Below are 57,671 nucleotides of genomic sequence, written 5' to 3'. Positions count from 1 at the left end.
CCCAGGCGCGGACCGTCACGGTGCCGTTCTCGACGTCCTGGCCTTCCTCGACGGTGCGGTCGCAGGTGATCTGCAACGTGTTGGCCGCGCCTTCGGAAGCGTCGTACCCGGGGACGTCGCCGACGCGCGCCAGGGTGCCCTGGCCCTGTTCGGAGCCGCCGTTGCGCCGGATGAGCAGCTCCTCGCCGTCCTTGCGGAGCCGCACCTCGTACTGGCGGTAGTCCTGGTCGAACCGGTTGTCGTCCGCGTCGTAGCCGAAGCAGTACATGCCCGCCTCGGAGTAGTCGGGCCCCGAGTCCCACACGAGGTCGGCGGAGGCGGCCATGTGCACCGGGTGATACTCGCCGAGCGGGGCCGAGACCCGCACCGTCGGCTCATCGTCGTCCTCGGTCGCGCGCAGGGCGAAGGCCTGGTCGATGTGGCCGAAGGCGGAGTCGTCCTCGAACTCGTAGTCGTACTCGTCGGTCCAGTCGGTCTGGCCGCTGTCGAAGTCCTGCTGGTAGACGCCGTCGGCGTCGGCGGGGAACTGCGGCGGACGGGTGAAGTAGACGGCGGCGCCGCCCGCGGCCAGCAGTACCAGCACCGCGCCCGCGGCGACCAGGCCGAGGACGGCCTTGGAGCGGCGCTTGCGCCCGCCGGGGGAGGCCTGCCCGCCGTGCTGCCCCCCGGGCGGCGTCCCCGGGCCCGCCGGACCGCCGGGGCCGCCCGCGGCGAACGGGGCCGGGCCGCCGTGCGGGGGCGAGGGGACACCGGGGCCGCCCGGACCCATTGGACCCCCCGGGCCGCCGGGGCCGTACCCGTGCGGGGGCGGGCCCGGCGGCTGCTGCGGACCGGAGGGGACGGCCCCCTGCGGGGCGCCGCCCGGCACGGGCGGCTGCGGGCCGGAAGGGTGCTGCGGCGCGTAGGGCATCGTGGGCGGGGCCGCCGCCATGGTGTCCTGCGGCGGTGCGGCCTGCGTCGCCCCGGGCGGGGGCATCGCGGCGGTCGGCCGCTCGCCCGGTTCGGAGGCGGGGGTGTCGCCGTCCGCCGCACCGGCCGCCATGGCCTGTGTGGGGCGGGCGGTCGACGGCGGGGTCCAGGAGCGCACCACCGTGCTGTCGACCACCGCCTCGTCCGGGTCCTCCTGCCCGACCAGGCGGTTGAGGAGCTGCTGGGCGGTGGGGCGCTCGGTCGGCTCCTTGGACAGGGCGGCCGCGACCATGTCGCGCAGCGGCGGCTCCAGGTCGCCCAGCTCCGGCGCCATCGAGGTGATCTGGTTGAGCACCGCCGGGACGCTGGGGGCGTCGAAGGGGGCGCGGCCGGTCCCGGCGAAGGCCACCAGGCAGCCCCAGGAGAAGATGTCCGAGGCGGGGGTGATGTCCCGGCCCGCGATCAGCTCGGGGGCCAGGTAGGCCGGGGTGCCCATGAGCTGGCTGGAGCGGGTGACCGCGCCGTCGTCCTCCATGGCGCGGGCGATGCCGAAGTCGATCACCTTGGGGCCCACCGACGACAGCAGCACGTTGGCCGGCTTGAGGTCGCGGTGGATCACTCCGGCGCCGTGGATGGCGGTGAGCGCGGCCGCCACGCCCATGGCCAGGCCGTCCAGGGTGCCGCCGGCCATGGGGCCCTCGGCGGCGACCGCCTCGGCCAGGTTGGGGCCCGGCACGTACTCGGAGACGATGAACAGCGGCTCACCCTCCAGGCGCGCGTCCAGCACGCCCGCTGTGGAGAACCGGGCGACCCGGCGGGCGGACTCCACCTCGCGGGCGAACCGCCGCCGGAAGTCCTCGTCGTCGGTGAGGTCGGGGTGGATGAGTTTGACCGCGACCCGGCGGCCCTCGGGGGTGCGGGCCAGGTAGACGGTGCCCATGCCGCCGCGGCCCAGCCGGCCCAGGACCGTGTAGTCGCCGAGCTCGCGGGGGTCGCCGGTGCGGAGGGGTTTGGCGCTGTCGTGCCCGTTTGGCGTCACTGTGCTGAAGTTCCTTTGTGGGTCGCGATTCGCCGTCATAGCGTACCGAGACCGTGCCGGGGCGGGTATCCGCGCACTGCGCCCCCGCCGCCCCCTCCGCGCCGCTATGATGGGAACACGTGTTCGACGCCTGTCCTTCCCCGCAGGCTCTCGTCGTGCTGCCGGTGCCGCGGCTCCGGTGCGAGAGGGGAGGAAGGCCGATGAGCCGTGTGTACGGCGCGCCGATCGACGTGGTGGAGAGCGGGGGCCGCCCGGTCCGCTTCACCTGGGGCGGGCGGATCCACACCGTGCGGCGGGTGATCGACCACTGGGTGACGCTGCGCGCCGAGTGGGCGGCCGAGGCCGGGGAGCGCCTGCCGCAGCGGCGGCACTGGCGGGTCGAGGCCGGGTCGGACCGGTCGCTGGGCGTCTACGAACTGCGGCACGACGTGGTGGGCGGCGGCTGGACGCTGGTGCGCGTCCTCGACTGATCAGGAGTGCGCACGGTTCCGGAGGCGTTCGGCCGCGGGCGGGGTGCGCGCCCGGAGCCCCCTCCAGTCCGGGGCTCAGCCCAGCACCATGTCCCGCAGGGCGCGCAGAGTGGGCTCGTCGCGCACCCCGGCGACCAGCAGCGTGGTGACCGGGGAGGCGCGCCAGGCCTCCAGCCGCTCGGCGATCCGGGGCAGGGGGCCCACCAGACACAGGGCGTCGGCCAGCTCGTCGGGGACGGCCGCCACCGCCTCGCCGCGCCGCCCCGCGAGGAACAGCTCCTGCACCTTGCGGGCGGCGTCGCCGAAGCCGAGCCGGACGAAGACGTCGAGGTGGAAGTTGCGGCGGGCCGCGCCCATGCCACCGATGTAGAAGGCGAGCGGGGCCTTGGCCGTGTACAGCGCGGCGGCGGTGTCGGTGCCGGGGACGACGGTGACGGTGCAGGCGGTGTCGAAGCCTTCCGGAGCGGACGCCAGCGCGTCCGCGTACAGGGCGGGGCTGCGCTCGGGGTGGAAGAACATGGGGACCCATCCGTCGGCGGCCCCGGCGGCGAGCGCGACGTTGCGGGGGCCTTCGGCGCCCAGGTAGACGGGGATGCGCGGGCGCAGGGGGCGGGTGATCGGCTTGAGGGGCCTGCCGAGTCCGGCGCCGCCGGGCAGGGGGAGCGGGTAGTGCGGCCCGTCGGAGGTGACGGGGGCCTCGCGGCGCCAGACCTGGCGCATGATGTCGAGGTACTCGCGGGTGCGCTCCAGGGGGCGGGGGAAGGGGGCGCCGTACCAGCCCTCTACGACCTGCGGCCCTGAGACGCCGACGCCCAGGCGCAGCCGCCCGCCGGACAGGTGGTCGAGGGTGAGGGCGTGCATGGCGGTCGCGGTGGGGGAGCGGGCGGAGAGCTGGGCGACGGCGGTGCCCAGGCCGATGCGGCGGGTGCGGGCGCCGTACCAGGTGAGGGGGGTGAAGGCGTCGGAGCCGTAGGCCTCGGCGGTCCAGACCGAGTCGTACCCCAGCTCCTCGGCGGCGAGGACGGTGGCGGTGGCGTCGTCCCCTTCCCGGCCCCAGTAGCCCAGGGCGAGCCCGATCGACATGTCGGTGGCCACGGCGCCTCCCCAGGGGTCGGGTGGACAGCATGGTAGAACGCGTTTCAGTTACCGGGGAAGGGCCGGACCGGCGGCGGTGCGGGGCATCAGAGTCCGCCGCCGTCTCCGCCTCCGCCACTGCCGCCCCCGCCGCCGAAGAACCCTCCGCCGTCGGAACCGCCGTCACCGGAGCCCTTGCCGCCGCTCCACATCCAGTACGCGGTCGCGCCGTCCGACCGGCCCGCTCCCCGGTCGTCCTCGCTCTCCATGGCGCGGTCCCGCGCCGACAGCACCGCGAGCACCCCCGCCAGGCCCAGCACGGCCACGGCCGCCAGAGCCGCCACCACACCGGTCGCCATTGCTCCCCACTCCCTCCGCCGAGTCCTCTCCTCCGAGACCTCCGCCGTCCCCCGTTTCGACCCCGCCGCCCCGGCGCCGGTTCGGTGCCTGGCCGGAAACGGCCCGGAACGCGCCGTATGAGACTCTGGAGGGCGGTGCCGAGGCAGGAACGCCGGTGTGAGGCCGGGGCGGACCCGCCACTGTGACCGGGGAGCGGACCCGCGCGAGATCGCCACCGCCGACGCGTGCGGCGGGAAGGCGGCGGGCGAGCGCCGATCCGGGAGCCAGGACACTGCGCGGCGCCGCGATGAGACCCCTATGGGCGTGGACTCCCGAGGAAGGACTGACCCGCGTGAGCGCTACCGCTCGCTACCCCTTCAGCGCGGTCGTCGGCATGGACGACCTGAAACTTGCCCTGCTCGTCAACGCCGTCTCCCCGGCGGTCGGCGGGGTGCTGGTGCGCGGTGAGAAGGGCACCGCCAAGTCGACCGCCGTGCGCGCCCTGGCCGCGCTCCTGCCCGGCCAGCAGGCGGTGGCCGGGTGCAGGTTCGGGTGCGACCCGGACGCTCCCGACCCGGACTGCCCCGACGGCCCCCACCCCTCCGGCGCCGTGCCCGAGGACCGCCCGGCCCGGCTGGTCGAGCTGCCCGTGGGCGCCAGCGAGGACCGGCTCGTCGGCTCCCTCGACATCGAGCGGGCCCTCACCGAGGGCGTCACCGCCTTCGAGCCCGGCCTGCTCGCCGCCGCGCACCGCGGCGTGCTGTACGTCGACGAGGTGAACCTGCTCCACGACCACCTGGTCGACCTGATGCTGGACGCGGCCGCCATGGGCACCTGCCATGTCGAGCGCGAAGGGGTGTCGGTGCGCCACGCCGCCCGGTTCCTCCTGGTCGGCACCATGAACCCGGAGGAGGGGGAGCTGCGGCCCCAGCTCCTGGACCGGTTCGGCCTGACCGTGGAGGTCGCCGCCACCCGCGACCCGGCCGAGCGCGCCGAGGTGGTGCGCAGGAGGCTGGCCTTCGAGACCGACCCGGACGGCTTCGCCTCCGGGTTCCAGCGCGACGAGGAGGAGCTGGCCGAGCGCATCCGGGCCGCGCGCAAGCGGCTGCCCGGCGTCGTGCTCACCGACGCCGCGCTGCGGCAGGTCACCGCGGTGTGCGCGGCCTTCGAGGTGGACGGGCTGCGCGCGGACATCGTCACCGCGCGCGCCGCCATGGCGCTGGCCGCCTGGCGCGACCGCACCGAGGTCACGGCCGACGATGTGCGCGACGCGGCCCGCCTGTCGCTGCCCCACCGCCGGCGCAGGGACCCCTTCGACGCGCCGGGACTCGACGACGACAAGCTCTCCGAGGCGCTGCAGGAGGCGGGTGACCAGGACCCAAAAGGCCCTGAGGACGACCCGGACGGCCCGGGGAGTCCCGACGGAGACGGCGGCGGCGACGCCGATGGGGGCGGCGCCGATGGGGGCGGCGGCACCGGACAGGGGCCGACGCCCGAGGCCGATGCGGGGGAGCCCTCCCAGGAGGGCGACGGCGGCCGCGACAGTGGACCCGAAGAGCCCGCGCAGGAGGGCGACGCCCCCGCCGAGCCCTCGCCGGGGCGGCCCGACGACCGCTCCTCCGAGGACGGCGAGAGCGAGCGGAAGGGGTCGGGCTCCGGCGGCGAGCAGGCCTCCGAGGCGGGTGAGACCTTCCGGCCGCGCCTGTTCAGCGTGAGGGGGATCGGCGCGGGGGCGCCCGGTCGGCGCTCGCGCGCGGAGACCCCCTTCGGCCGGGCCTCCGGGTCCCGCGCGCCCGGCGAGGGGCGCGGGGGAACGGGGCCGCTGCACCTGACCGCGACCCTGCGCGCGGCCGCCCCGCACCAGCGGGTCCGCGGGCGCACCGGCCCCGGCCTGGTGCTGCACCGCGGCGATCTGCGCGAGGCCGTGCGCGAGGGCCGGGAGGGCAACCTGGTGCTGTTCTGCGTGGACGCCAGCGGGTCGATGGCCGCCCGGCAGCGCATGCGGGCGGTCAAGGGGGCGGTGCTGAGCCTGCTCCTCGACGCCTACCAGCGCCGCGACAAGGTGGGGCTGGTGACCTTCCGCGGCCGCGAGGGGCGGGTGGAGCTGCCGCCCACCTCGTCGGTCGAGGCGGGGGCCCGGCGGCTGCGCGAGCTGCGCACCGGTGGCCGCACCCCGCTGGCCGCGGGGCTGCTGCGGGCCGCCGACGTGCTGCGGGTGGAGCGGCTGCGCGACGCCCGCCGCCGGCCGCTGCTGGTGCTCGTCACCGACGGGCGCGCCACGCACGGGGGCCTCGACCAGGCGTTGCGGGCGGCGGCGTGGATCGGCGCGCAGGACGTGCAGACGGTGGTCGTGGACTGTGAGTCGGGCCCGGTGCGGCTGGGGCTGGCCGAGCGGCTGGCGGCCCAGGCCGGGGGAGAGGCGGTCCGCCTGGAGGAGCTGGGCGCCGAGGCGCTGACCGGACTGGTGCGCGGCGCCCGCGGCAGCGCCGCCTGAGGGACGCCCCGCCGGGGATCGGAACACCGAGCAGAAAGCAGGAAGAACGCATGCCTCAGGGCAAACCCGAGCACGTTCCCGAAGACGGCCTGACCACCCGCCAGCGGCGGCACCGGCCCCTGGTGGCGGTGCACACCGGACCGGGGAAGGGCAAGTCGACGGCGGCCTTCGGGCTGGCGACCCGCGCCTGGGCGCAGGGGTGGGACATCGGCGTGTTCCAGTTCGTGAAGTCGGCCAAGTGGCGCATCGGCGAGGAGAAGGCGCTGCGGGTGCTGGGCGAGTCCGGCGAGGGCGGCTCGGTGACCTGGAACAAGATGGGCGAGGGCTGGTCGTGGATCCAGCGCCCGGGCACCGAGCAGGACCACGCGGCCGACGCCGCCGAGGGGTGGGCGCAGATCAAGCGCGACCTGGCGGCCGAGACGTACCGGCTGTACGTGCTGGACGAGTTCACCTACCCGATGAAGTGGGGGTGGGTGGACGTGGAGGACGTCCTGGAGACCCTGCGCACCCGCCCGGGGACCCAGCACGTGGTGATCACCGGCAGGGACGCCGACCCGCGGCTGCTGGACGAGGCGGACCTGGTCACGGAGATGACCAAGGTGAAGCACCCCATGGACAACGGCCAGAAGGGCCAGCGCGGCATCGAGTGGTGAACGTCGGCCGAAGCCCCGCCTTGGAGACGCCCAGGAGGACACGTCCGAGGCGGGGCGGCGGCCGAGCCGTCGCCCGTTACCGCGACCGTTCGCACGCCCGCCGCTCAACGGTGCTGCTCCGGCGTCCTCCCGCGTCGTTCGTAGGGTCAGGGCGTCAGGTCGGACGGGATCAGGCTGTACATCGCCAAGCCCGTTCGGCCCTCGTGCAAGGGCATGGCGTTGCGCTCGACGCCCTCGAACTCGAAGCCCGCCTTCTCCGCCACCCGCCTCGACGCCAGGTTGCCCGTGGCCGCCTTCAGCTCCACGCGCTCGAACCCCTGGTCGACGATGGCCCACCTCGTCACCGCGACCACCGCCTCGGTCGCGAGCCCCCGCCCGCGCGCCCAGGGGGCGAACCAGTACCCGACCTCGGTGGTGCCGGCCTTCCAGAGCGTGCGCAGCAGGCCGACCGCGCCCGCGAACCTGCCGGTCGCCGAGTCGCATGCCGCCCACTGCTGCCCGTCGCCCGACGCCCGCAGCCCCGGAGCGGTGACCGTGCACCACCGCTCCGCCTCCTCGCGGGTGTAGGGGCGGCCCGGCTCCGGCATCGGCAGCCACTTCTGCGTGGACGGCGCGGACGCCGCCTCCAGCACCCCGTCCACGTCGGCCTCGGTGAAGGCGCGCAGGACCAGGTGGTCCGTCTCCAGGACCACCATGGGCATCCGCCGGCCCGCGCTGCCGCCGCTCACGGGCGTCCCCTTTCGTCCGCGTCGCCGTGCCTCCCGTACCCGCCGTACGCGCGCACCGCGCCCAGGAAGCGGGCGGCGATCCGCGGTGCACCGGCCCAGTGCAGGTGGAGGTAGGACGCGCACATCATCGCACCGCCGAACCCCTCCGGGCCGTCGGTGCTCCACTGCCAGGCCGGATCCGGCCCGTGGACGGGCTCGATCGCGGTCCGGTGGAACTCGTGCCCGCGCACCCGGGTGCCCGCGGCCGCCAGCACCGAGTCGCCCACGGCCACCGCCTCCCGGTAGCCCAGGGTCAGCCGCCCGGTCATCCGCGCCTTGGCGGGCAGCACCCCGCACATGGGCGCCCCGTCCAGGCTCTCGGCCAGGTACAGCAGCCCCGCGCACTCGGCGGCCAGCGGTCCGCCGTCGGCGGCGAACGCGGCGACCCGCTTGCGCAGCGGCGCGTTGGCCGACAGCCGCTCGGCGTGCATCTCGGGGAAGCCGCCGCCGATGACGAGCCCCTCGGTCCCCTCCGGCAGCGCCTCGTCGTGCAGCGGGTCGACGGTGCGCACCTCGGCGCCCGCGGCCCGCAGCAGCTCGGTGTTCTCGGTGTAGGCGAAGGTGAACGCCTCACCGCCCGCCACCGCCACCACGGGTGCCCGCCCGGTGCCCCCCGCGCTCGCCGCGGAACCGCGGGTCCCGGCCGCGGGCGCCGCGTCCAGCGCCGCCATCTCCTCCTCCGGGCTCCACGCCGGGCCGTCGAGCGGCGCGGCCGTGCGGGCGAGCGCGGCCACGGCCTCCAGGTCGCAGGAGTCGGCCACCAGGCGGCCCAGCGCCCGCACCGCCTCGTGGGCCTCGTCCGCCCGCTCGGCCGCCGGGATCAGCCCCAGGTGCCGCGCGGGCGTCTCCACCGCCTCGTGCCGCCGCAGCGCCCCGAGCACCGGGACCCCGGCGTCCTCCATGGCCTCCCGCAGCAGCTCCTCGTGCCGGTCCGACCCGACCCGGTTGAGGATCACCCCGCCGACCCGCACCCGCGTGTCGTAGGTGCAGAACCCGTGCACCAGCGCCGCCACCGACCTCGACGCCCGCGCGGCGTCCACCACGAGCACCACCGGCGCGCCCAGCAGCGCGGCCACGTGCGCGGTGGAGGCCGCGTCGCCGGGACCGGAGTGGTGCCGGGGCCGCGACGCCCCGTCGAACAGCCCCATCACCCCCTCCACCACGGCGATGTCGGCGCCCCGGGCGCCGTGCAGGAACAGCGGCGCCACCCGCTCCTCCCCGCACAGCACCGGGTCGAGGTTGCGCGGCGGCCGCCCCGTCGCCAGCGCGTGGTACCCGGGGTCGATGTAGTCCGGCCCCACCTTGTGCCCGGAGAGCCGGTCCCCCCTGGCGGCGAACGCCGCCATCAGCCCCGTGGCCACCGTGGTCTTCCCGCTCCCCGACGCGGGGGCCGCGACCACCACACGCGGTACCGCCACCCGGCGCCTCCCTCCTGCTCGCTCCGGCTCCTGGGCGCCGCCCGGCACCCGGCCCGGCGGCGACCGCCAAGCGTACGCGCAGGGCGGCCGACGGTGCGCGGGGGCCGCACCGATACGCTGTCCTGCGGTCCGGCCCGCAGCGGGCGCGGCCGGACGGGCACGAGCGGGCGGCGGCGCACGCCCCCGCGGAACACGCCGGAGAACGCCGGAACACGCGACAAGGCGGTGGAATGGGAGCGAGCAGGACGCTCGTCGGGGTCGGGGTCGGACCCGGCGACCCCGAGCAGGTGACGGTCAAGGCGGTGCGGCGCATGCGCGAGGCCGACGTCGTCCTGGTGCCGGTGATGGCGCCGGACGAGCCCGGACGGGCCGAGGCGACGGTGCGCGCGCACGTGGCCGAGGACCGGATCGAGCGGGTGGTGTTCGCCCTCAACGACCGCGGCGGCCGCAGCGAGCGCCGGGTGCGCGCCTGGGACGAGGCCGCCCGCACCGTGCTCGCGCACTTCGAGCGCGGCGCCGCCACGGTCGCCTTCGCCACCATCGGCGACCCGAACATCTACTCCACCTTCACCTACCTGGCGCAGACGGTGCGCGAGGGCGACCCCCGGGCGCGCATCGAGACGCTGCCGGGCATCACCGCCATGCAGGACCTGGCCGCCCGGTCGGGGCGGGTGCTGGTGGAGGGCACCGAGCCGCTCACCCTGATGCCGGTCGTCGGCGGGGTGGAGCGGCTGCGGGAGGCCCTGGACGGCGAGGCCACGGTGGTGGCCTACAAGTTCGGCCGGTTCGCCGCCGACACCGTCGAGGCGCTGCGCGGTTCGGGCCGCGACGGCGACGCCGTGTACGGTTCCCGGCTGGGACTGCCCGACGAGGAGGTGGCGCCGGTCGGCGACCTCGGGGACGGGGCGCGCGAGCTGCCGTACCTGTCGACCCTGATCGCCCCGGCGCGGCGCAACGGACGCGGAGGCAAGCTGTGATGGAGGACCCGGCGCGCACCGCCGGAACGGGCACGGACACCGGCGCCGCACAGAGCGCCGCGGGCACTGCGGGTACCGCGGGCACTGCGGGCGCGGGGGCGCGGGGCAAGGTCACCTTCGTGGGGGCCGGGCCGGGCGCCGCCGACCTGCTGACGATCCGCGCGGCCCGGGCCATCGCCGAGGCCGACATCGTCATCTGGGCCGCCAGCCTGGTGCACGAGGACGTGCTGGAGCACGCCCGTGAGGACGCGGAGATCGTCGACTCGGCGAAGGTGCCCATGGAGGGCGTCATGCCCTACTACGAGCGGGCGGCGAGCGAGGGGCTGCGGGTCGCCCGCATCCACTCCGGCGACCCGTCGCTGTGGGGCGCGGTCCAGGAGCAGTTCGACCAGTGCGAGCGCATGGGCCTGGACACCGAGATCATCCCGGGCGTGCCCGCGTTCGCGGCCGTCGCCGCCATCGCGGGGCGCGAGCTGACCATCCCCGAGGTCGCCCAGTCCGTGGTCCTCACCCGCCTGGGCGGGGGCAAGACCCCCATGCCCGAGGGGGAGGAGGTGCGCGAGTTCGCCCGGCACGGCACCACCATGGCGCTGTTCCTGTCGGCGGCGCGCTCCGGGCAGCTCCAGGCCGAACTGCTGGAGGGCGGCTACCCGGAGGACACCCCGTGCGTGGTGGCCTACCAGGCGACCTGGCCGGACGAGCTGGTCGTGCGCTGCACGCTGGCCGAGCTGGAGGCCACGGTCAAGGAGCACCGGCTGTGGAAGCACACGCTGGTGCTGGTCGGCCCGGCGCTGACCGCGGGCGGCACCCGCTCGCACCTGTACCACCCGGGCCACTTCCACGGGTACCGCCGCGCCGACCGCGAGGCCCGCCGCGCGCTGCGCGCGTCGCGGGCCGGGGCGTGACCGGCGGGGTGGTCCGCGAGATGGGCGACAGCGCGCAGGGGCGGCCGCACGCCGGCCGCCCCGTGGCGGAGCCCGGAGGGGGGCGCCCATGAGCGGCGGCCGAGCGGAGGAGCCGCGCGGCGACGGCGGCGGCGCACCGGCCCCCGGAGCTCCGGGGGCCGGTGCCTCGGGGACCGGCGTCCCGGAGTCCGGTGCCTCGGGGCCGCCCTCCGCGCCCGACACCTCCACCCCCGAACTGCGCGAGCCCGACCTGCCGCGGACCGCGAAGGTCCGCCAGAAGGCGCTGCGCACCGGGTGGACCACCGGGGCGTGCGCCTCCGCCGCGGCGAAGGCCGCCGCGCAGGCGCTCGCCACCGGGCGGCCCATCGAGGTCGTGGAGATCGGGCTGCCGTCGGGCCGCCGGGTCACCTTCGCCACCGAGCGCTGCGAGCTGGTGTCGGCCGACCGCGCCGAGGCGGTCGTCGTCAAGGACGCCGGGGACGACCCGGACGTGACGCACGGCGCGCACGTCACCGCGACGGTGACCCGGGCGCCCGGCAGCGGCCTGCACTTGGACGGCGGCGTGGGCGTGGGCGTGGTCACCCGCCCCGGCCTGGGCCTGGACCCCGGCGAGGCCGCGATCAACCCGGTGCCCCGGCAGATGATCGGCGAGGCGGTGCGCGAGGCCGCCGACGCCGACGGCCAGGCCCTGACCGTGGTGATCAGCGTGCCCGAGGGCGAGCGGATGGCGCGCAAGACGACCAACGCCAAGCTGGGCATCATCGGCGGCATCTCGATCCTGGGCACGACGGGCATCGTGCGGCCGTTCTCCACCGCGTCCTGGCGGGCGAGCGTGGAGCAGGCGGTGTCGGTGATGGCGGCGCAGGGCGAGGACACCCTGGTGCTGTGCACCGGCGGGCGCACCGAGAAGGGCGCCATGGCGCTGCTGCCGCACCTGCCCGAGGTGTGCTTCGTGGAGGTCGGCGACTTCACCGGGGCCGCGCTGCGGCGTGCGGTGGAGTACGGCCTGGCGAAGGTGGTGTTCGTGGGCATGGCGGGCAAGCTCACCAAGCTCGCCGCCGGTGTCCTGATGACGCACTACACCCGGTCCAAGGTGTCGACGGAGCTGCTGGGCGACATCACCCGCGAGGTCGGCGGGGGAGAGGAGCTGGCCGCCCGGGTGGACGAGGCCAACACCGGCCGCCACGCCTACGAGCTGTGGGAGGAGGCGGGCCTGCTGCGCACTGCCGGGGACGTGCTGTGCCGCCGTGTGGCCGACGTGCTCGCCCGCTTCACCGAGGGGGCGGTGGAGGCCGAGGTGGCGATGGTGGACTTCACCGGCAAGCGCGTGATGGCCGCCTGGCCGCAGGACCTGGGGGAGCGGTGAGCAGGACGGAGTGCGAGCGGTCCGCCGGCCGTGCCGCGCACCGGGTGAGCGCGCTGACGGGACTCGAAGCGGCCATCGTCCCCCGCCCTGTGGTGCGACCGCCGTTCGGTCACCGGGCCACGGAAGGGCCGTCGCCGCGGGCGGCAGGCCCGGCGTGCGCCCCGGTCGCTGACCGGGACGGGCCCCCGGTGTCTCATGGGCTGGTTCGCAGGGCGTACCGGGGGTGCTCTGGTCTGATCGTGAGCGGCCCGGGTGATGGTGCGCGCGGGGACTTCGGCGGTCGGGTCCGCGGTCAGCGGGCGGTCGGAGGCGGCGCGTTGCCGAGCGGGGTGGGAGCGCCTGACCTGCTTCGGGAATCGGTCCGGGGCGGTCCTGCTGACCTGACGGCCGTGCGGAACCGGATGGCCGGGATCTCCGCTGATGTGACCAGGGCGGGCGCCCCATGACCGGCACCGCCGCCCCTCGGGTCACCGTCGTCGGGATGGACGGGCGCCGCCTGTCCGACGCGGCCCGTCACGCCCTCGGGCGGTGCGGGGTCGTCGCCGGGGCCGCGCGACACCTCGACGCCGTCGCGGACCTCCTCGCCCCCGGCACCGACCTCCTCACCCTCGGCGGGCTCGCCCCCGCGCTCGATCGGATCGCCGCATCCACCTCACCCGCCGCCGTCCTCGCCTCCGGAGACCCCGGCTTCTTCGGGATCGTCCGCGCCCTGCGGGAACGGGGTCTGGCCCCGGACGTCCACCCGGCCGTGTCCTCCGTCGCCGCCGCGTTCGCCCGCGCCGGGCTGCCCTGGGACGACGCCGTCGTGCTCTCCGCCCACGGCCGCGCCGCGTCGGGGCGCTCGGCCCGCCGCGCCCTCGCCGCCGCACTGGCCCACCCCAAGGCCGCCGTGCTCACGGCCCCCGGGACGGCGGGCCCCGAGGCCTTCGTCGGCCCCCTGCTCCGGGCCGGGCGCACCGTCCACGTCGCCCAGCGGCTGGCCACCCCCGACGAGTCCGTCGTCGAGGCGGGTCCGGCCGACGCCGACCGCACCGACTGGGCGCACCCCAACGTGGTGCTGGCCGTCGACCCGGAGCGCGCGGTCGCCCCCGCGATGGCGTGGATGCCCGGTCACCAGGGCGCGCCGGACGGGTGGGCGCTGCCCGGGGACGCCTTCGAGCACCGCGCCTCCATGGTCACCAAACCCGAGGTGCGCGCCTTCGCCCTGGCCCGCATCGCCCCCCGTCCCGGCACCGTGGTGTGGGACGTGGGCGCGTGCAGCGGGTCGGTCGCCGTGGAGTGCGCCCGCTTCGGCGCGCACGCGGTCGCCTTCGAGCGGAATCTTGAGGACTGCGCGCGCATCCGCGCCAACGCCCTGGCCCACGGGGTGCACGTGGACGTGCGCGAAGGGCGCCTTCCCGAGGCGTTCCCGGAGGGCTTCGGCGGCACCGGCGGCCCTGCCGGTACCGATGGTCCGGTCGGCATCGGCTCCGGCGGCGCGCTCGCCCCCGACGCCGTCTTCCTCGGCGGCGGCGACGACCGGGTCGCGGCCGAGGCCGTGCACCGGTTCCGGCCGGAGCGCGTCGTGGCGGCGCTCGCGTCGGTCGACCGGGTCGCCACGGTGCATGCCCTGCTCACCGGGGCCGGATACCGCGTCGAAGGCACCCAGCTCCAGGCCTCGCGCCTGGCGCCGCTGCCGAACGGGTCGCTGCGGCTGGCCGCCGCCAACCCGGTGACGCTGCTGTGCGGCACCGCCGCCCCCGACGAACCCTGACCCCGCCCCGGGCCACCCGGCCCCTTTCTCCCCCCCGACCCTGACCCCCTTCCGGAAAGGTGGACATGAGCGACATCGGCGTCATCGCCGTCACCGCGGGCGGCCGTGCGGCCGCCGAACGCCTCGCGCAGGCCTGGCCCGACCAGGTGCGCATCGTCGAGGCCGACCGCCCCGCCGACGCCCTGCGCACCGCGTTCGCCGAATGCGGGTCGGTGGTGAGCATGCTCGCCGTCGGGGCGACGGTGCGGGTGCTGGCCCCGCTGCTCGGCGGCAAGACCACCGATCCGCCGGTCGTCTGCGTGGACGAGGGGCTGGAGCACGCGGTCGCCGTCCTCGGCGGCCACTACGGTGCCAACACCCTGGCCGATTGGGTGTCGTCGGTTCTGGGCACCCGCCCGGTGGTGACCACCGCCAGCGACACGGTGTCGGCGACCCCCCTCGACTCCTACGGCGCCGGCCTGGGCCTGCGGGTCGAGGACCGGGGCCCGCTGGCCTCCATCGGGGCGGCCGTGCTCTCCGGCGACCCCGTGCGCCTGGAGGGCGCCGAGGGCCTGCCGCTGCCCCCGCTGCCGGAGAACGTGTCCGCGGAGGTGCCGTCGTCGCAGGCCGTGGCACTGATCCGGGTCACCGACCGGCTCGACGTGTGCGGGGAGTGCGCCTCCTACGGGCTGCCCACGCTGACCTACCGTCCGCCGTCCCTGGTGGTGGGGGTCGGCTCGGCGCGCGGCGTCTCCGCCGAGGAGGTCGGCGAGCTGATCGACCGGACCCTGGCCGAGCACCTGCTCTCCCGCGCGTCGGTGCGTGCGGTGGCAACGGTCGACCTGAAGGCCGACGAGGAGGGCATCCTGCGCGCCGCCCGCGAGCGCGGCTGGGAGGTGCTCACCTTCCCCGCCGACGAGCTGGCCGCCGTTGAGGTGCCCAACCCGAGCGAGACCGTGCGGGCCGAGGTCGGCACGCCCAGCGTGGCCGAGGCGGCGGCGCTGCACGCGGCGGGCGCGGTCGGCAACGCCCCGGAGCTGGTGGCGGCCAAGGCCAAGACGGCCAACGCCACGGCGGCGGTGGCCCGGGCGGCGTTCCGCGGGCGGCTCGCCGTGGTCGGGCTGGGCCCGGGCGCGCGCGACCTGATGGCGCCGCGCGTCGCCGCCGAGCTGCGCCGGGCGTCCGTGGTCGTCGGGCTCGACCAGTACCTCGACCAGGTGCGGGACCTGCTCCGTCCGGGGACCCGGGTGCTCTCCAGCGGTCTGGGGCAGGAGGAGGAGCGCGCCCGAACGGCCGTGCAGGAGGCGCAGGCGGGCGCGGCGGTCGCGCTGATCGGCTCGGGCGACGCAGGGGTGTACGCGATGGCGAGCCCCGCGCTGGACTTCGCCGGTGCCGACATCGAGGTGGTCGGGGTTCCGGGGATCACGGCCGCCGTGGCGGCGTCGAACCTGCTCGGGGCGCCGCTGGGGCACGACCACGCCTACATCTCCCTGTCGAACCTGCACACCCCGTGGGAGGCGATCGAGCGCCGGGTGCGCGCGGCGGCGGAGGGCGACTTCAGCGTCTGCTTCTACAACCCGAAGTCGAAGCGGCGGGACTGGCAGCTGCCCAGGGCCTTGGAGATCCTGGCCGAGCACCGGCCGGAGGACACCCCGGTCGGGTACGTGCACAACGCGACCCGGGAGTCCGAGCGGACGGTGCTGACGACGCTGCGCGCGATGCTCGACGGGGAGGCCGAGCAGGTGGACATGTTCACGGTGGTGCTCGTCGGCAGCTCGGCGTCGAGGAATGTGGCGGGCCGCTTCGTCACCCCGCGCGGCTACACGTGGAAGGCGGGCCCGGGGGAGGGCCGGGCCGCGAATGAGTAGGGGGCGCGGGGGCCGGCCGGGTGCGGGGCGGAGAGGCGGCGACGACAAGGGGTAGTGGTCCTACCTGCAGCTTTGTCGGCCGAATGGCGTGTGCGTGATCGGCGTGACGGTCGACGGCGGCACGGCGGGCGCCCTGCTCACGGCCCCGGCCGGGCGCCTGGTCAGCGGGGTACGAGGCGCAGGGCCGCAGCGACGAAGGCGGGGCCCTGCCCGCAGCGTCGTCGGCCGCGCGGCGTATGCACGGTCAATGGAGGGGCGCCGACGGTGTAGCGTGCCGGTTCCCCGGGCCTGCCCGCCGTCCGCAGGGCCGCTCGCGGTCCGAGGAGGCGGTGCGGCCGGGAGGGCGTGCGGCTGCGCGCTCGTGGCGGCCGCCGGGCCGGTACGGGGTCCGGGGCAACCTCCCGGAGGTGCATTCCGGGAGCAGGACCGGCCGTTCGGGGTGCGGTAAATGCTCGCTCCAGGCCGGCTCGGGTGGTGGAACCACCACCCTCAGTGCCCCTGGCCGACCGGGGCGCCCGACCCCGACCCATGCCCGGCCTCTGCCGTCGCCGTCTCCCCCGCCCCCGCCGCCCCGCGCACCTATCCCAGCAGCGCGGCCAGTTCGTCGGGGGTCGACGGGGGGTCCTCGTCCTCCGCGAGCAGGCCCGTATTGCGCAGGGCCTGCTCCACCGCCGGGCCCCACGCCGGGCGCAGGCGGGCCGCCGACAGCAGGTCCCGGTCGGCCAGCACCTCCCGGGCCGCCCCCTCGGCCAGCAGGCCGTGGTCGATCAGCGCCACCCGCTGCGCCCACCGGTAGGCCAGGTCCACATCGTGCGTGGACACCACCAGCGTGGCCCCGTCCGCGCGCAGCCCGTCCAACGTGTCCAGCATCGCTTCGACGCCCATCGGGTCGAGGCCCGCCGTCGGCTCGTCCAGCACCAGCACCGACGGCCGCATCGCCAGCGCCCCCGCCAGCGCGACGCGCTTGCGCTGGCCGTAGGAGAGCAGGTGCACCGGCCGGTCCGCCAGCCCGTCCAGGCCGAGCGCCGCCAGCGCGCCGTCGACCCGCTCGGCCGCCTCGGCCCGGTCCAACCCCTGGTTCACCGGGCCGAACGACACATCCTGCCGGACGCTCGCCGAGAACAGCTGGTCATCGGGGTCCTGGAAGACCAGCTGGACCCGGCGGCGCAGGTCGGCGGCCCCGCGGCGGCCCGGGCGCACCGGTTCGCCGTCGACCAGCACCCGCCCCCGCTTCGGCGCCAGGCTGCCCGCCAGCAGCCGCAGCAGCGTGGTCTTCCCGCCGCCGTTGGGACCCAGAACCGCGAGCACGCCGCCGGTGGGAACCTCCAGCTCCAGCCCTCGGAAGACCGGGGGCGTGTCGGCGTACCCGAACTCCAGACCGCGCACGGCCAGCACCGGGGCCGTGTCGGTGGCGGCGGGAGAGGTCATGTCCACGCTCCAAGGGTCAGGGCCGCCGCGGCGACCAGGACGGCCGGGACGGCGGCGGCGGCGAGCGCCGAAGCGCGCAGCGGGATCTCGTCGACCAGCACGGTGAGCTCGCCGGTGTAGCCCCGGCACTCCAGCCCCCGCTGCAGCCGCGCGGCCCGGTCGTAGGACCGCACGAACAGCGCCGCGCCCAAGGCGCCCAGCGACCGCACCCGGTTGCGCCGGTTCGCGTACCCCAGGCGCCCCGCCTGCGCCGCGCCGACGCGCCGGGCCGTGTCCAGGGCCACGAACAGCATCCGGTAGATCAGCGCCACCACCTCGACCAGTGCCGGGGGGAGGCCGGCGCGGGAGAGACGGGGCAGCAGGTCGGCCAGCGGGGTCGTGAACGCGAAGAGGAGCTGGCACACGACCGCCGCAGAGGCGCGCCCCGTCAGCTCGGCCGCGCGCGCCGCCCCCTGGGGATCCCAGGCGATGAGCCCGTCCGGGCCGCCGACCGATACCAGCAGCGTCACCGCGCCCGTGGCGATGAACGCCAGCGGGCCCAGGGCGGTGCGCAGCAGCTTCCGGGGCGGCACCCGGGCCGGGCCGAGGCCGAGGGCCAGCGCGGCCGTCCCGACCAGCGCCGCCCCCGGCCAAGCGGGCAGTGCCAGGGCGCACACCAGGAGGCCCCCGAACAGCACGCCTTTGACGGCCGGGTGGACGGTGCGCCAGGGGCTGCGGTAGGCCTCCGCGTCGATGGTGAGCACCGCGCCCCCTCAGGTCAGGACGTGCCCGGGGCGGGCCCGTTCCCGTCGGGGGCGGGGGAGGCGGCCGGTGCCCCGGAGCGCAGCTTGCGCCGGGTGCGCAGCACGCCGAGGGTGTAGCCGATGATCCCGGCGCCCACGGCCGCCTGCAGGGCGAACAGGCCCGACTCGATCTCCGCCGACGGGGCCTCGTACAGCGGCGAGAACCACGGCTCGTACGAGGGGGCGATCTCCTCCACCGTCTCCTCGGCCTGGGCGTCCGCCCCGGAGAAGGGCTCCTCCAGGTGCGCCCCGGCGCCGATCAGCAGGGGCAGGGCCGCGATGGCCGCGGCGGCCGCCAGCAGGGCCCATGTGGCCCAGGCGCGCGGCCGGCCGCCGTCGGCCCCGGTCTGCGGGGCCGCGCCGCTCGCCTTGTCACCGGTGGTCGTGCTCATGCCGTCGCCTCCCCGTCGGGGGTCCGGTCGATGGTCGGTTCCTGGGGGCGGCCGGCCGTGTCGGAGGCGTCGGCCCCGCCCGTGCCGCCATCGCCGTCGGCGGTGCGGCCGCGCAGCACGCCCAGCCGGAGGAGCTGGTCGCGCCCCACCGTCGACAGCAGGCGCACGATGACCACCGTGACCAGGCCCTCCACCACCGACAACGGGATCTGGGTGATCGAGAAGATCGTCGCGAACTTGACGAACGCCCCGGCCACGCCGCCCGCCGCGTCGGGGAAGGCCAGCGCGAGCTGCAGGCTGGTGATGGTGTAGGTGCTCAGGCTCGCCGTGAACGCGGCCGCGAACACCCCCGCCCCCAGCGAGGTCTGCTCCGGAAGACGGGACGCCAGGGCCCGCACCAGCCGGTAGGCCGCGTAGCCGGCCCACGGCCCGACCACCGCCATCGAGAACACGTTGGCCCCGAGCGTGGTCAGCCCGCCGTGCGCCAGGAGCAGCGCCTGGAACAGCAGGGTGACCGTGCCCAGGGCCGCCATCACCGGCGGCCGGAACAGCACCGCCCCTAAACCGACGCCGGTCGGGTGGGAGGAGCTGCCGGTCACCGAGGGGATCTTCAGCGCCGAGAGTACGAAGCAGAACGCCCCTGAGGCCCCCAGCAGGAGTTTGGCCTCGGGGTCGGCGCGCACCGCCCGGGTGAGGGAGTACACGCCGTGGATGACGAAGGGGGCGGCGGCCGCGGTCCAGGCGGCCGCCTGCGCCGGTGGTAAGAACCCTTCGGCGATATGCATGTCGAGAAGACCCGCTTCCAGCACCTCGTGGACGGACGTCGCGTGCCGTGGCCGGTCTCCTGGCTCCCGGGTCCCCACCGCCCGGCCGGCCTTCCCGCGGCGCCTCCGGTGGACCCGGAGCCGCCCCAGTGGCCTGCGCCGCCGCCCGCACGGAGCGGGCCGACGGGGCCGGGGGCTACCCGTTCACAGTGGCGAGGGCCGCGCCGGTTTTCCACCGGACTTCCCGAACACCACGGCCCCTCGACCGTACGGCCATCGCACATGGTTCGCAATAGCGGCCCATGCGCCGACGGGCTCCCCGGTCGTCCGGCCGGTCCCGCCGAACCCGCCCGTGACCTGCGGGGGAACGAGGGCGGCCTGGTGTGCGCGTCCTGTTCCGCCGCCGCCGCGGGGGCTCCCGCGGCCCGACCGGGGCACCCGGGTGGCGCGGGGACGGGCCCCGTGTACTCTGTCCCACCGCGGCCCGGCAACGACACGACGCGAGGGGGACGGACCGTGCACGAGGGCACCGGCGCCGCCGCCCCCGTCGCCGTGACCTGGGACTGCACGGGCTGCGGCGCGTGTCTGCTGACCTGCCCCGAGCACGCGATCCGCCCGCACGGGCGGCCCCTGGACATCCTCGCCGGACGGTGCACGGGCTGCCTGGAGTGCGTCGAGGTGTGCCCGGCCGACGCCATCGTCGAGACCGGGGCGGCGGCCGCCGGAACGACCGGACCGGCCGCACCGGACCCGCGGACCCACCGCACCCAACGGGAGGAGAGCAGGTGACCAGGACGAGCAGGACCGTCCACCCGATCGAGGAGGAGTCCTACCGGATCCTGCGCTCCCGCATCGACCTGGGGCACCTGCCCCGGATGGGCCGCGCGGTCGCCGAACGCGTGATCCACGCCAGCGCCGACCTGGAGTACGCGGACGACCTGTCGATGGACGCCCCCGCGCTGGACCGCGCCGCCGCCGCCCTGGCCGGCGGCGCCCCGGTGGTGGCCGACGTGGCCATGGTGGCCTCGGGCATCACGGCGCGCGAGTGCGTGTGCCGGATCGCCGACCCGCAGGCGGCGCGGCTGGCCCGCGCGGAGGGGCTGACCCGGTCGGCCGCCGCCGTGCGGCTCGCGTTCGAGCAGGTGGGGCCGGGTGCGGTGTGGGTGGTGGGGTGCGCCCCGACCGCCCTGGAGGAGGTGATCGCGCTGGGCGCCCGCGGGCTGGACCCGGCGCTGGTCATCGGCCTTCCGGTGGGGTTCGTCGGCGCCGCCGAGTCCAAGGCGGCGCTGCGCGCCAGCGGGCTGCCGCAGGTCAGCAACGTGTCGGAGAAGGGCGGTTCGGCGGTCGCCGCCGCCGCGCTGAACGCGCTGCTGTACGAGGCGCACGAGGAGGGCGGCCCTGCGTGAGATCCGCGCGGGCCGCGAGTGGAGCTTGGAGAGGACAGGGATGAGACCCCCGCTGCTGTTGGCCGGCCACGGCACCCGCGACGACAAGGGCGTCGCCGAGTTCACGGCGTTCGTGGAGCGCTTGGGCCGCCGCTTCGACGACCGCGAGGTCGCGGGCGGGTTCATCGAACTCTCCCCGCCCCCGCTCACCGACGCGGTCGGCGACCTGTACGCCAAGGGGCACCGCAAGGTGGTGGCGGTCCCGATGATGCTGGTGGCCGCCGGGCACGCCAAGGGGGACATCCCCGGTGCGCTGGCGCGGGAGAAGGAGCGCCACGACGGCCTGGAGTACGTGTACGGGCGCCCCCTCGGCCCGCACAGCACGATGCTGCGGCTGCTCGGCGAGCGCTTGGACGAGGTGCTGGGCGGCGGCGGGGCCGACGAGGACACGGCGGTCCTGCTGGTGGGGCGCGGCTCCACCGACCCGGACGCCAACTCCGAGGTGGCCAAGGTGGCGCGGCTGCTCCAGGAGGGGCAGGCCAAGGAGCGCGGCGTGGCCTTCGTGGAGCCGGCGTTCATCTCGCTGGCCTGGCCGAGCGTTCCCGAGGGGCTGGACCGGATCCGCCGTCTGGGCGCCAAGCGGATCGTGGTGCTGCCGTACTTCCTGTTCTCGGGCGTGCTGCCGGACCGCGTGGTCGACCAGTCGATGGAGTACGCCTCCGAGCACCCGGACCTGGACGTGCGCTGCGCGCCGGTGATCGGTGACTGCGACGGTCTGGCCGACATGATCGCCGAGCGCTATGAGGAGGCGCTGCAGGGCGACATCCGGATGAACTGCGACACCTGCGTGTACCGCATCGCGATGCCGGGCTTCGAGGACAAGGTGGGTGCGCCGCAGGTGCCGCACCACCACCCGGACGACCCGTCGCACGGCCACGGCCACGGCCACGGTCATGGCCACGGCCACTGACAGCCCGGGACGGTAGCCCTCCCCCGGAACGAGCCGCGCCCTCATCCCCTCGGGGCGCGGCTCGCCGGCGATCGGGCGGCGTCATCGCCGTCCGCTCCGATCGGTCGGCTTGCCCTCGGGAACGGGGGAGCGGCGTCCGGTGGCGGGATACCGCTCCCGGAGGAAGTCGATGAGGAGCTCGTTCGTGCGTTCGGGCCGCTCCTGCTGCACCCAGTGCCCGCACGCGGGCAGCACCGCGGGGGGCTCCAAGCGGTCGACGTACTCCCGGGTGGGCCCGAGTCCGCCCGCCCGGACGGCCGTCTCCTTCTCCCCGGCGATGAACAGCACAGGAGCCTCGACGGGCGTCGCCCCCAGCCGGGGCAGCTCGTGCCAGTCCATGTCCACGCAGCGGTACCGGTTCAGTGCTCCGGTGAACCCGGTGCGCCCGTACTCCGCCGCGTAGTAGTCCAGATCGGCTTCGGACAACCATTCCGGCCTCGGGGCGGGGCACGGTATGGACTCCAGCAGGGAGGCCCCCTCCGGGAGCCCGGTCAGCAGGTGCTGTGCCAGCCCGTCGGGGGCGCCGCCTGAGAGCGCCCACATGAACCTCCTCAGTGCGCGCCGGGGGGCCGCTTCCAGTTCGGCCTCGGCCGCGCCCGGCTCCTGTGCGTACAGGAGCCAGTTGAAGCGGCCCTCCGTAAGCGAGCGCAGGTGCCGGGTCATCGGCACCGGAGGGCGGGGCGAGTAGGGCACGCTCAGCACCCCCAGGGCCGGGAACCGCCACGGGCGCAGTTGACCGCATGCCCAGACGGTGTTGGCCCCCCAGTCGTGCCCGACGAGGGCCGCCTCCTGTTCCCCCAGCGCATCGAGCAGTCCGGAGACATCGTCCATCTGGCAGCGCATACGGTAGGCGGCCGTGGACGCGGGGGCCGTCGTCGCACCGCACCCGCGGGCATCGGGGGCGAGAGCGCGGTAGCCCGCAGCGGCCAGCGCGGGAAGCTGGTGGCGCCACGAGTACCAGAGCTCGGGGAATCCGTGGAGAAGGACGACCGGCGGGCCGCTCCCGGCCTCGGCCACGTGCAGGGTGATGCCGTTGGCGCGGACTCGCCGGTGTGTGATCTGTGCACGTCTGGTCTGCACGGCGGCTCCTTCAGGGAGCGGAGGCGGTGAGGGGGCGAGGTGGACCCGGGCCGGGGCCCAGGGGCCGTGCGTGCGCACGGCGGGCGGAGCGGTCCGGAACCGGCCGCCGGCGTCGTGGTCCCGGGGGTCGGGGCCCGGCGAGACCGGTGGCGCGGGGGAGCCGCTCCGCGGTCGGGGGCACGCCCCCGCTGTCGGCGGCGGTCCCGATGGTGCGGCCGGTGTGCGGACCGGCGCTCCGCCCCGTGGGGCGGAGCGCCCGAACGGTGCTTCAGGCCGTGGCGACCGCCTGCCCGCCGTCGACGGGCAGCGTGGCGCCGGTGACGAAGGCCGAGCGGTCCGAGCACAGCCATACGGCCGCAGCGGCGACTTCTTCGGGGCGTCCGACCCGCCCCATCGGGACCGCCGCCGCGGCGGCCTCCCGGTACTCCTCGGGCGCCTGGGCCATGAGGTCGGTGAGGACCGGCCCGGGCGCCACGGCGTTCACGCGCACGCCCCGGGCCGCGTAGTCCAGAGCGGCGGCCTTGGTCAGCCCTTGGAGGCCGTGCTTGGCCGACACGTAGGGCGCGATACCGGGGACGCCGCCCGCCAGACCGGCGCCGGAGGAGGTGTTCACGATGGCCCCTCCGCCGGACTCCATGATGGCCGGAGCCTCGTACATGAGGCAGAGGTAGACGGAGCGCAGGTTGAGCTCGACGGCGGAGTCGAAGGCCCGGGTGGGGATCTCGTCGACCGGTGCCTTGCGCATGCCCGCGTCACCTGCTCCGCCGGCGTTGTTGAAGGCGAGGTGGAGTCCGCCGAAGTGTTCGGTCACGGTCTTCACGAGACGGCGCACGGCCGCCTCGTCGGTGACGTCGGTCGGCACCGCCAGGGCCTCGCCGGGGCCGTCGGCCACGGACGCGACCACACGTTCGAGGGCCTCGGCGTCGCGTGCCGCCAGTGCGACGGATGCGCCTTCGGCGGCGAAGGCCCGCGCGGCGGCGGCGCCGATTCCGCGGCTGGCGCCGGTGATCAGTGCGGTCTTTCCTCTGAGAAGCACGGTGGCCTCCCTGCTTCATCGGGATCCGGTGCGCCGTCGGCGTTCTCAGCCAACCGGTGCAGGACGGTGCGCACCGCGGCCAGCTCATCGCCGCTGATTCCGGAGCGCAGGCGGCGGTCGAACTCCGCGGCCGCGGCGCGCAGGCGGAGGAAGGCGGCCTGCCCTTCGTCGGTCAGGGTGATCCGGTGGACGCGCCGGTTCTCAGGGGCGCGCCGCCTGGTGATCAGGCCGTCGCGTTCCATGCCGTTGAGGTGGTGCGTGAGCGTCGCCTCGCGGATCTCCAGTTCGTCCGCGAGCCGGCGCTGCGTGCTGTCGGGGTTCCTCTTCAGGGCGAGCAGGATCAACCAGACCGGCTCCGAACCGCCCGCCTGCGCGAGCGCCCGGCCGAAGGCGCGGCTGAGCACCTTGGCCGTCCGGCTGACGTGGAGGCCGATCGGCGGCTGCTGCGGAGGATGCCCCATACCTGAAAGCGTAGACACCTAACGCTTCGATGTCTAATGGATGTCTGCGGAGCCCGTTCCGCCTCCGGGGGAGGACCGTCGGGACCGGCCCTTCGGTCCTGCTCCGCTGCCGGTTAGGGTCCTCGTGTCGCCTGTTCCCGCTCCTGTTCGCGGCCCGAGGTGCGGGGGTCCGGCCGCCGCCGGAAGGGCGTCGGTATAGGGTCGCCTGATGTGTCCGGAACACCCCGGTTTCGACCGGGGGTGGCAGCGAGCAGGGGAACGAGGTGAACACCCCCGGTGGCGGTGGAAGCCCGGCGGGACGACGAGGTCGATCTGCGGCACCACGGTGACGCCGAGACCGGTCCCGGACTCGCCGACTTCGCGGTGAACGTGCGGGGCGACGCCCCGCCCGCCTGGCTGGCCGAGCGCATCGCGGCCTCCCTCACCGGCCTGGCCGCCTACCCCGACCCCGCCCCCGCGCGCGCGGCGGTCGCCCGGCGGCACCGCCGCGATCCCTCCGAGGTGCTGCTCACCGCGGGCGCCGCCGAGGCCTTCGTGCTGCTGGCCCGCGCCCTGGAACCCCGCCGCGCCGCCGTGGTCCACCCCCAGTTCACCGAGCCCGAGGCCGCCTTGCGCGCCGCCGGGCACCCCGTCGACCGGGTGGTCCTCGACCCCGGCTCCGGCTTCGCCCTGGACCCCGCCCTCGTCCCCGACGACGCCGACCTGGTGGTCTTGGGCAACCCCACCAACCCCACCTCCCTGCTGCACCCCGCGGACACCGTCGCCGCCCTCGCCCGGCCCGGCCGGGTGCTCGTCGTGGACGAGGCCTTCGCCGACTGCGTCCCGGGCGAGCCCGAGTCGCTGGCCGCCCGCCGCGACCTGCCCGGCCTGGCGGTGGTGCGCAGCCTGACCAAGACCTGGGGCCTGGCCGGGCTCCGCGCCGGGTACCTGCTGGCCGACCCCGGCACCGTGCGGCTGCTGTCCGCGGCCCAGCCGCTGTGGTCGGTCTCCACGCCCGCGCTGGCCGCGACCGAGGCCTGCTGCTCGCCCCGGGCCCTCGACGAGGCCGACGCCTGGGCCCGTACCCTGGCCGACCACCGTGCCGTCCTCGCCGACGCGCTCACCGAGGCGGGGCTGCGAGTGCTGCCCGGGGCCGCCGCCTCCTTCCTGCTGGCCCGCGCCGAGGACGGCGCGGGGCTGCGCGAGCGGCTGCGCGGGCGCGGGATCGCCGTGCGGCGCTGCGACACCTTCCCCGGCCTGGACGCCGACTGGCTGCGCATCGCGGTGCGGGAACCGCGGACCTCGCTCCCGATGGCCCGGATTCTGGCAGAGTTGCTCTGAGGCGAATGAGGACATTGGTCGCGGAGTGTCCGGTACGGCGGAGGCGCGCCGCCGTACCGGGGCCGTACCGCGCCGCGCACGGGGGCCACGAGGGAGACATGCGCACAGCGACCTGGGCCGTGCGGCCGCGCGCCGACCGGCCCCGTGCCGAGGCACCGAATACCGGCTTTACCGACACCGGCCCTGCGGAGGAACGCCATGACCGGTAACGACGACCGCTCCCCGGCCGAGAGGGGAGCCGAGGACGAGGCCGGCCGCAACGGCGGCGGGCTGCTCGACGACCTTCCCGAGGCGGGCCGCGGGGGCGCGGCCCGGGCGCCGTCCTCCCCGGGGCCGGCGCCGCGGCGGGAGCGGGCGAACCCGTTCCACGCCCCCTCACCGCCGCCCCGCACCGAGCAGGCGGCCAAGCCCAACGTCATCCCGTTCCGCGGCGCGCCCCCGGCACCCGCGCGGCCCGACCCCGAACCCCAGGCCCCGGCGCCCGAGCCCGCCCGGGAGCCCGAACCCGCACGGGAGCCCGACCCGGCTCCCGCCCCCGAGCCCGAGCCGCAGAGGGCGCCGGCCCCGGAGGCCGCGGCGCCCGCCCCGGCGCCCGCCCCGGCGCGCGGCCCCGCCGCGGGCACGCCCGAACAGCACGAGGACACCACCCGAGAAAGCACGGCGAACACCGACGTGAACGCACACGCATACGCGGTCCCCGAGCGCGGACCCTCCGACGGCGCTCCGCGCGGCGCCGAGCGGTCGGCCGCCGCTCCGGGCCCCGCCCTCGCACCCTCCGCCGACCCGGCGCCCGCCCCGGAGCCCGCGGCCCCGGAGCCGACGGCCCCCGAGCCCGCGGCCGCGCCGACGGCGCCCGACGAGAACGCCTACACCGCCGCCGAGCGCGACGCGGTCTACCGGGTCATCGCCGAGCGCCGCGACGTGCGCACCGGCTTCCGCCCCGACCCCGTGCCCGACGAGGTGCTCACGCGCGTGCTCTCCGCCGCGCACCAGGCCCCCTCGGTCGGCTTCTCCCAGCCCTGGGACTTCGTCCTGGTCCAGGACGAGGACGTGCGCACGCGCGTGCAGGAGCTGGTGCAGCAGCAGCGCGCCGAGTACGCCCGCGCGCTGCCCGGCGCCCGGGCGCGCGCGTTCTCCGGGCTCAAGGTCGAGGCCATCCTGGACACCCCGGTCAACGTCGTCGTCACCGTCGACCCGACCCGTGGCGGCCGCCACACCCTGGGCCGCCACGCCCAGCCGCAGACCGCGTCCTACTCCACCGCCCTGGCCGTGGAGAACATGTGGCTGGCGGCCCGCGCCGAGGGCCTGGGCGTGGGCTGGGTGAGCTTCTTCCACGAGCGCGACCTGGCCGCCATGCTCGACCTGCCCCCGCACCTGGAGGTCGTGGCCTACCTGTGCCTGGGCTACGTCGACGACTTCCCGCCCGAGCCCGAGCTGGCCCTCGGCGGCTGGGCCAAGCGCCGCCCGCTGTCCTGGGCCGTCCACCGCGAGCAGTACGGGCGCCGAGGTCTGCCGGGGGAGAAGGCCACGAGTTTGCTGGACGAGACCATCGCCACCATCCGGCCGCTGGACACGCGCGCCGCCGCTGAGGCCGAGGACCGCCAGCGCCGGATGACCAAGCCCCAGGGCGCGCTCGGCGTGCTGGAGGAGGTGTCGGTCCGCCTGTCCGGGCTGGCGGGGGAGTGCCCGCCGCCGATGCCCGAGCCCGCGGCCGTGGCGATCTTCGCGGGCGACCACGGCGTGCACGCCCAGGGGGTGACCGCCTGGCCCCAGGAGGTCACCGCGCAGATGGTGCACAACTTCCTGGACGGCGGCGCGGTCGCCAACGCCTTCGCGGCCCAGGCCGGCGCCGAGGTGACGGTGGTGGACGTGGGCGTGGTGGGCGACCTGCCGACCGTGCCCGGCCTGCTGCCGCGCAAGGTCGCCCGCGGCACCGCGGACATGACCCAGGCCCCGGCGATGACCCGGGTCCAGGCCGAGTACGCGATCGAGGCGGGCATCGAGGTGGCGCGCGACCTGGCCACGGCCGGGAACCGCTGCCTGCTCACCGGCGACATGGGCATCGCGAACACGACCGCCTCGGCGGCGCTGGTGGCGGCCTTCACCGGCGCCGACCCGGCGGAGGTCACCGGGCGCGGCACCGGCATCGACGAGGCGATGCACGAGCGCAAGGTCAAGACGGTCAAGCGCGCGCTGGAGCTGCACCGGGTGGACACCTCCGACCCGGTGGGCGTCCTGGCGGCCGTCGGCGGCCTGGAGCACGCGGCGCTGGCGGGGTTCATCCTCGGCGCGGCGGCGCTGCGGGTGCCCGTGCTGCTCGACGGCGTCATCGCGGGCGCGGCGTCGCTGGTCGCGACGGCCTTGGCCCCGGACGCGGCGGGCGCCTGCTTCGCGGGGCACCGGTCGGCCGAGCCGGGCCACGCGGCGGTGCTGGAGTACACCGGTCTGCGTCCGCTGGTCGACCTCGACCTGCGCCTGGGGGAGGGGTCGGGGGCCCTGCTGGCCCTGCCGCTGCTGCAGGCGTCCGTGCGGGCCCTGCGCGACGTCGCCACCTTCGAGGACGCCGGAGTGACCGAGCGCTGAGGCGGATCGGTCCACCGCACATCCGACGTGCCCCGCAGCCCGTGAAGGGCGGCGGGGCACGGTGCTCTCCGGAGCCCTGCCCGCTGCGGGCACCTTCGGCCCGGATCCCCGATGATCTCGGGGAGAGTACGACGCCACAGGCGCGGTTTCGGCGTCGTTCCCCCCGAGATCAACAACGGAGGGGGCGTCCCCCGTCCCGAGAGGCGCGCGCCCGGCCGTGACCGGATCGGACCGTCGGCGTGCCCTGTCCTTGTTCGCAGGGCACTTAGGCTTCTTCGGTGTGATGTGCCCCGCGGGCAAGGAGCGTGCCCGAGAGGTGTATATACAGTGAGGCAGGGCATGGGACGCGTCGAATCGGTGGGAAACGTGAACCCCGAGACGGTTTGGCACGGTATTTTCGGGACCCTGACGCAGGGTGCCGTCCGGTGACCGCCACCTCGGCCGCCACCGCCGGCGCGCCGTGCGCCCGACCGTCGCGGCAGGGCGTCCGCCCGCCGCGATAACGCGACGACGGATCTGGAGGGCTTCCTCGGTGACGTATCTGCTCGGTTTGCGCATGGAAGGGCGGACGGCGCTGGTCGTCGGCGGCGGGCGGGTCGCCCAACGCCGCGTCCCGGTGCTGCTGGAGGCCGGCGCCGACGTGGTGCTCGTCGCTCCCGAGGCCACCGCGACCCTCGAAGGGCTCGCCTCGGCCGGCCGCATCACCTGGCACCGGCGCACCTACCGTGAGGGCGATGTCACCGACCCCGCCAACGGCGACATCCGGCTCGTGCACGCGGCCACCGACAGCCCCGAGACCAACGCCGCCGTCGCCGACGAGGCCGACCGCGCCCGCCTGTGGTGCGTGCGCGCCGACGACCGGCACGCCTCCTCCGCCTGGACCCCCGCCAGCGGCTCGGCCGCCGGGGCCACCGTCGGCGTCGTCGCCGACGGCGACCCCCGCCGCGCCGCCGGGCTGCGCGACGCCGTGGTCGAGGGCCTGGGCGACGGCAGCCTCGACGCCCGCCGCGGCCGCTCCCCCCTGCGCGGGGTGGCGCTGGTCGGCGGCGGCCCCGGCGACCCCGGGCTGATCACCGTCCGCGGCCGCCAGCTCCTCTCCCAGGCCGACGTGGTCGTGGTCGACCGGCTGGCCCCCATGTCCCTACTCGACCGGCTGCCCGCCGACGTCGAGATCGTCGACGCCGCCAAGATCCCCTACGGCCGCTCCATGACCCAGGAGGACATCAACCGCCTGCTGGTCGAGCGGGCCGAGGAGGGGCGCTTCGTCGTCCGCCTCAAGGGCGGCGACCCGTTCGTCTTCGGCCGCGGCGGCGAGGAGGCGGCCGCCTGCGCCGCCGCCGGGGTCCCGTTCACCGTCGTGCCCGGCGTGACCAGCGCCCTCGCGGCGCCCGCCAGTGTCGGCGTGCCCCCCACCCACCGCGGCGTCTCCCAGGAGGTGCACGTCGTCTCCGCGCACGTGGCGCCCGACGACGAGCGCTCCACCGTCGACTGGGCGGCCCTGGCGCGCTCCAACGGCACCATCGTCGTCCTCATGGGCGTGGAGCGCGCGGAGGCCGTCGCCGAGGCGCTGGTCCGGCACGGCCGCGCCCCCTCCACGCCGGTCGCCGCCGTGCAGGACGCCACCCTGCCCACCCAGAGGACCACCGCCGCCACCCTGGAGACCGCCGGGACCGTGCTCCGCGAGGCCGGGGTGCGCCCGCCCGCGGTGCTCGTCATCGGCGAAGTGGTCGACGCGGCCCGGGAACTTGACATACTGCACTGGGGGGCGGGGGAACCCGCGGGGCGCGCGGGTTCGGACCCCGGCGCGGGCGGCCCCCGGTGACGACCACGGGATCTGGGCCCGGCGGCCCGGAGCCCCCGACCTTGACCGACGACGAGAAGGGCGGAAGCGCGATGTCTCGGCCGCCTGCAGTTCCGGACGTGGCCGGCGCCGGGGACGGCGACGCCGGGCCGGACTCCGGAGCCGCCCCGGCCGCGCCCCCGGGCGCGCCCGCGACCGGCACGGCCGAAGGACGGCACGGGAACGGCGGCCTCGCGGGACGGGCCAAGCACCGTGGGCGGGCCTCGGGAGACACCCGCTTCGAGGCGGTGCTGGAGAACCTGCGCACCCGCATCCGCGGCCTGGAGTTCGCCGAGGACCTGCCCGGCGCGGCCGAGGGCGCGGCGGCCCGCTCCGACGTGCTGCACCAGCTGGAGGACTTCGTGCTGCCGCGGGTGCGGCGCCCGGACACCCCGCTGCTGGTCGCGGTGGCCGGATCCACCGGGGCGGGCAAGTCCACCCTGGTGAACAGCCTGGTGGGGGAGCAGGTCACCACCACGGGGGTGCGCCGCCCCACCACCAACAGCCCGGTGCTGGCCTGCCACCCCGACGACGTCGACTGGTTCAGCGAGGCCTCCTTCCTGCCGACCCTGCCCCGGGTGCGCCAGCAGGGGCTGGCCATGCCCGGCAAGGACGGCATGCTGGTGCTGGCCGCCAGCGAGTCCATGCCCAAGGGCGTGGCGCTGCTGGACACCCCCGACGTCGACTCGGCGGTGGCGGCCCACCACGAGTTCGCCGCCAAGTTCCTCGACGCCGCCGACCTGTGGGTGTTCGTCACCACCAGCCGCCGCTACGCCGACGCGCGGGTGTGGGAGTTCCTGCAGGTGGCCCGGGACCGCGACACGTCCATGGCGGTCGTGCTCTCCCGGGTTCCCGAGCGCGGGCGGCAGCAGCTCCTCGACCACTTCGGCGCCATGCTGGAGGCCAACGGCCTGGGCGGGGCGTCGCGGTTCACCATCCCCGAGACCGACCAGATCGCGGGCGAGCGCTTCACGTCCAACGTCGCCGACCCTATCCGGTTCTACCTCGCGGACGTGGCCGGCGACCTGGTGCAGCGCGCGCGGGTGTCGCGGCGCACCTTCATCGGGGTGATCGACAGCTTCCGGGAGCGGGTGCCCGAGCTGGCCCGGCAGGTGGAGGTGCAGGTCGAGGTCGCCCAGCGGCTGGAGGCGTCGGTGCGGTCGGCCTACGGCGAGGCGGCCGACGAGATCTCCGAGGCCCTGGAGGACGGGTCGCTGCTGCGCGGCAACCTGCTGGCCCGCTGGCACGACATCGCCGCCAGCGGCGAACTGATGCGCACGCTCCGGCTGCGCGGCAAGCGCAAGGCCAAGGCGGCCGAGGCCGCCGCGCCGCGCATCGAGGCCCTGCAGGAGGCGGTCCGCGGCGGCCTGGAGGCGCTGGTGGTCGCCGCCGCCCAGCGCGCGGCCGACCGGGTCGTGGAGTCCTGGGAGCAGGTGCCGGGCGGGGCCCGGCTGGCCGAGGCCTACGCGGGCGACGGGGCGGACGGGTTCCCGGCGCGGGTGCGCACCGCCGTGGCCGAATGGCAGGACACCGTCGCCTCGATGATCACCGCCGACGGGGCGACCAAGCGCAGCGTCGCCAAGTTCGTCACCTTCGACAAGGAGGCGTTCACGCTCGTGCTGATCATCGAGCTGCTGGGCTTCCCGCGGCTCGACGACGCCCGGCGCGGTTCGGGGCCCTCTCCCCAGAGGCTGCTGAAAGGGCTGTTCGGAGCGGAATCGCTGCGTAGCATAGGTGCGGCGGCCCGCGACGACCTGCGGGGGCGGATCGGCGGCCTGCTCAGCGCGGAGAAGGGGCGGTTCACCGACGCGCTCGCGGCGGCCGGGCTGCCCGGCGAGGACGACGCCGTACAGCTCTATCAAGCCACGTACAACCTTGAGATTGCGCGATGACCACTCACCGGAACCCCGCCCAGGCGGATGAGGAGCCGCAGGCGCCCGCGGACCGCGAGCGCCCCTCCGGCCCGGGCACGGGCGAATGGTCCGGGTACGTCGTACCGGGCGGCGGGACCGACGCCGGCTGGCTGCACTCGGGCCCGACCCGTTCGGCGCCGCCCGAGGGCGACGCGTGGCCGCCGTCGCGGCCGGACACCGGGCCGCAGAGCGCCTACCCGTCGCTGCGCCGCGCCGTCGACGAGCGGTCCGAGGACGCCGACCCGGGGGCGGATCCGGAAGGGGCCGAAGAGCCCGGAGGCGCCGCCGGGGCCGGGGAGCCCGGCGGGGGAGAGTGGCCCGGGGGGCGGGGAGAGCAGGACCGTGACTCGGGTCCCTACCCGTCGCTCGGCCGCGCCGCGGACCGGTTCGGCGGGGACGACGCCTGGGCCGGGGCCGAGGAGGGCGACTGGCCCGGCATGGGGGCCTCCGGCGCCGGTGACGGTGCCGAGGCCGTTCGGCATGCGCCACGGGCCCCGCAGGCCGACCGGGCCGCCGCGGGGCGCGTCGCGGAGGCCGGGGGCGAGCAGGACCGGGACGCGTCCCCGGACGCGGAGGACCGGGCCGACCGCTCCGACCGCTCGGGCGGCAGCGACCGCCCCGAGGGTGAGGCGGCCGAGCACGAACGCGATGAGGACGGCGCCGACCGGCGGGACCGCCCGTCCCGGGGTCGGCATGCGGCGCCGCGCCGCAAGCGGGCCGAGGCCGAAGGGGCCCAGCGGTCGGCGGTGGACGAGACGGCGGACGAGGCGGACACGCCGGACGGCGCCTCCGACCGGGCCGAGACGCCCGACAGCGCCGACCGGACCGGCCGTGCCGACAGCGCCGACCCGAGCGGCGCCGAGCGCGGCGCCGACCCCGATGACGAGGACGTCGACGACCCCGACGGCTTGGCGGGCTGGGTGGGGAGCCTGGCCGAGGCGGTCGACGCCGACGCGGACACGCGCATCGCGGGTCGCAGGCCCACCGGGTCGTTCCCGGCCGTCGACCCCGAGACGGGTCGGCCCAGGCTCGCCACGGCCGCCGACGAGGACGGGTCGGGTGAGGCGCCGGACGGCGACGGGTCCGCCGACGTCCCGTCGAGCGCTGAGGCTCCCGCGGACACCTCGGCGCCGGGGGACGAACCCGCCCCCACCGCGCGGACCGGGGACGACGCGTCGGACGACGGCGCATCGGACGGCACGCCCGAGGACGACGGAGCCGCCGACACCGCGGCCGCGCCCGCGGCGGCGGACACCGACGGCGATTCGGCCCCGGAGGGGGGCGTCGAGGAGGCCGCGCCCGCGCCCGTGTCGGCGTTCACCGACGATGGCGACGACTACGTGCCCACGACGCGCGAGTACTGGCAGCCCATGCCGGAGACCACGCGCGAGCAGCTCATCGAGCGCCTCGACGGACTCGCCTCGGTCCTGGAGGTCGGCGGCCAGGACCTGGGCGACGAGGAGACCGCCCGCGCCCGCCACCTGCTCAACCACGCCGGTGCGCGGCTGCGGCTGTCGGCCGCGCACACCGTGGTGGCGCTGGCCGGGGGCACCGGCAGCGGCAAGTCGTCGCTGTTCAACACCCTGTGCGGGCTGGAGTTCTCGCGGGTGGGCATCACCCGGCCCACCACGTCCACCGCGCACGCCTGCGTGTGGGGCAACGAGGGCGCGGACGAGCTGCTGGGCTGGCTCGGGGTGCCGCCGCGGCAGCGCCACTCGCGCACCAGCGAGCTGGACCGGGACCACTCGGAGCTGTCCGGGCTCATCCTGATGGACCTGCCCGACCACGACTCGGTGCGGGCGATGCACACCGCCGAGGCCGACCGCCTGATCGGCGCGGCCGACCTGCTGGTGTGGGTGCTGGACCCGCAGAAGTACGCCGACGCGGCCGTGCACCACCGGTACCTGGCCGAGATGTCCGGGTACGGGGCGGTGACCGTGGCGGTGCTGAACCAGGTCGACCGGGTGGAGCCGGAGGAGCTGGAGGAGCTGCTCACCGACCTGCGGCGGCTGCTGGAGACCGAGTCGGGGGTGCACCCGCGGGTGCTGACCACCTCGACCGTCACCGGCCAGGGCATCCGCGAGCTGCGGGAGCTGCTGACCGAGACGGTGGTCGAGCGGCGGGCGCTCATCGACCGGCTGGTGGCCGACCTGGACGGCGTGGCCCGGCGGTTCGAGCGCTACCGCGGTCCGGAGGGGCCCACACCGCGGGGCGTCCCGGACGCGGACCGGTCGCGCCTGGTCGCGCGGCTGATGGAGGCGTGCGGCGTGGCGGCGCTGGCCGACTCGGTGGAGACCGCCTACGAGCTGCGCGGGGCGCGCAGGGTCGGATGGCCCGTCACCCGGTGGCTGGGGCGGCTGCGCCGCGACCCGGTGCGGCTGGCCCGGATGGAGTTCCTGCGGGAGACCGGGGGCGAGGCGTCGACGCGGCCGGTGGAGGCGCAGGAGGCCGAGATCGAGCAGGCGGCGGTGGACGCTGCCGAGTCGGTGGGCAAGGACCTGCCCGCGCCGTGGCCCAAGCGGCTGCGCTCGGCGGCCCGCGGCGGGGTCGTGGGCCTGACGGGCAGGCTGGGCACGGCGGTGGGGGCGTCACTGCCGGAGAGCGACGACGGGCCGGGCTGGTGGTCCGGGGTGCGCGCGCTGCAGTACGCGCTGATCGCGGTCGCCGGGGTCGGACTGGCCTGGGCGGGGACCGTGCTGGCGAGCTGGCTGGGCGGCGGGATGACCGGTGTGGCGGTCCTGGATTCGCCGGTGTTCCTGGGCCTGGCGGCGGCGGTCGCGCTGGCGGCGCTGGCGGTCGGCTGGTTGACCGGTGTGGGCTGCAGGAACCTGGTGGGCGTCGCGGCGTCCAAGCGCCGCGAGGTGGTGGAGGCCCAAGCCGAGGAGGGCATCGCCGCCGCGGCGACGGAGGAGGTCGTCTCCCCGATCGAGCAGGAGCTGGCCGAGTACCGGCGATTCACGGAGTCGCTGGAGGCGGCACTGGCGTCCAAGGCCGAGTAGCGGCCGGGCAACGGCAGGGGCCGGGGCGGCAGGTCCCCCGCTCAGGGGCCCTGGCCGGGCGGCGGGCCGGTGCGGTGCGGGGTGGAGGGCGGCGACGGCGAACGTCAGCGGCCCTCGCGGCGGCGCTGTCGGCCGCCGGGCGTCCGCGTGGTCGCCGCCCCCCCCACAATGACCACGTACACGCCCCACGGCCGGTAGCGCTGCCGTGATCGCCGTCGGCCGTCCTCCGTCGCCGGCTTCCCCCTCCTTCCGCGTCCTGGCGTCTGGCGGGCGCCTGGGGTGCCCGGCGATCCGCCGCCACGCTCCGTTGCCATGGTGTTTGGGCCCCTCCTGCGGAAACCCTCGGCTTTCCAGGGCCTCCCGGCGCTGAATGTATTCGTTTCCGCTCGCGTCAGCACAATCGGCGATTAGGGTGTCACTGGCTGTAATTCACGGGCGGGGCCTTCCGCCCGCGGTGCGGGTGTCGGGTGCGATCGGGGGAGGTCGAGGTGGCGGTGGCCGAGCGGTGCGTCACGCCCTGCACGCGGTCCCTGGCGAGGAAGGTGCGCGGGTGGCCCGTCTTCCGCCAAGCGCCGCCGATGCTCGCGTTCATGGGCGCCGTGTTCCTGATGGCGCTCGTCGCGCTCCTCTTCGCGGCGGCGGCCGCCCCCTTCCGCATCCGCGACGCCCTCCTCTTCTCGGCCATGGTGCTGTGCGCGGCCCTGTGCGTGGAGGCGATGCGCCGCCTCGGCACCCCCTCGGGCCTCACCCGGGACCTCTTCGGCGCCTGGTGGATACCGACCCTCCTGCTCCTGCCGCCCCTCTATTCGCTGCTCATCCCCATCCCCGTCTACCTCCTCCTCCAATTCCGCATACGGCGCACCATGGTGCACCGCAGGGTGTTCAACGCCGCCTCGGTCGCGATCGCCGGGGCGGCGTCGTCGTGGCTCTTCCACAAGGTGGCCGGCATCCCCGCCGAAGAGGCCGAGCGGGCCGTCCCCGAGGTGCTCTTCACTCCCTCTGGGGCGTTGCTGGCGTTCGTGTGCTGCGCCCTGTTCACCGTCCTCAACACCGCGGTCATCACCGTCGCCGTCCGGCTCAGCGCCCCCGACGCCCCCTGGCGCCGCCTGCTGTGGGACCGGGAGGCGGTCACCGTCGACAGCGTGGAGCTGTGCGTCGGCATCACGGTGGCGATCCTCTCCGGCCTGTCGGTGCTCCTCCTGGCCATCGCCCTGCCGCCGGTGCTGCTCCTCCAGCGCAGCCTGCTCTACCAGCAGCTCCAGGCGGCGGCCCGCAACGACCCCAAGACGGGGCTGCTCAACGCCGCCACCTGGGAGTGCGAGGCGGGCACCGTCATCGAGCAGGCGCGGCGGGACCGGCTGCAGGCGGCGGTGCTCATCATCGACATCGACCACTTCAAGAGGGTCAACGACACCTACGGCCACCTGGTCGGGGACGAGATCCTGCACGCGGTGGCGACGACCCTGGACGGGCAGCTCCGCCCCCGCGACGTCATCGGGCGGTTCGGGGGAGAGGAGTTCGTCGTCCTGCTGCCCGAGACCGACCTGGCCGACGCGTGCAAGGTCGCCGAGCGCCTGCGCCGCCGGGTGAGCGCGCTGCGGCCGCTCGTGGACGGGGTGCCGATCGACGTGACGGTGTCGGTCGGGGTGGCGCTGCTCCACGTGCACGGGGACGACCTGGTCGACCTGATGGCCCTGGCCGACCTCGCGCTGTACCGGGCCAAGGACGCGGGCCGCGACCGGGTGCGCCTGCCCGTCACCGGGGAAGGCCTGGTCCCCGGTCAGAAGCGGGGGGACCAGGCCCCGGCCCGCCGCACCGCGCGCGGTTCCTGACCCGCGCACCCCGCTTGTCCACAGGCGGAGAATCCGCCCCCGCCGTGCGTGGCGGCGCCCGCACAGTGGGCTCATGAGCTCAGATGACCGCATGGTCCCGGGCGCCGCGGCCCCCGTGGTCGCGCTGCGCCGTCCCGAAGACGTCATCCGCGCCGTCCCCGCCCTCCTCGGCGGCCCGCCCGACGACTCCGTAGTGGTCCTCGGCCTCCGGGGAGCGTCCGGCCGGGTCCGCATCGCCCTGTCCGCCCCCGCCGACGAGCCCGCCGACGGGTTCGCCCACGCCGCCGCCGAAGCGCTCGCGGCCGAAGGATGCGCCGCGGCACTGGCCGTCGGCTACGGTCCCGCCGCCCGGATCACCCCGCGCATGGACGCCCTGCGCGAGGCCGCCCGGCTGCACGGCATCGAACTGCGCGACGCGCTCCGTGTCACCGACGGGCGTTACTGGTCCTACCTGTGCCCCTCGCCCGACTGCTGCCCGCCCGAAGGGGTCCCGGTGCCACGGGCCGGACCCCCGGCCGTCCCGTCCGGGACCGGGGCGCCGCGCGGCGGGCCGCCGGGTGCGCGGGAGGCGGTGGCCCCGGTGGACGGGCCCGAGCGCGACCGGATGGACCGGGCCACCACCGCCGCCGAGGCCCGCTGTGCCCGCATGTGGAGCACCCGGGACACCGGCGGCCACGCGGCCTTCGGCGTCGCCTTCCGCGCCGAGGGGCTGCGCGAGGTCCGGGCCACCGTGGCCGGGGCGCTCGCCGGACGCGCGCCGGGCGGCGCCGACCGGGTGGCCTGGCTCGCGCTGCTGCTGGTGTCGGTGCGGGTCCGGGACGAGGCGTGGGTGCACATCCGCGCCGAGAACGCCGCCCTCCACACCGACCTGTGGCGGAGGGTGTTCCGCATGGCCGACCCCGCCTACGCCGCCGCCCCGGGCTCGCTGCTGGCGTTCGCGGCCTGGCTGGGCGGCGACGTCCCGCTCGCGGAGGCGGCCCTGGAGCGGGTCGCCCGCCTGGCCCCGCGCTACTCGATGGCGGCGCTGATCCGCCAGGCCCTGGACCACCGGATCTCGCCGGACCGGTGGCGCCCGGTGACCCCGGAGTGGCTGGAGCGCAACTCCCCGGCGGGCCGTCCGGCCGATGGGCCGCCGGAGTGTCCGAAACCCCCCGAGGCGGAGGGCCCGACACCGTGATCATGTGCCGGGCACATGCGCGAACGCCCTAGGCTGGAGGCATGCCGGAGTACATCTTTACGATGAAAGACGTGCGCAAGGCGCACGGCGACAAAGTCGTCCTGGACAACGTGTCGGGCTCCTTCCTGCCCGGAGCCAAGATCGGGGTCGTGGGGCCGAACGGCGCGGGCAAGTCCACCCTGCTGAAGGTGATGGCCGGCCTGGAGCAGCCGTCCAACGGGGAGGCGCGCCTGATGCCCGGGTACACCGTGGGCCTGCTGGCCCAGGAACCCGAGCTCGACGCCGACAAGACGGTCCTGGAGAACGTCGAAGAGGGCGTCGCCGAGACCAAGGCGATGATGAGCCGCTTCAACGAGGTCGCCGAGAAGATGGCGACCGACTACTCCGACGAGCTCCTCGAAGAGATGGGCAGGCTTCAGGAGCAGCTCGACCACCGCAACGCCTGGGACCTGGACAGCCAGCTCGCCCAGGCCATGGACGCCCTGCGCTGCCCACCGGGGGACGCCGCCATCTCCCAGCTCTCCGGCGGCGAGAAGCGCCGCGTGGCGCTGTGCAAGCTCCTGCTGGAGCAGCCCGACCTGCTCCTGCTCGACGAGCCCACCAACCACCTGGACGCCGAGAGCGTGCAGTGGCTGGAGCAGCACCTGGCGAACTACCCCGGCACCATCGTCGCCATCACCCACGACCGGTACTTCCTCGACCACGTCGCCGGGTGGATCCTGGAGCTGGACCGGGGGCACTTCTACCCCTACGAGGGCAACTACACCACCTACCTCGACAACAAGGCCGCCCGCCTCAAGGTCGAGGGCCAGAAGGACGCCAAGCAGGCCAGGCGCATCGCCGACGAGCTGGAGTGGGTGCGCTCCAACGCCAAGGCCCGCCAGAGCAAGAGCAAGGCCCGACTGCAGCGCTACGAGGAGATGGCCACCGAGGCCGCCAAGACGCGCAAGCTCGACTTCGAGGAGATCCAGATCCCGCCGGGCCCGCGCCTGGGCACCAGCGTGGTCGAGGTCAAGAACCTCATCAAGGGCTTCGACGACCGGATCCTCATCGAGGGACTGAGCTTCTCCCTGCCGCCCAACGGCATCGTCGGCATCATCGGCCCCAACGGCGTGGGCAAGACCACGCTGTTCAAGATGATCGTCGGCGAGGAGGAGCCGGACGGCGGCAGCATCTCCGTCGGTGACACGGTCAAGGTCTCCTACGTCGACCAGTACCGCGCCCGCATCGACGACACGAAGAACGTCTGGGAGGCCATCTCCGACGGCGAGTCCTTCATCCAGGTCGGCAACGTGGAGATCCCCAGCCGCGCCTACACGGCCGCGTTCGGGTTCAAGGGGTCGGACCAGCAGAAGCCGTCCGGGGTGCTCTCCGGCGGTGAGCGCAACCGCGTGAACCTGGCGCTCACCCTCAAGCAGGGCGGCAACCTGCTGCTGCTGGACGAGCCCACCAACGACCTGGACGTGGAGACCCTGGGGTCGCTGGAGAAGGCGCTGCTGGACTTCCCCGGCTGCGCCGTGATCACCTCCCACGACCGCTGGTTCCTCGACCGCGTCGCCACCCACATCCTGGCCTGGGAGGGCGGTTCGGACTGGTTCTGGTTCGAGGGCAACTTCGAGGCCTACGAGAAGAACAAGATCGAGCGTCTGGGCCCGGACGCGGCCCGGCCGCACGCCGTCACCCACCGCAAGCTCACCCGCGACTGACGGGAACGCGAACGGTCCGGCATCGGAGCGCGGCGGGGTCCGCGGAGGTGCCCGCCGCGCTCCGCGTTCCGGCGGCCCCGTGCGCCGCCGTCCCGCCCGTATTCCCCCGCCCGTGAACTTCTCCGGCGGACTCGCCCTCGGCGGCGGGGACGCATAAGCTGGCAGCCGATTATGACTTCCGCGCGCGATGACCAAGTGACGTTCTACGACGCCGTCGGCGGCGAGGAGGCGTTCACCCGCCTCGTCCGCCGCTTCTACGAGGGGGTCGCCGGTGACCCGGTGCTCCGGGCGATGTACCCGGAGGAGGATCTGGGACCCGCCGAGGAGCGCCTGCGCCTGTTCCTCATGCAGTACTGGGGCGGGCCGCGCACCTACTCCGATCAGCGCGGCCACCCGCGCCTGCGCATGCGGCACTTCCCCTTCCGCATCGGCGCGGCCGAGCGCGACCGCTGGCTGGAGCACATGCGCGCCGCCGTGGACTCCCTGGAGCTGCCCCGGGAGCTGGACGCCCGGCTCTGGGAGTACCTGGTCTACGCCGCGCACAGCATGGTGAACGTGCCCGAGGAGGAGGACCGGCCGCAGGTCGAGAACCCCACCGGGATCACCGTCGCCTCCGGCTCGGAGGCCGCCGCCTCCCGCGAGGACGGGGACGACGACGGCGGTGAGACGGTCACGATCTCCCTGAAGTGACGGGGACGGCGGCCACCGCGGCCGCCGCGAACACCGCGCAGGCGGCGAACACGGCGGGCAGCCCCGCGCCGTCGATCACCGGGGCCATCATCACCGGGGTGAGGGTGGTGCTGACCGCCTGGAGCCAGTTCTGTACCGCCAGCGCCCGCCCGGCCCACGCGGTCCCGGCGATCTCGGCGACCGAGGTGAAGGTGAGCCCGTTGTGGCTCATCGACAGCACCAGGCACACCAGCAGCAGCGGCACCGCCGTCCACGGCGCCGCCCCGGGCGCGGCGGCCAGGAGCAGCAGGCCGCAGGTGGAGACCGAGGCGAGGACGCGCACCGGGCGCATGCGGTCGCCGATGCGGTCCGAGAACAGGCCGAGCAGGAGCCGCCCGGCGGCGCCCGGGACCTGGGCGGCGGCCACGACCGCCCCGGCGGCGGGGGCCGACCAGCCGTGCTCCTGCACCAGGTAGACCAGGGCGTAGGCCATGAGGGAGATCTGGGGGACGCCCAGGAGCATGCTGACGCCGTGGACCCGCCAGATCGTCCAGGCGCGGTAGGGGGAGGCGGACGGTCCGCGCGCGGAGCGGCCGGTCCGTTCCGGTTCCGCCTCGTCTCCTGTCGGCCCTTCCCGGCCGCCGCCCGTGCCTTCGGCGCGCCGCCGGGGCGGCGGCGACAGCAGCAGCACGGTGGGCGCGGCGAGCGCGGCCAGGGCGGCGGGGAGCAGCATCGCGCCGACGAACCCCCATCGCTCGGCGGCCCCGGGGAGGACGACGGCGGCGATCCCCATGCCGAGGGGGAGTGCGGACTGGCGGATCCCCATGGCCAGGCCGCGCTCCCGGGCGGCGAACCAGGACAGGATGAGGCGCCCGCTCGCCGCGTTGACCGGGCCGCCTGAAGCCCCCGCGAGGAACAGGACCCCGCCGACCGTCCAGGGGCCGGCCGCCAGGGGCAGGAGGGCGAGCGAACCGGCGGTGAGCAGCAGGCTGAGCGCCATGGTGGGGCGCTCGCCGACCCGGTCGATGACGACGCCCCAGGCGAGCAGCGTGACCAGCAGCCCGAAGGCGGGGAGGCCGACGAGCATCCCGGCCTGGGCCGTGGAGAGCCCGTAGGCGTCCCGGAGCTGGGGGAGGACATAGGGGACCCCGTACATGGAGGCGACGCTGGCGATCTGCGCAACCATGCTGACGGAGAGGATCACCCAACGATTCCGAACCCGCACCGGGCCAGCCTAGGAGGTGGTCCCGCGCCCGTCGGCCACCGGGATCCCCCCTGTCGGCCGTTCGGTGTGTGCGGTCAGGGGGAGTGGCGGTCCGGGTGGGCGGCGGCGAAACGCGGGGGACCGGGGCGCGCCGGTCGGGTCCGGGGCCCGTGCGCGCCGTGAGGGCGACGAGGGCGGTGGTTCTGCCACGTGACGCCGCCCGGGATGGTCCGTTCACCGCGCTCGATGTGCGAACCGGTGTTGTGTGCCCGGTATGCCGGGATGCGTCCCACAGGTGGAGCCTTCCCCGGTGGTCTCGGGGTCCCCGGCCCCATGGCGGCGGACCCGCGTCGGCCCCGGCGGCGCTGTCACCAGCCGTCGCGGCCTGGGCCGCCCTCCAGGTCTACGCCGCCGTTCACCAGGGTGTGCAGGCGCAGCGCCGTCTGGATCTCCAGCGCCCGCTGCGGCGCCTGCCAGTCGCGGCCGAGCAGGCGCCCCACCCGTTCCAGCCGCTGCGTCACCGTGTTCACGTGGACGTGCAGCGCGTCCTTCGCCTTCGCCGGGCTGCCTCCGTGCGCGAAGTACGCCCGCAGCGTCTCCGTCAGCGCCGTCCCCTTCTCCGCGTCGTAGGCCAGGACCGGCCCCAGCGTCGCCTCCACGAACCCGCGCACGTCGCGGCCGCCGCCTAGCAGCAACCCCAGGAACCCCAGCTCCTCCGGGCGGGCCACCTCGCCCCGGCGCCCCAGCGCCGCCAGCGCCCGCAGGCACCTCCGCGCCTCCGCGAAGGCCTCCCGCACGCCCGCCGGTCCCGGCCGCGTCCCCGCCACACCTGCGGTCACCTGTGCGTTCACCGCCGCCGACAGCGCCTTCGCCGCGGCCGCGCCCTCCCCGTGCGGAAGCACCAGCACGGTCACCGGCCCCCGCGCCCCCGCCAGTCCGCCGCCGGTCTCGGCCAGGTGCAGCGCCGCCGACGCCAGCCGACCCGCGTGCGCCCCCGGCGCCTCGGCCGCCACCGCCTCGTGCGGGGCGTCCAGATCCACCCCCAGCCGGGCCGCGCGGTGTCGCAGCGTGTCCGACCACGCCCCGTCGGCGCCGTCCGTCCCGGGCCCATCGAGCAGGGCGTCCAGCAGCGCCGTGCGCACCCGGTGCTCGGCCTCGCTCGCCGACCGCCGCACCACCAGCAGCAGCGCGATCACCATCGCCGCGCGCTCCAGGATCCGCAGGTCGGCCGCGTCGAGCCGGACGCCCTCCAGCACCAGGCTGCCCAGCGGTTCGCCGCCCGCCATCACGGGGGCCGCGCACACCCGCTCGCCCTGAACCACCCGCCCGCCGATCCGCGCCGCGCGCACGGCCTCCTCGACCGCCCGGCGGTCCGCCTCTTCGCCTTCGCCCGCACCGTCCCCGGCGCCGTCGGCCGCCGCCCGGCCCGCCCCGGCGACCGGCGGGGGCTCGCCCACCAGGTGCGCCCGGCCGCCCAGCACCTCGCTGACCGCCGCCTCCACGTCCGCCACGCCGCCGCCGCGCAGCACCAGGTCGGTGAAGCGCTCATGGGCGGCGGCGGCCCGCTCCACCCCGGCGCTGTGCTCGGTGAGCCGCTGGTTGACCTCGCCCAGCTCCTCCAGCGCCGCCCGGGTGTCCTCCAGCAGCCCCGCGTTGTCGATGGCGATGGAGGCGTGCGCGGCCAGCGACCCCAGCAGCGCCACCTCCTCGTGCGAGAACGGCCGCTCGCGCCGGTTGGCCGCGAACAGCACCCCGATCACCCGCCCGTTGAGCTGCAGCGGCACCCCGAGGATCGCGACCAGGCCCTCTTCGCTCACACCGGCGTCGATGTCGTCGGTGTGCAGGAACCGGGCGTCGTTGAGGTAGTTGGCGGTGACGTAGGGCAGAGCCGTCTGGGCCACCAGCCCGCCCAGCCCGTCGCCGGGGCTGAGCCGCAGCCGCTGGAACCGGGCCGAGACCGAGCCGGAGGTGACCCGCATGCTGGTGCCGCCGTCGTCGCGCTCCTGGTCGCGCAGGGTCAGGTAGGCGGTGTCGGTGCCCAGCAGGTTGCGGGCGCGGTCGACGATGGCGTGCAGCACCCGGTCGAGGTCGCGCATGCCCGCCAGGTCGCTGGCGGTCTCGTAGAGCGCCGCCAGCTCCGACTCGCGCCGCCGCCGGTCGGCCAGCACCGACCGCACCTCCAGCGCCAGCACCTTGGCGGTCTCCAGCTCGGCGAGCCGTCCGGCGTCCCACCCGGCCGCCCGCGCGTCCATCAGGGGGCGCTCGTACTCCACGGCCGGGGCGTCGCGCAGCAGCAGGCGCAGGAACCAGGTCTGCGGCCCCTCGCCGCCGACCGGGCCGGGAAGCGGGGCCGCGGGCCGGTTCAGGTCGCGCTCCAACCGCCGTCGAGCACGAGCGAGGAGCCGGTGACGAACGACGCCCCCGGCCCGCACAGGTAGGCGACCGCTTCGGCCACCTCTTCGGGATCCAGCAGCCGCTTCAGCGGAGAGCGCGCCAGCAGGACGCGCTCGGCGACCTCCTCGGCCGGTATGCCGTGCGCGGCCGCCTGCTCGGCGATCTGCCCTTCGACCAGCGGGGTGCGCACGTACCCCGGGCAGACGCAGTTGGAGGTGACACCGTGCCGGGCCGCTTCGGCCGCCACCGCCTTGGAGAAGCCCTCCAGGGCGTGCTTGGCGGTGGTATAGGCCGACTTGTAGGGGGAGGCGCGCAGTCCGTGCACCGAGGAGATGTTCACGATCCGCCCCCACCCGCGGGCGTACATGTGCGGGAGCGCGGAGCGCACGATGCGGAAGGGCGATTCGACCATCACCCTCATCATCAGGGCGAAGCGCTCGGGAGGGAAGTCCTTCACGGGGGCGACCGTCTGCATCCCGGCGTTGTTGACGACGATGTCGGCGCCCTCGCCGACGGCCGCGGCCGCCTCCGGGTCGTCCAGGTCCACGATGCGGGGCCGACCGGCGCCGTCGGCGGCGAGCCCCTCGACCCCGTCGGCGTCCCGGTCGACCAGGAGCACATCGGCCCCGGCGGCGGAGAGGCGCAGCGCGCAGGCACGGCCGATCCCGGAGGCCGCCCCGGTCACCACGGCCGTCCGCCCGTCCAGGTCGAGCGGCCCGGCCGGGGGCTCGGGGCGCTGCTCGGTGGTGGTCATGGCGTCCTCACCTCGTCTCGTCGCACGCACCGGCGGTTCGGCGCTCCGATCGCCCGTAGGGCAGGGGGCGGGAGCGCGGGTGATCGGCGGCCCCGCTCGGCGCTCGTCAGGCGCCTCGGCGGTCGCCCGGGGATCAATGTAGGCGGGCACCGCTGAATCGGTCATGTCGATACAGAACACACGGGCAACGCGACCCATGTGCGCCGCAGCCATGAGGGGGTACGGGTCTCCGGCGCGCCACGTGCCCCGCTCACGCTCCACGGCCGGTCGGCGGGGCATCGGAACGTGGGGTGTAGGCATCGACGAGGAAGGCCGGCGGCCCTTCCGGTAGCGCCGTCGATTGCACGGAATGTGCGTGGCCGCCGTCCGATCACCCCGCACTGCGGCGGCTCGCCGCCCGGCCGGAGCCTGGAGCGGGGTACCGGCTGAGCCGTCGACCAGCCGGGCCGCGAGGGGCCCGCAGCCCGGCAGGTGGGATCAGGGAACCGCCCCTCTCGCTCCGTCGCCGCCACGGCATGTGCCCGGCCGACACCACGGGGCTCCCATCCCCGTGTCCCTCCCCTATGGTCCCTGCCACACCGTGGGCCTACCTTGCTCGTGCCGGGCCCGTGACCTCGTGTCCCGGGCCGGCGGAACGGCCGGCCGTCCGATCACCAGACCCCCCGACCCCTGCACCCCGAAAAGGTGGACGCCCATGGCACCGACGCGCGCCCCCGCCTCCCGCGGATCGTTCGCGAAGGTGGTGACCTCCAGCCTCATCGGCACCACCATCGAGTGGTACGACTTCTTCCTCTACGGATCGGCGGCCGCCCTCGTCTTCGGCACCGTCTTCTTCCCCGACGCCGACCCCCTCACCGGGGTCCTGCTCTCCTTCGGCACCTACGCCGTCGGCTTCGTCGCCCGCCCCCTCGGCGGCCTCGTCTTCGGGCACTTCGGCGACCGCACCGGCCGCAAGCGCCTGCTCGTCATCAGCCTGCTGATGATGGGCGCCTCCACGTTCGCCATCGGGCTGCTGCCGGGCTACGCCACCATCGGCGTCGCCGCGCCGCTGCTGCTCATCCTGCTGCGCGTCGTCCAGGGCTTCGCCCTGGGCGGCGAGTGGGGCGGGGCCGTCCTGCTCGTCTCCGAGCACGGCAGCGCCCGGCACCGCGGCTTCTGGGCCTCCTGGCCGCAGGCCGGGGTGCCCTGCGGCAACCTCCTCGCGACCGCCGTGCTGGCGGTGCTGGCCGCCGTCCAGCCCGCCGAGGCCTTCGACGCCTGGGGCTGGCGCATCCCGTTCCTGCTGTCCGGGCTGCTGGTCCTCATCGGCCTGTACATCCGCCTGGCCGTCTCGGAGTCCCCGGTGTTCCTGGAGGCCGCCCGCAAGGCCGAGGCCTCCGCGAAGGCGTCCGGCCCCGCCGAGCGCGCGCCCCTGGTCGCCGTCCTGCGCGACCACTGGCGGGAGCTGCTGGTGGCGATGGGCGTCCGCCTCGCCGAGAACATCTCCTACTACGTGATCACCGCGTTCATCCTGGTCTACGCGGTTCAGGAGGCCGGGGTCGAACGCGGCACGGTGCTCAACGCCCTGCTGGCGGCCGCGGTCGTCCAGCTCGTGGCGATCCCGCTGTGGGGAGCCCTGTCCGACAAGGTGGGGCGCCGCCCCGTGGTCGCCTTCGGCGCCGCCGGGGTCGGCGTGTGGATGTTCGTGTTCTTCCCGCTGGTCGACCGGGCGGGTTTCTGGGCGCTCCTCGCCGCCGCCGGGGTGGGCCTGGTCCTGCACGCCGCCATGTACGGGCCCCAGGCCGCCTACTTCTCCGAGCTGTTCGGCACCCGCACGCGCTACTCGGGCGCCTCCATCGGCTACCAGCTCGCCTCGATCGTCGCCGGGGGACTGGCCCCGCTGATCGCCACCTCGCTGCTGGCGGCGTTCGCCTCGGCGGTGCCGGTGGCGGTGTACGTGGCCGGGGCCGCGGTGCTCACCCTGGCGGCGGTGGCCGTCTCCCCCGAGACCCGCGGCCGCGACCTGGGCCAGGGGGGCGGACCGGTCGGGGAGGCGGCCGGGGCCCCGGACGGGACCCCGGCGGAGGGTCAGGCCGGCTCCCGGTAGCCCTCCAGGTACTCCAGCTCGTCGGGGGTGAGCCGGCGCGAGCGCTGCCGCTCCAGGTCGTAGCCGACGATGACGGACTCGGCCCGCAGGTAGACCCGCTCGTCGTCGAGGATCTCGTAGGCCAGCCGGAAGCTGGCCCCGCGGACCTCGGTGACGCGGGTCTCCACCCGCACGGGGTCCCGCCGCAGCACCAGCGGGGCCACGTAGTCCACCTCGTGCCGGGCCACCACCATGGCGCCGAGCGGGCCGCCGTCGCCGTCGCCGCCGGGGGCGTCCCACCTCAGGAACGCGATGCGGGCGTCCTCCAGGTAGGTCAGCATCCGCACGTTGTTCACGTGGTTCAGCGGATCGAGGTCGGCGAAGCGCACATGGGCGAGGTGCACGTGGCGCCGCCCGCGCCCCGGCGCGCCGGGGCCGTCCTCGCCCTGGCGCCCGCCCCTGTCCGCGGCCTGCGCGCTCTGCGCTTCCGCCCCGGTGTCCAACACGTCCTTCCCGTCCCCCCTGGTCCGACTCGTGAGCCCGTCCGGGCACGGCATACCAGGGTATCGGGGGCCCTGAGCGGCGGGCGGGGCGGGGCGGAAGCGCCGCCCCGCCCCGCCCTAGCCCCGCGCGTCGCCGCTCGTCGTGCCGGCGCCCATGCCGGTGTACCGGGCCAGGAACGCCAGCTGGTGCGCGCTGAGCGCGACGCTCCGGCTCACCGACCGCGCACTGTGCCCCACCTGGGCCTCCCTGCGGATCAGCACCGGACGCTCTTCGGGCGGGGCCGCCGTCGCGTGCTGGAGCGCCGCGCACATCTTCCGCGCGTGCAGCGGGTCCACCCGGGTGTCGTTGTCGAAGACGGTGAACAGCGTCGCCGGGTACCGGACCCCCTCGCGCACCCTGTGGTACGGCGAGTAGGCCAGCAGCCACTCCAGCTCCTCGGGCACGTCGGCGCTGCCGTACTCCACGCTCCACAGCCGCCCGAGCCCGAACCGCTCGTAGCGCACCATGTCCAGCAGCGGCGCCGACGACACGGCGGCGGCGAACAGGTCCGGGCGCTGCGTGACGGCCGCCCCCACCAGCAGGCCCCCGTTGCTGCCGCCCATCACCGCCAGGCCGTCGGCGCGGGCCGTGCCCGAGGACACCAGGTGCTCAGCGGCGGCGACGCAGTCGTCGAAGACGTTCTGCTTGGAGCCGAGCATCCCCGCCCGGTGCCACTCCTCGCCCTCCTCCAGACCGCCGCGCAGGTTCGCCACCGCGTAGGCGCCCCCGGCCCGCACCCACGCCAGGATGGTGGCCGAGTACCCGGGCGTCATGGAGATGGAGAAGCCCCCGTAGCCGTACAGGACCGCTGGCCGGGGCCGGTCGTCCCCGTCGTCGGCGCGGACCACCAGCATCCGCACCGGTGTTCCGTCCCGGGAGACGGCCACCTGCTGCTCGGTGCGGACCGGCGGCAGGTCCAGCCCGTCGGCACCGGGCGCCGACGCCCACCGCTCCAGCCGCCCGGTGCGCGCGTCCAACCGGTGCACCTCGACGGGCGTGGTGTGGTCGGTGTAGGTGAACCACACCTCGTGGCCGCCCTCGGGCCGGTCCATCAGGCCGCCGACGCTGCCGAGGCCGGGCAGCGCCACCGTCTCCAGCGGCTCCCCGGTGGCCAGGTCGTGCCGGGTGACCTCGCTGATCGCGTGCCGCCGCCAGGACGCCACCACCTGCGGGCGCTCCAGCTCCGGCCCGTCGAGCACGGCGTAGTCGTCCAGCACCGCCTCCGGGTCGGGCCCGATGAGGGTGCGCCAGTTCTCCGCGCCGGGGGCGGCGGGGTCGCACACGCACAGGCGGCCGCGCGGGGAGTCCCGGTCGGTGAACAGGTACAGCCGCCCGTCCCGCCCCACGTGCGGTGAGGCCTCGGCGTCCACGCCCTCCTGCACCGGGCGCAGCCGCGGCGCCTCCAGCGGGCCCTCGCGCAGGTCGGCGATCCAGGCGTCGTTGCTGGCCGAGGTGCCCTCCGAGGCGGTCAGCACCAGGTGGTGCCCGTCGCGGCCGACCGCCACCCCGAAGTACTCGGTCATGCCGCGCCCCGCGCCGAAGACCGCGGTGTCCGAGTCGGCCGGGGTGCCCACCCGGTGCAGGTACACCCGCCGGTGGTACTGGCGCTCCTCCTCGGGGACCTGTTCGGGCGGCAGCCGCCGCACGTAGTAGAAGGCCTCCCCGCCGGGCAGCCACGCCACCGGCGAGTACCGGCACCGGTCGATGGGCCCGTCCACGACCGCGCCGGTGGCCACGTCCATCACCCGCAGCAGCGGCTCCTCGTCCCCGCCCTCGGAGACCTGGTACGCCAGCAGGCTGCCCTCCCGGTCGGGCCGCCAGTAGTCCAGCGTGGTGGTCCCGGCCGGGTCGAGCGCGTTCGGGTCGACCAGCACCCGCTCCTCTTCCCCGGGGGCGGAGGTCACCAGCACGCCGTGCTCGGCGTCGGAGGCGCGCCGCACGAAGAACGACCGGCCGCCGCGCCACACCGGCGGGCCGGTGTACCCGGCGGACAGCAGCGCCCGGATGTCGGCGGCGAACCGCTCCTGCCCGGTGAAGCCGCGCGCGGCGGCGGCGAAGAGCGCGTCCTGGGCCGCGGACCACTCCTTGGTCCGCGCCGATCCGGCGTCCTCCAGCCACCGGTAGGGGTCGGCGACGCGCGTCCCGTGCAGCTCGTCCACCAGGTCCTGGCGCTCGGCAGGGGGGTAGCGGAGATCAGGCATGCCTGAACTCTACTTAAACGCCCGACAAGGGCGGCGCCGGGCCGGGACAAGGGCGGCCGGATGCGCGGGGAAAGCGCCGCCGGTCGGCGCGCTTCCCCGTTTCCGGGGGAGGCGTGCGCGATTATCGGAGCCCAGTGGTCAACCGCCGCCGAGGAGAAACGGGGTGGCGGGGGAGCGGTCGGACAAAGCAAACTGATTGCGGGACGTCACTCGGCGGGAACCACCCACGGGAGGTCCGTGTGGAAGAGTCGACAGCGCCGGCCGTCAGGCCGGCCCACAGGGAGGTCTCCTGGCTGGCCGATCGGCTGGCCGGGGTCGAGACACGCAGGCCGGGGGCGGCCGCATGAGCACCGCCACCGGAACGGAGGGCGGTCCGGTAAGCCGCCATGTGCTGCTGCTCAACGCCAGTTACGAGCCGCTGACCACGCTTCCCCTGCGCCGCGCGGTGCTCTTGGTGCTGCGGGACAAGGCCGAGGTGGTGCACGGGGACGCCGCGGGCACGGTGCTCCACTCGGCGTCGATGGTGCTGTCGGTGCCGTCGGTCATCCGGCTGCACCGCTACATCCGGGTCCCCTACCGCAGGCGGATCCCCCTCACCAGGGTCGCGCTGATGCGCCGGGACGGGCACCACTGCGCGTACTGCGGTAAGCGGGCCGAGACCATCGACCACGTGGTCCCGCGCTCCAGGGGAGGCGCGCACGTGTGGGAGAACGTGGTGGCCTCGTGCAAGCCGTGCAACCACCGCAAGGCCGACCGGCTCCTGGACGAGCTGGGGTGGAGGCTGAACGTCACCCCCACGGTGCCGCGCGGCCTGCACTGGCGGCTGATCAACGGCGAGCAGCACGGCGACCCCCAGTGGGCGCCGTACATGACACGTCAGGCGGCCTGACCGTACGGGCGGCCCGGGCCGGGCGTTCCGACGTCCCACCCGGCCCGGCCGCCCCCGGCGGGGTGCCGTGTGGGCCGCCGACGGCCGTGGCGCGCGGCGCCCGTGAGACCTGCGCTTAGGATGCGTCCATGCCCCGATACGAGTACGCCTGCCGCGAGTGCGGCACCACCTTCGAGCTGAGCCGGCCGATGGCCGAGTCGGACGCCCCGGCGGCCTGCCCGGGCGGCCATGGCGACACCGTCAAGCTGCTGTCCCGGGTCGCGGTCGCGGGCATGGCCCAGGCCCCCGCACCGGCCGGGGGCTGCTGCGGGGGCGGGTGCTGCGGCGGAGGCTGAACCCCCGCGCCGATCTCGCGTTGATCTCGGGAAAAGCGCTTCTACCAGGGAGGTTTTAGCGTCGTTTTCCCCGAGATCAACGGTGGATGGTGTCCTTGGGTCAGTCCTCGACCTGGGACACGTCGCGGGAGGCGCCGGTGGAGGCGGACGTGGCCATCGCCGCGTACGCCCGCAGCGCCGGGGTCACCTTCCGCTCGCGCGCGCGGGGCCGGTAGCCGCCCTGCTCCTTGAGCAGGCGCTCGCGACGGGCGGCCAGCTCGTCCTCGGGCACCTCCAGGACCAGCCCCCGGGTGGGGATGTCGATGCTGATCGCGTCCCCGTCCTCGACCAGGGCGATGTCGCCCCCGGCCGCGGCCTCCGGGGAGGCGTGGCCGATGGACAGCCCCGAGGTGCCCCCGGAGAAGCGCCCGTCGGTCACCAGCGCGCACGCCTTGCCCAGGCCGCGCCCCTTGAGGAAGCTGGTCGGGTAGAGCATCTCCTGCATGCCCGGGCCGCCCTTGGGGCCCTCGTAGCGGATGACGACCACGTCGCCCGGCTCCACCCGCTTGTTCAGGATGCCGTCGACGGCGTCCTCCTGGCTCTCGAACACCTTCGCCGGGCCGCTGAAGGACATCAGCTCCTCGTCGACCCCGGCGGTCTTGACCACGGCCCCGTCGGCGGCCAGGTTGCCGAAGAGCACCGCCAGCCCGCCGTCGGCGCTGTAGGCGCTGCCGACCGAGCGGATGCAGCCGCCGTCGCGGTCGGTGTCCAGGCCGTCCCAGCGCACGTCCTGGGAGTAGGCCTTGGTGGTGCGCTTGCCGCCCGGGGCGGCGTGGAACAGCTCCACCGCCTCCGGCGAGGCGGTCGGCTCCATGATGTCCCACTCGGCCAGGCACTCGCCCACGGTCCTGCCGTGCACCGTGGGCAGGGAGGTGTCGATCAGCCCGCCGCGCGCCAGCTCGCCCATGATGGCGGGGATGCCGCCCGCCCGGTGGACGTCCTCGATGTGGTACTTCTCGGTGTTCGGCGCCACCTTGCACAGGCACGGCACCCGGCGGGACAGCTCGTCGATCTCGGGCAGGCCGAAGCCCACGCCGCCCTCGGTGGCCGCCGCCAGCAGGTGCAGGATGGTGTTGGTGGACCCGCCCATGGCGATGTCCAGCGCCATGGCGTTGGCGAACGCCTGCGGGGTGGCGACCGACAGCGGCAGCACCGAGGAGTCGTCGTCCTGGTAGTAGCGCCGCGCCGCGTCCACGACCAGCCGCCCGGCGTCCTCGTAGAGCCGCTTGCGCGCCACGTGCGTGGCCAGCACGGTGCCGTTGCCCGGCAGTGCCAGCCCGATCGCCTCGGTCAGGCAGTTCATCGAGTTGGCGGTGAACATGCCCGAGCACGAGCCGCAGGTGGGGCAGGCGGCCTCCTCCAGGGTGGCCAGCTCCTCGTCGGAGACGCTCTCGTCGGCGGCGGCGACCATCGGGTTGATCAGGTCGAGCTTGCGCTCCTTGGTGGCGGTGCCGTCGACCACGGTGACCCGCCCGGCCTCCATCGGGCCGCCGGAGACGAACACGGTGGGGATGTTCAGCCGCATCGCCGCCAGCAGCATGCCCGGGGTGATCTTGTCGCAGTTGGACACGCACACCAGGGCGTCCGCGCAGTGCGCGTTGACCATGTACTCCACGGCGTCGGCGATGAGTTCGCGGCTGGGCAGCGAGTACAGCATGCCGCCGTGGCCCATGGCGATGCCGTCGTCCACGGCGATGGTGTTGAACTCGCGGGGGACGCCGCCGGCCTCGCGGACGGCGCCGGAGACGACGTCGGCGACCTCGCGCAGGTGCACGTGGCCGGGGACGAACTGGGTGAAGCTGTTGGCCACGGCCACGATCGGCTTGCCGAAGTCCTCGCGCTCTACCCCGGAGGCGCGCATGAGGGCGCGCGCGCCGACCATGTTCCTGCCGTGGGTGACCGTGCGTGAGCGGAGTTCTGGCATGGGGTGCTCCCGATCGAGACGTTCTCTTCCGTGAATCCTAGCCCCGACGGGGGCGTGCTCGCGTCTCGGCACTGAAGATCGGACGTCCGAATATTGAGACGTTCGGTGGTCGAGGGCGGTCGGGGGAGGCGTGGACCCCCGAGCGGGCAGCCCGGAGCCGGACATGCGTCGGGGGCGGAGCCTGCGCCCCGCCCCCGACGCGGCCCGGTCGCGACCGGTGCCGCCCGTACCGTTTGCGTTCCTCCGCTCCCCGCGCACGGTCAGTACCGCGCCGGGAGCACCTTCTCCGCCGCCTGGTGGATCTCCTCGATCTCCTTCTCGGTGAGCCTGCTCTTGCCCGAGCGCAGCCACTTGCGGACCTTCTGGCCCTGGATGACGTCCACTCCGCGCAGGTTGTGGCTGTCCCAGGGCATGCCGGGGCCGTAGATCGCCAGCGCCGCGCGGACCGTGATCTCGCGCCCGATCTCCTCGCTGATCAGCCGCTGGGCCTCGCGCGCCTCGGCCAGGGCCTCGTCGATCCGCTCGTTCTTGGAGAACCGCCCGTGGTAGAGCTTCTCCAGCTTGTTGCGGAGGGGGAGCCGCTTGTCCCACGACTCGGAGTCGATGGCGAACGCGCCGCGCCGCCCCACGATGAAGTGGTCGATCTGCCCGTTGCCGCCGGGCACGCCGCGCGCGTGCAGGACCCGGTAACCCACCTTCTTCATCACCCGCAGCTGGGCCTCGGTGCGCCGCTGGGCCATCGAGGGCTTGCGCCACCGCGGTACCTCGGACTGGCGCCGGGAGGCGTACACCGCGAGCCCCACCAGGGTGGCCGCGGTGAAGGTGGCGCCGATGCGCCAGTCGCTGGTGAGGAGTCCGGCCGCCAGACCGGCCAGGAGCGCGGCGGCTCCGCGAACGGCCCAGCGGCGTGCGTCCTTCGAATTGAGCAAGTCGCCATAGGTCGTCTGGGCCTCGTCGTCGGGGCCCACCGAATTCCGGGAGCGGGAGCCCGCTCCGGCCGACACGAAAAAGGGCGACAGGGATGCCGCCTCCTGGCGCTGGGCGCCGTCCTTCTCACTGGTTGCCGATTCCACGATGGAAAGAGTAGTTCGATCCATATACGAGTCCTAGTCCATCGAAACTCACACTTTTCTTCCCCGGGGACTTCCCGCCGCACGCGTGTCCCCGGGGTAAGAGCAGGGAAGGCTTACCTTTCGGCCATCCTCTCTAGAGAGGTGCCCCCGTGGTGCCCCGGAGGTGCCGCGCGGGTCCGGCGGGGACGCGGGGTCTAGGCTTCGTCCATGGGTCAGATTCACGACTTGACGGCGTTGGAGCAGGCCGCGGCGGTGCGCCGCCGGGAGCTGTCCCCGGTGGAGATCGCCGACCACTACCTGGACCGGATCGAGCGGATCGGCCCCCGGGTGGGGGCGTTCATTACGGTCACCGCGGAAATCGCACGCGAACAAGCCCGCAACGCGGAGAAACGGGTCGTCCGCGACACGCCGGAGGAGCTGCCGCCGCTGCTCGGGGTGCCGGTGCCGGTCAAGGACCTCGCCCCGGTGGCGGGGGTCCGCTGGACCTCCGGGTCGGCCGCCTTCGCCGACCGCACCGCCGAGGTCGACGCCGACGCGGCCGCGCGGCTGCGCGCCGCCGGGACGGTGCTCACCGGCAAGACCAACACCCCCGAGTTCGGGGTGCCCTGCTACACCGAGAACGACATCGCCCCGCCCGCCCGCACCCCGTGGGACCCCTCCCGCTCGGCCGGAGGGTCCAGCGGCGGCGCCGCGGCCGCCGTCGCCGCGGGCCTGGCCCCGGCCGCGCACGCCAGCGACGGCGGCGGGTCCATCCGCATCCCCGCCTCGGTGTGCGGGCTGTTCGGCATCAAGCCCTCCCGGGGGCGCATCACCAACGCCCCGCTGCAGCCCGACTACATCGGCCTGTCCACCAGCGGGCCGCTGGCCCGGACCGTCGCCGACGCGGCCGCGCTGCTCGACGCCATGGCCGGGGGCGCCCCCGGCGACTACTACGCGCCGCCGCCCTCCGGCGACGCGCGCACCTTCCTCGACCACGCCCGCGCCGAGCCCGGGCGGCTGCGCATCGGCCGGTTCTCCGCCTCCCCGGTCCCCGGCGCCGAGGTCCACCCCGAGGTCGCCGCCGGCTACGAGGAGGCCTCCCGCCTGCTGGCCTCCCTCGGGCACGAGGTCGAGGACGTCGACCCGCCGTTCGACGCCTCGCTGATGCGGATGTTCGAGGTGGTCTGGGCGGCCATGGCGGTGGCCACCCCGGTGCCCGAGGAGGACGAGGGGCGGCTCCGGCCCATCACCCGGGGCATGCGGGCCCGCGCCCGCTCCGCCTCGGTCGAGGACTACATGCGCGCCACCGGCGGCATCCAGATGGCGCTGCGCCGGGCCGTGCCGCGGCTGGACGCCTACGACGTGCTGTTGTCCCCGACGCTGGCGCAGCTCCCGGCGCCGGTGGGGTACTTCGCCTCCGACGACCCGCGCGAGGAGTTCGCGCGGATGTCGGCGTTCACGCCCTTCACCTCCATGTTCAATGTGACCGGCCAGCCGTCGGCGAGCGTGCCGCTGCACTGGACGGGGGAGGGGCTGCCGGTGGGCGTCATGCTGACGGGGCGGCTGGGGGAGGAGGGGACGCTGCTGTCCCTGTCGGCTCAGCTGGAGCGGGCCCGGCCGTGGGCGGGGCGCCGCCCGGACCTGTCCGCCCTTGAGTCCTGATCCCCAGGCTGAGCAGCGCGGCGAGGGTGGCCAGGGCGGCGGCGCCGCCGACCCCCACGGCCACCCCGCCGTGGTCGATCAGCCAGCCGGTCAGCGGTGAGGCGATGGCGATGCCGCCGGTGGTGGCGGTGGTCATCCAGCCGTAGGCCTCGCCGCGCCGCTCCGCCGGGGCCAGGTCGCCGAGCCGCTCGGTGACCGCGGCCACCGTGGGGGCGATCGCCAGACCGGCGATGAACAGCGCCGGGGTGATCAGCCACGGGGTGGGCAGGTGCAGCACCGGCGGCACCAGCGGCACGATCAGCACCGCCCCGGCCGCGGTGCCGAACGCCCGCAGCGGGATGCGCGGCGGCCCGGCCACCGCGCCCGCGATCAGCCCGCCGACCAGCGAGCCGAAGGCGTAGACCGCCATCAGGCCCCCGGCGTACCCGGGGGCGCCCAGCTCGCGGGCCCAGGCCACCATCGCCAGGTCGACCGCGCCGAGCCCGGCGACCAGCACCATCACCACCCCGATGACCAGCAGCAGGCGGGGGTCGGCCAGCAGTGACCGGCGCGGGGCGGCGGATGCGCCGTCGGTCCCGGGCGCCCCGCGCGCCGGGAGGGTGTGCCCGGACCGGCGCAGCGCGAGCGCGAACCCGGCGGCCCCGGTGCAGGCGATGGCCCCCAGGGTGAGCAGCCCGACCCGGCCGCCGCCGACGCCGACCACCGCGGCGGCGAGCAGAGGGCCCACAATGAACAGCAGCTCCTGCAGGGTCGCCTCGGCGGCGAACACGGCCTGCCGGGTGGGCCCGGAGGTGATGCGCGGCCACAGCGACCGGCCGATCTGGGTGGCCGGGGGCTGGAAGACGCCGGTGACCACGGCCAGCGGCAGCGCCGCCCACCACAGCCAGGCGGGCAGGAACGCCATCGCGGCCAGCCCGGCGCCGTAGACCAGCGCGGAGTACAGCAGCAGCCGGTCGTTGGGACGCCGGTCGGCCATCCGCCCCCGGACGGGTCCACCGAGCGCGGTGCCCACGGTCAATCCCCCGGCGACCAGTCCGGCCAACGCGTAGGAACCGGTCCACCCGGCGACCAGGAAGGTCACCGCGATCGGCATGCCCCCGATGTGCAGCCGGGCCGCCAGCGACCAGAAGAGCAGCGCCCCGAGCCGGGGCACGGCGAACAGCCGTCGGTAGGACTGGAGCATTGTCCTACTCAATCACAGGATTCGTCCTATTGTTAAAGGATCCCATGTATGGAGAGGAAGGCCTGTCCGCAACCCCGTGAGCAGGGCCCCGCTCGCGAGCGGCGGCCGAGTGGTAGGTCGGCGGGCGGGGCGTGGGGTGGGCGGCGGCGACGACGGGCCGACAGGTTCCCCGCTGACGGGCTCCGGCCGGGGGCGGGGCGGCGGGGTACCGGGGTGGATGGCGGCGACGATGAAGGTCGGCGGGTCTACCTGGTGGGTTGTCGGCCGCCGGGCGTGTGCGTGGTCCCGGTGATGGGCGGCGACGGCGGAAGCGGGGCGGTTCCCCGGGGCTGCTTGCCGTCCGGCGGGTTCCTCGCGGTCCGGGTGGTCGCTGTGGGGGTGAACGGGCACCGCAATCCGGGCATACCGGGCATAGGGTGGGTTGTCGGGCGTCGAGTGTGCAGAAGAGTGCACACTGGGCGCGTGGGAGTGGTCGAAAGCGCGCACTCGTTGCCCCGGGGGCGCGTTGAACGCGCGATAGGGGAACCTCCAGACCGAACATTCCGGACATACCAGGTGCGGCGGGGAGGGTTCGGCGATCCCGCGTGGCGGATTCGCCACCCGATCTGCGAAAACGCCTACTTTTCGCTACGCGGGATGCCCTGAGAGGGTCTGTGGCGCCCGAATGGCGGGTTTCGGTTCGCCGGGATGCGGCCGATTGCCCGGATCTGGCGGCGGTCTCGACCAACGTGCACCCCCTGCCGGAGAACTTCCCGCATGGTGAGACTCGGGGGTCGGGGTTCGCCCTCTCCGACACCCGGACCCGCCCCCGTTCGGCCCACCCTGCACCCGGCAGCGCCATGACCTGGGCGAACACTCCCTGTTAAGGGGTGGGAGGGCCGCGAAGCGCACTCAGCGACACCCGAGAGGGCCCCGGGCGTGCGAAGTCGGCGATTCCAGAACGGGTTCTGGAATCGGAATGCCCGGTTCGTGTCCGTCTGGGGTGTTCACCTCGGGCGCCGAAGGGGGTGCGGGGGCACCGGGGTGCTCCCGCCGGGCG

Annotated in this window: 44 protein-coding genes and 2 riboswitches (1 of these 46 running past the window's edge); of the genes, 24 read left to right on the top strand and 20 right to left on the bottom strand. The window is 75.5% G+C overall.

All coding sequences use genetic code 11. The annotated features are described in order from the left end of the window. On the bottom strand, positions 1-1,948 hold the 5' portion of the coding sequence (locus O4U47_RS12795; protein WP_270678047.1) for a serine/threonine-protein kinase. 197 nt of this gene lie to the left of the window's left edge; only the first 1,948 of its 2,145 coding nucleotides appear in the window; it begins with the start codon at positions 1,946-1,948; its stop codon lies off the left edge, out of view. 200 nt (positions 1,949-2,148) lie between these two features. On the opposite strand from O4U47_RS12795, the gene O4U47_RS12790 reads away from it, so the two are divergent. Then, positions 2,149-2,418: a DUF6504 family protein gene (locus O4U47_RS12790; RefSeq protein ID WP_270678046.1), complete on the top strand. Its 270-nt coding sequence runs from the start codon at positions 2,149-2,151 to the stop codon at positions 2,416-2,418. 75 nt (positions 2,419-2,493) lie between these two features. Here O4U47_RS12790 and O4U47_RS12785 read toward each other — a convergent pair whose 3' ends face one another. Then, complete coding sequence (locus O4U47_RS12785; protein ID WP_270678045.1) at positions 2,494-3,513, bottom strand: LLM class F420-dependent oxidoreductase; 1,020 nt, start codon at positions 3,511-3,513, stop codon at positions 2,494-2,496. A gap of 86 nt (positions 3,514-3,599) precedes the next feature. Then, positions 3,600-3,851, bottom strand: coding sequence for a hypothetical protein (locus O4U47_RS12780; protein WP_270678044.1), 252 nt, complete (start codon positions 3,849-3,851; stop codon positions 3,600-3,602). 144 nt (positions 3,852-3,995) lie between these two features. Beyond that, positions 3,996-4,126: riboswitch (cobalamin riboswitch) on the top strand. A gap of 57 nt (positions 4,127-4,183) precedes the next feature. Between O4U47_RS12780 and O4U47_RS12775 the strand changes: the two genes are divergently transcribed. Both O4U47_RS12775 and cobO read left to right on the top strand, forming a co-directional pair. Then, the gene (locus O4U47_RS12775; protein ID WP_270678043.1) at positions 4,184-6,325 is read left to right on the top strand and encodes a putative cobaltochelatase; all 2,142 of its coding nucleotides are present in this window, start codon (positions 4,184-4,186) and stop codon (positions 6,323-6,325) included. A 17-nt stretch (positions 6,326-6,342) separates the two neighbouring features. Further along, positions 6,343-6,978, top strand: coding sequence for a cob(I)yrinic acid a,c-diamide adenosyltransferase (cobO, locus tag O4U47_RS12770; RefSeq protein WP_270678079.1), 636 nt, complete (start codon positions 6,343-6,345; stop codon positions 6,976-6,978). Positions 6,979-7,124: 146 nt separating this feature from the next. Here cobO and O4U47_RS12765 read toward each other — a convergent pair whose 3' ends face one another. Together O4U47_RS12765 and O4U47_RS12760 are read right to left on the bottom strand one after the other, a co-directional pair. Next, positions 7,125-7,679, bottom strand: coding sequence for a GNAT family N-acetyltransferase (locus O4U47_RS12765; RefSeq protein ID WP_270678078.1), 555 nt, complete (start codon positions 7,677-7,679; stop codon positions 7,125-7,127). Between the two features lie 23 nt (positions 7,680-7,702). Then, positions 7,703-9,148 carry a cobyrinate a,c-diamide synthase gene (locus O4U47_RS12760; RefSeq protein ID WP_270678077.1) on the bottom strand — a complete coding sequence of 482 codons (1,446 nt, stop codon included), beginning with the start codon at positions 9,146-9,148 and terminating at the stop codon, positions 7,703-7,705. A 245-nt stretch (positions 9,149-9,393) separates the two neighbouring features. Between O4U47_RS12760 and cobI the strand changes: the two genes are divergently transcribed. The 5 genes from cobI (at position 9,394) to cobJ (ending at position 16,011) form a co-directional block, all read left to right on the top strand. Beyond that, positions 9,394-10,140 carry a precorrin-2 C(20)-methyltransferase gene (cobI, locus tag O4U47_RS12755; RefSeq protein WP_270678042.1) on the top strand — a complete coding sequence of 249 codons (747 nt, stop codon included), beginning with the start codon at positions 9,394-9,396 and terminating at the stop codon, positions 10,138-10,140. Then, positions 10,140-11,045, top strand: a complete 906-nt coding sequence (cobM, locus tag O4U47_RS12750; protein WP_270678041.1) for a precorrin-4 C(11)-methyltransferase — start codon at positions 10,140-10,142, stop codon at positions 11,043-11,045. The genes cobI and cobM overlap by 1 nt, the downstream gene beginning before the upstream one ends. 88 nt (positions 11,046-11,133) lie before the next feature. Then, positions 11,134-12,411, top strand: a complete 1,278-nt coding sequence (locus O4U47_RS12745; protein ID WP_270678040.1) for a cobalt-precorrin-5B (C(1))-methyltransferase — start codon at positions 11,134-11,136, stop codon at positions 12,409-12,411. Between the two features lie 442 nt (positions 12,412-12,853). Further along, complete coding sequence (gene cbiE / locus O4U47_RS12740; protein ID WP_270678039.1) at positions 12,854-14,164, top strand: precorrin-6y C5,15-methyltransferase (decarboxylating) subunit CbiE; 1,311 nt, start codon at positions 12,854-12,856, stop codon at positions 14,162-14,164. Between the two features lie 65 nt (positions 14,165-14,229). Next, positions 14,230-16,011, top strand: a complete 1,782-nt coding sequence (cobJ, locus tag O4U47_RS12735; protein ID WP_270678038.1) for a precorrin-3B C(17)-methyltransferase — start codon at positions 14,230-14,232, stop codon at positions 16,009-16,011. Positions 16,012-16,590: 579 nt separating this feature from the next. Here the strand turns inward: cobJ and O4U47_RS12730 are convergent. The 4 genes from O4U47_RS12730 to O4U47_RS12715 are packed head-to-tail and all read right to left on the bottom strand — an operon-like array spanning position 16,591 to position 19,398. Further along, complete coding sequence (locus O4U47_RS12730; protein WP_270678037.1) at positions 16,591-17,439, bottom strand: energy-coupling factor ABC transporter ATP-binding protein; 849 nt, start codon at positions 17,437-17,439, stop codon at positions 16,591-16,593. Continuing rightward, the gene (cbiQ, locus tag O4U47_RS12725) at positions 17,436-18,182 is read right to left on the bottom strand and encodes a cobalt ECF transporter T component CbiQ (RefSeq protein WP_270678036.1); all 747 of its coding nucleotides are present in this window, start codon (positions 18,180-18,182) and stop codon (positions 17,436-17,438) included. Before cbiQ ends, O4U47_RS12730 begins: the two co-directional genes overlap by 4 nt. A 14-nt stretch (positions 18,183-18,196) precedes the next feature. Beyond that, on the bottom strand, positions 18,197-18,613 hold the full coding sequence (locus tag O4U47_RS12720; protein WP_270678035.1) for an energy-coupling factor ABC transporter substrate-binding protein: 417 nt from the start codon (positions 18,611-18,613) through the stop codon (positions 18,197-18,199). Continuing rightward, a complete protein-coding gene (locus tag O4U47_RS12715; protein WP_270678034.1) occupies positions 18,610-19,398 on the bottom strand; it encodes an energy-coupling factor ABC transporter permease in 789 nt (262 codons plus the stop codon). The genes O4U47_RS12720 and O4U47_RS12715 overlap by 4 nt, the downstream gene beginning before the upstream one ends. A 32-nt stretch (positions 19,399-19,430) precedes the next feature. After that, positions 19,431-19,670: riboswitch (cobalamin riboswitch) on the bottom strand. Between the two features lie 223 nt (positions 19,671-19,893). On the opposite strand from O4U47_RS12715, the gene O4U47_RS12710 reads away from it, so the two are divergent. The 3 genes from O4U47_RS12710 to O4U47_RS12700 are packed head-to-tail and all read left to right on the top strand — an operon-like array spanning position 19,894 to position 21,732. Beyond that, positions 19,894-20,166 carry a 4Fe-4S dicluster domain-containing protein gene (locus O4U47_RS12710; protein WP_270678033.1) on the top strand — a complete coding sequence of 91 codons (273 nt, stop codon included), beginning with the start codon at positions 19,894-19,896 and terminating at the stop codon, positions 20,164-20,166. Next, positions 20,163-20,783, top strand: coding sequence for a precorrin-8X methylmutase (locus tag O4U47_RS12705; RefSeq protein ID WP_270678032.1), 621 nt, complete (start codon positions 20,163-20,165; stop codon positions 20,781-20,783). Before O4U47_RS12710 ends, O4U47_RS12705 begins: the two co-directional genes overlap by 4 nt. A gap of 40 nt (positions 20,784-20,823) precedes the next feature. Continuing rightward, the gene (locus O4U47_RS12700) at positions 20,824-21,732 is read left to right on the top strand and encodes a sirohydrochlorin chelatase (RefSeq protein WP_270678031.1); all 909 of its coding nucleotides are present in this window, start codon (positions 20,824-20,826) and stop codon (positions 21,730-21,732) included. An 81-nt stretch (positions 21,733-21,813) separates the two neighbouring features. On the opposite strand, the gene O4U47_RS12695 is transcribed toward O4U47_RS12700, so the two are convergent. The 3 genes from O4U47_RS12695 to O4U47_RS12685 form a co-directional block, all read right to left on the bottom strand. After that, positions 21,814-22,851: an alpha/beta fold hydrolase gene (locus O4U47_RS12695; protein WP_270678030.1), complete on the bottom strand. Its 1,038-nt coding sequence runs from the start codon at positions 22,849-22,851 to the stop codon at positions 21,814-21,816. Between the two features lie 268 nt (positions 22,852-23,119). Then, positions 23,120-23,887 (bottom strand): SDR family NAD(P)-dependent oxidoreductase, encoded by a 768-nt coding sequence (locus O4U47_RS12690; protein ID WP_270678029.1) that lies wholly within the window; start codon positions 23,885-23,887, stop codon positions 23,120-23,122. Beyond that, entirely contained in the window at positions 23,860-24,348 is a 489-nt protein-coding gene (locus O4U47_RS12685; protein ID WP_270678028.1) for a MarR family winged helix-turn-helix transcriptional regulator, read from the bottom strand. The genes O4U47_RS12690 and O4U47_RS12685 overlap by 28 nt, the downstream gene beginning before the upstream one ends. A gap of 276 nt (positions 24,349-24,624) precedes the next feature. On the opposite strand from O4U47_RS12685, the gene cobC reads away from it, so the two are divergent. From cobC to O4U47_RS12640, 9 genes are all read left to right on the top strand, one after another. Next, a complete protein-coding gene (gene cobC, locus O4U47_RS12680; RefSeq protein WP_270678027.1) occupies positions 24,625-25,668 on the top strand; it encodes an Rv2231c family pyridoxal phosphate-dependent protein CobC in 1,044 nt (347 codons plus the stop codon). 198 nt (positions 25,669-25,866) lie between these two features. After that, complete coding sequence (gene cobT, locus O4U47_RS12675) at positions 25,867-28,251, top strand: nicotinate-nucleotide--dimethylbenzimidazole phosphoribosyltransferase (protein WP_270678026.1); 2,385 nt, start codon at positions 25,867-25,869, stop codon at positions 28,249-28,251. A gap of 532 nt (positions 28,252-28,783) precedes the next feature. Continuing rightward, entirely contained in the window at positions 28,784-30,073 is a 1,290-nt protein-coding gene (gene cobA / locus O4U47_RS12670) for a uroporphyrinogen-III C-methyltransferase (RefSeq protein ID WP_270678025.1), read from the top strand. 71 nt (positions 30,074-30,144) lie between these two features. Next, the gene (locus O4U47_RS12665) at positions 30,145-31,983 is read left to right on the top strand and encodes a dynamin family protein (protein WP_270678024.1); all 1,839 of its coding nucleotides are present in this window, start codon (positions 30,145-30,147) and stop codon (positions 31,981-31,983) included. Continuing rightward, positions 31,980-35,003, top strand: a complete 3,024-nt coding sequence (locus tag O4U47_RS12660) for a GTPase (protein WP_270678023.1) — start codon at positions 31,980-31,982, stop codon at positions 35,001-35,003. The genes O4U47_RS12665 and O4U47_RS12660 overlap by 4 nt, the downstream gene beginning before the upstream one ends. A gap of 488 nt (positions 35,004-35,491) precedes the next feature. Continuing rightward, positions 35,492-36,835: a GGDEF domain-containing protein gene (locus tag O4U47_RS12655; RefSeq protein ID WP_408638965.1), complete on the top strand. Its 1,344-nt coding sequence runs from the start codon at positions 35,492-35,494 to the stop codon at positions 36,833-36,835. Positions 36,836-36,908: 73 nt separating this feature from the next. Further along, complete coding sequence (locus tag O4U47_RS12650) at positions 36,909-38,012, top strand: DUF4192 domain-containing protein (protein WP_270678021.1); 1,104 nt, start codon at positions 36,909-36,911, stop codon at positions 38,010-38,012. Positions 38,013-38,053: 41 nt separating this feature from the next. After that, entirely contained in the window at positions 38,054-39,718 is a 1,665-nt protein-coding gene (gene ettA, locus O4U47_RS12645) for an energy-dependent translational throttle protein EttA (RefSeq protein ID WP_270678020.1), read from the top strand. Positions 39,719-39,889: 171 nt separating this feature from the next. Further along, positions 39,890-40,408, top strand: coding sequence for a globin (locus O4U47_RS12640; protein ID WP_408638963.1), 519 nt, complete (start codon positions 39,890-39,892; stop codon positions 40,406-40,408). On the opposite strand, the gene O4U47_RS12635 is transcribed toward O4U47_RS12640, so the two are convergent. The 3 genes from O4U47_RS12635 to O4U47_RS12625 form a co-directional block, all read right to left on the bottom strand. Next, positions 40,389-41,612 (bottom strand): MFS transporter, encoded by a 1,224-nt coding sequence (locus O4U47_RS12635; RefSeq protein ID WP_270678018.1) that lies wholly within the window; start codon positions 41,610-41,612, stop codon positions 40,389-40,391. The two genes, O4U47_RS12640 and O4U47_RS12635, sit on opposite strands and share 20 nt — an antisense overlap. A gap of 347 nt (positions 41,613-41,959) precedes the next feature. Next, positions 41,960-43,969: a helix-turn-helix domain-containing protein gene (locus tag O4U47_RS12630; protein WP_408638962.1), complete on the bottom strand. Its 2,010-nt coding sequence runs from the start codon at positions 43,967-43,969 to the stop codon at positions 41,960-41,962. Beyond that, positions 43,954-44,739 carry a 3-hydroxybutyrate dehydrogenase gene (locus O4U47_RS12625; protein ID WP_270678017.1) on the bottom strand — a complete coding sequence of 262 codons (786 nt, stop codon included), beginning with the start codon at positions 44,737-44,739 and terminating at the stop codon, positions 43,954-43,956. The genes O4U47_RS12630 and O4U47_RS12625 overlap by 16 nt, the downstream gene beginning before the upstream one ends. Before the next feature lie 694 nt (positions 44,740-45,433). Here O4U47_RS12625 and O4U47_RS12620 point away from each other — a divergent pair. Continuing rightward, entirely contained in the window at positions 45,434-46,825 is a 1,392-nt protein-coding gene (locus O4U47_RS12620) for an MFS transporter (RefSeq protein WP_270678016.1), read from the top strand. On the opposite strand, the gene O4U47_RS12615 is transcribed toward O4U47_RS12620, so the two are convergent. Continuing rightward, positions 46,807-47,310, bottom strand: coding sequence for an acyl-CoA thioesterase (locus O4U47_RS12615; protein WP_270678015.1), 504 nt, complete (start codon positions 47,308-47,310; stop codon positions 46,807-46,809). The two genes, O4U47_RS12620 and O4U47_RS12615, sit on opposite strands and share 19 nt — an antisense overlap. Before the next feature lie 114 nt (positions 47,311-47,424). Next, on the bottom strand, positions 47,425-49,548 hold the full coding sequence (locus O4U47_RS12610; RefSeq protein ID WP_270678014.1) for a prolyl oligopeptidase family serine peptidase: 2,124 nt from the start codon (positions 49,546-49,548) through the stop codon (positions 47,425-47,427). Positions 49,549-49,936: 388 nt separating this feature from the next. Here O4U47_RS12610 and O4U47_RS12605 point away from each other — a divergent pair, with 388 nt between their 5' ends. Next, the gene (locus O4U47_RS12605; protein ID WP_017626667.1) at positions 49,937-50,437 is read left to right on the top strand and encodes an HNH endonuclease; all 501 of its coding nucleotides are present in this window, start codon (positions 49,937-49,939) and stop codon (positions 50,435-50,437) included. A 128-nt stretch (positions 50,438-50,565) separates the two neighbouring features. Then, entirely contained in the window at positions 50,566-50,772 is a 207-nt protein-coding gene (locus O4U47_RS12600) for an FmdB family zinc ribbon protein (protein ID WP_270678013.1), read from the top strand. Between the two features lie 100 nt (positions 50,773-50,872). On the opposite strand, the gene ilvD is transcribed toward O4U47_RS12600, so the two are convergent. After that, positions 50,873-52,735 carry a dihydroxy-acid dehydratase gene (gene ilvD / locus O4U47_RS12595; protein WP_270678012.1) on the bottom strand — a complete coding sequence of 621 codons (1,863 nt, stop codon included), beginning with the start codon at positions 52,733-52,735 and terminating at the stop codon, positions 50,873-50,875. A 260-nt stretch (positions 52,736-52,995) separates the two neighbouring features. Further along, positions 52,996-53,808: a nuclease-related domain-containing protein gene (locus O4U47_RS12590; protein WP_270678011.1), complete on the bottom strand. Its 813-nt coding sequence runs from the start codon at positions 53,806-53,808 to the stop codon at positions 52,996-52,998. A gap of 207 nt (positions 53,809-54,015) precedes the next feature. On the opposite strand from O4U47_RS12590, the gene O4U47_RS12585 reads away from it, so the two are divergent. After that, positions 54,016-55,449, top strand: coding sequence for an amidase (locus tag O4U47_RS12585; protein WP_270678010.1), 1,434 nt, complete (start codon positions 54,016-54,018; stop codon positions 55,447-55,449). On the opposite strand, the gene O4U47_RS12580 is transcribed toward O4U47_RS12585, so the two are convergent. After that, the gene (locus O4U47_RS12580; RefSeq protein ID WP_270678009.1) at positions 55,334-56,632 is read right to left on the bottom strand and encodes an MFS transporter; all 1,299 of its coding nucleotides are present in this window, start codon (positions 56,630-56,632) and stop codon (positions 55,334-55,336) included. The two genes, O4U47_RS12585 and O4U47_RS12580, sit on opposite strands and share 116 nt — an antisense overlap. Positions 56,633-57,671 lie beyond the last annotated feature (1,039 nt).

It is taken from the genome of Nocardiopsis suaedae (assembly GCF_027706745.1).
Classification (GTDB): domain Bacteria; phylum Actinomycetota; class Actinomycetes; order Streptosporangiales; family Streptosporangiaceae; genus Nocardiopsis_A; species Nocardiopsis_A suaedae.
Note: the sequence above shows the minus strand (reverse complement) of the source record. Positions and strands in the feature narration are given on the sequence as shown.

Bases quoted from the DNA above. Each gene is read 5' to 3' on its own strand.
- O4U47_RS12790 (WP_270678046.1), top strand. From the start codon at position 2,149: ATGAGCCGTGTGTACGGCGCGCCGATCGACGTGGTGGAGAGCGGGGGC.
- O4U47_RS12780 (WP_270678044.1), bottom strand. From the start codon at position 3,851: ATGGCGACCGGTGTGGTGGCGGCTCTGGCGGCCGTGGCCGTGCTGGGC.
- O4U47_RS12765 (WP_270678078.1), bottom strand. From the start codon at position 7,679: ATGCCCATGGTGGTCCTGGAGACGGACCACCTGGTCCTGCGCGCCTTC.
- cobI (WP_270678042.1), top strand. From the start codon at position 9,394: ATGGGAGCGAGCAGGACGCTCGTCGGGGTCGGGGTCGGACCCGGCGAC.
- cobM (WP_270678041.1), top strand. From the start codon at position 10,140: ATGGAGGACCCGGCGCGCACCGCCGGAACGGGCACGGACACCGGCGCC.
- O4U47_RS12745 (WP_270678040.1), top strand. From the start codon at position 11,134: ATGAGCGGCGGCCGAGCGGAGGAGCCGCGCGGCGACGGCGGCGGCGCA.
- cbiE (WP_270678039.1), top strand. From the start codon at position 12,854: ATGACCGGCACCGCCGCCCCTCGGGTCACCGTCGTCGGGATGGACGGG.
- cobJ (WP_270678038.1), top strand. From the start codon at position 14,230: ATGAGCGACATCGGCGTCATCGCCGTCACCGCGGGCGGCCGTGCGGCC.
- O4U47_RS12730 (WP_270678037.1), bottom strand. From the start codon at position 17,439: ATGACCTCTCCCGCCGCCACCGACACGGCCCCGGTGCTGGCCGTGCGC.
- O4U47_RS12720 (WP_270678035.1), bottom strand. From the start codon at position 18,613: ATGAGCACGACCACCGGTGACAAGGCGAGCGGCGCGGCCCCGCAGACC.
- O4U47_RS12715 (WP_270678034.1), bottom strand. From the start codon at position 19,398: ATGCATATCGCCGAAGGGTTCTTACCACCGGCGCAGGCGGCCGCCTGG.
- O4U47_RS12700 (WP_270678031.1), top strand. From the start codon at position 20,824: ATGAGACCCCCGCTGCTGTTGGCCGGCCACGGCACCCGCGACGACAAG.
- O4U47_RS12685 (WP_270678028.1), bottom strand. From the start codon at position 24,348: ATGGGGCATCCTCCGCAGCAGCCGCCGATCGGCCTCCACGTCAGCCGG.
- cobT (WP_270678026.1), top strand. From the start codon at position 25,867: ATGACCGGTAACGACGACCGCTCCCCGGCCGAGAGGGGAGCCGAGGAC.
- O4U47_RS12665 (WP_270678024.1), top strand. From the start codon at position 30,145: ATGTCTCGGCCGCCTGCAGTTCCGGACGTGGCCGGCGCCGGGGACGGC.
- O4U47_RS12660 (WP_270678023.1), top strand. From the start codon at position 31,980: ATGACCACTCACCGGAACCCCGCCCAGGCGGATGAGGAGCCGCAGGCG.
- O4U47_RS12650 (WP_270678021.1), top strand. From the start codon at position 36,909: ATGAGCTCAGATGACCGCATGGTCCCGGGCGCCGCGGCCCCCGTGGTC.
- ettA (WP_270678020.1), top strand. From the start codon at position 38,054: ATGCCGGAGTACATCTTTACGATGAAAGACGTGCGCAAGGCGCACGGC.
- O4U47_RS12640 (WP_408638963.1), top strand. From the start codon at position 39,890: ATGACTTCCGCGCGCGATGACCAAGTGACGTTCTACGACGCCGTCGGC.
- O4U47_RS12625 (WP_270678017.1), bottom strand. From the start codon at position 44,739: ATGACCACCACCGAGCAGCGCCCCGAGCCCCCGGCCGGGCCGCTCGAC.
- O4U47_RS12620 (WP_270678016.1), top strand. From the start codon at position 45,434: ATGGCACCGACGCGCGCCCCCGCCTCCCGCGGATCGTTCGCGAAGGTG.
- O4U47_RS12610 (WP_270678014.1), bottom strand. From the start codon at position 49,548: ATGCCTGATCTCCGCTACCCCCCTGCCGAGCGCCAGGACCTGGTGGAC.
- O4U47_RS12600 (WP_270678013.1), top strand. From the start codon at position 50,566: ATGCCCCGATACGAGTACGCCTGCCGCGAGTGCGGCACCACCTTCGAG.
- ilvD (WP_270678012.1), bottom strand. From the start codon at position 52,735: ATGCCAGAACTCCGCTCACGCACGGTCACCCACGGCAGGAACATGGTC.
- O4U47_RS12585 (WP_270678010.1), top strand. From the start codon at position 54,016: ATGGGTCAGATTCACGACTTGACGGCGTTGGAGCAGGCCGCGGCGGTG.
- O4U47_RS12580 (WP_270678009.1), bottom strand. From the start codon at position 56,632: ATGCTCCAGTCCTACCGACGGCTGTTCGCCGTGCCCCGGCTCGGGGCG.